Origin of the sequence: Staphylococcus sp. FSL W8-0271 (genome assembly GCF_038006605.1) — a bacterium.
GTDB lineage: Bacteria > Bacillota > Bacilli > Staphylococcales > Staphylococcaceae > Staphylococcus > Staphylococcus cohnii.
Genome location: NZ_JBBOVM010000001.1, coordinates 2,535,885 through 2,593,555, shown reverse-complemented (window position 1 = coordinate 2,593,555; position 57,671 = coordinate 2,535,885). Strand labels below are relative to the sequence as shown.

The 57,671-nt window shown below is 33.9% G+C and carries 53 protein-coding genes, 1 tRNA gene and 1 other annotated feature (2 of these 55 cut by a window edge); of the genes, 36 read left to right on the top strand and 18 right to left on the bottom strand.

Annotation, left to right across the window (positions count from 1 at the left end; translation table 11 throughout):
* A protein-coding gene (fadB, locus tag NST87_RS12790; protein ID WP_040030378.1) for a 3-hydroxyacyl-CoA dehydrogenase/crotonase FadB crosses the window boundary here: on the top strand, nt 1-986 show its 3' portion. The gene continues 1,270 nt to the left of window position 1, outside the view; the window shows 986 of its 2,256 coding nt (coding positions 1,271-2,256); its start codon lies beyond the left edge, outside the window; its stop codon occupies nt 984-986.
* A gap of 34 nt (nt 987-1,020) precedes the next feature.
* Nucleotides 1,021-2,205: a thiolase family protein gene (locus NST87_RS12785; RefSeq protein ID WP_019469792.1), complete on the top strand. Its 1,185-nt coding sequence runs from the start codon at nt 1,021-1,023 to the stop codon at nt 2,203-2,205.
* Between the two features lie 196 nt (nt 2,206-2,401).
* On the opposite strand, the gene NST87_RS12780 is transcribed toward NST87_RS12785, so the two are convergent.
* Genes NST87_RS12780 through NST87_RS12770 form a run of 3 tightly spaced genes read right to left on the bottom strand, consistent with a single transcriptional unit; the run spans nt 2,402 to nt 3,766 of the window.
* Complete coding sequence (locus tag NST87_RS12780) at nt 2,402-2,866, bottom strand: DUF4188 domain-containing protein (RefSeq protein WP_019469793.1); 465 nt, start codon at nt 2,864-2,866, stop codon at nt 2,402-2,404.
* On the bottom strand, nt 2,859-3,329 hold the full coding sequence (locus tag NST87_RS12775) for a DUF3021 domain-containing protein (RefSeq protein ID WP_019469794.1): 471 nt from the start codon (nt 3,327-3,329) through the stop codon (nt 2,859-2,861). Before NST87_RS12775 ends, NST87_RS12780 begins: the two co-directional genes overlap by 8 nt.
* Nucleotides 3,326-3,766 carry a LytTR family DNA-binding domain-containing protein gene (locus tag NST87_RS12770; protein ID WP_019469795.1) on the bottom strand — a complete coding sequence of 147 codons (441 nt, stop codon included), beginning with the start codon at nt 3,764-3,766 and terminating at the stop codon, nt 3,326-3,328. Before NST87_RS12770 ends, NST87_RS12775 begins: the two co-directional genes overlap by 4 nt.
* A gap of 526 nt (nt 3,767-4,292) precedes the next feature.
* Between NST87_RS12770 and NST87_RS12765 the strand changes: the two genes are divergently transcribed.
* On the top strand, nt 4,293-4,454 hold the full coding sequence (locus tag NST87_RS12765) for a hypothetical protein (protein WP_186303848.1): 162 nt from the start codon (nt 4,293-4,295) through the stop codon (nt 4,452-4,454).
* A gap of 318 nt (nt 4,455-4,772) precedes the next feature.
* Here the strand turns inward: NST87_RS12765 and NST87_RS12760 are convergent, their stop codons facing one another.
* From NST87_RS12760 to NST87_RS12735, 6 genes are all read right to left on the bottom strand, one after another.
* Nucleotides 4,773-6,674, bottom strand: a complete 1,902-nt coding sequence (locus tag NST87_RS12760; RefSeq protein ID WP_040030376.1) for a diflavin oxidoreductase — start codon at nt 6,672-6,674, stop codon at nt 4,773-4,775.
* Nucleotides 6,675-7,129: 455 nt separating this feature from the next.
* Complete coding sequence (locus NST87_RS12755; RefSeq protein WP_019469797.1) at nt 7,130-7,870, bottom strand: cyclase family protein; 741 nt, start codon at nt 7,868-7,870, stop codon at nt 7,130-7,132.
* Between the two features lie 23 nt (nt 7,871-7,893).
* A complete protein-coding gene (metE, locus tag NST87_RS12750) occupies nt 7,894-10,140 on the bottom strand; it encodes a 5-methyltetrahydropteroyltriglutamate--homocysteine S-methyltransferase (RefSeq protein ID WP_340721780.1) in 2,247 nt (748 codons plus the stop codon).
* A complete protein-coding gene (locus NST87_RS12745; protein ID WP_019469799.1) occupies nt 10,134-11,975 on the bottom strand; it encodes a bifunctional homocysteine S-methyltransferase/methylenetetrahydrofolate reductase in 1,842 nt (613 codons plus the stop codon). The genes metE and NST87_RS12745 overlap by 7 nt, the downstream gene beginning before the upstream one ends.
* Nucleotides 11,929-13,104: a cystathionine beta-lyase MetC gene (gene metC, locus NST87_RS12740; protein ID WP_040030374.1), complete on the bottom strand. Its 1,176-nt coding sequence runs from the start codon at nt 13,102-13,104 to the stop codon at nt 11,929-11,931. The genes NST87_RS12745 and metC overlap by 47 nt, the downstream gene beginning before the upstream one ends.
* Nucleotides 13,101-14,204: a PLP-dependent transferase gene (locus NST87_RS12735; protein ID WP_019469801.1), complete on the bottom strand. Its 1,104-nt coding sequence runs from the start codon at nt 14,202-14,204 to the stop codon at nt 13,101-13,103. The genes metC and NST87_RS12735 overlap by 4 nt, the downstream gene beginning before the upstream one ends.
* A 65-nt stretch (nt 14,205-14,269) precedes the next feature.
* Nucleotides 14,270-14,643 (bottom strand) — a binding site (T-box leader).
* Between the two features lie 171 nt (nt 14,644-14,814).
* Between NST87_RS12735 and NST87_RS12730 the strand changes: the two genes are divergently transcribed.
* From NST87_RS12730 to add, 15 genes are all read left to right on the top strand, one after another.
* Nucleotides 14,815-15,648, top strand: coding sequence for a ParB/RepB/Spo0J family partition protein (locus NST87_RS12730; protein ID WP_019469802.1), 834 nt, complete (start codon nt 14,815-14,817; stop codon nt 15,646-15,648).
* A gap of 351 nt (nt 15,649-15,999) precedes the next feature.
* Nucleotides 16,000-17,145 (top strand): globin domain-containing protein, encoded by a 1,146-nt coding sequence (locus NST87_RS12725; RefSeq protein WP_064264135.1) that lies wholly within the window; start codon nt 16,000-16,002, stop codon nt 17,143-17,145.
* Nucleotides 17,146-17,452: 307 nt separating this feature from the next.
* Nucleotides 17,453-17,544, top strand: a tRNA-OTHER gene (locus NST87_RS12720).
* Nucleotides 17,545-17,639: 95 nt separating this feature from the next.
* Nucleotides 17,640-18,878, top strand: a complete 1,239-nt coding sequence (locus NST87_RS12715; RefSeq protein ID WP_340721763.1) for an aminoacyltransferase — start codon at nt 17,640-17,642, stop codon at nt 18,876-18,878.
* Nucleotides 18,879-19,592: 714 nt separating this feature from the next.
* Nucleotides 19,593-20,327 carry a phosphoadenylyl-sulfate reductase gene (locus NST87_RS12710; protein ID WP_019469805.1) on the top strand — a complete coding sequence of 245 codons (735 nt, stop codon included), beginning with the start codon at nt 19,593-19,595 and terminating at the stop codon, nt 20,325-20,327.
* A gap of 182 nt (nt 20,328-20,509) precedes the next feature.
* Nucleotides 20,510-22,339: an assimilatory sulfite reductase (NADPH) flavoprotein subunit gene (locus tag NST87_RS12705; RefSeq protein WP_026034819.1), complete on the top strand. Its 1,830-nt coding sequence runs from the start codon at nt 20,510-20,512 to the stop codon at nt 22,337-22,339.
* A gap of 16 nt (nt 22,340-22,355) precedes the next feature.
* Complete coding sequence (locus NST87_RS12700; RefSeq protein ID WP_019469807.1) at nt 22,356-24,065, top strand: NADPH-dependent assimilatory sulfite reductase hemoprotein subunit; 1,710 nt, start codon at nt 22,356-22,358, stop codon at nt 24,063-24,065.
* Nucleotides 24,066-24,088: 23 nt separating this feature from the next.
* Nucleotides 24,089-24,856, top strand: a complete 768-nt coding sequence (cobA, locus tag NST87_RS12695; protein WP_040030371.1) for a uroporphyrinogen-III C-methyltransferase — start codon at nt 24,089-24,091, stop codon at nt 24,854-24,856.
* 22 nt (nt 24,857-24,878) lie between these two features.
* Nucleotides 24,879-25,613 (top strand): sirohydrochlorin chelatase, encoded by a 735-nt coding sequence (locus NST87_RS12690; RefSeq protein ID WP_340721762.1) that lies wholly within the window; start codon nt 24,879-24,881, stop codon nt 25,611-25,613.
* A 44-nt stretch (nt 25,614-25,657) separates the two neighbouring features.
* Entirely contained in the window at nt 25,658-26,269 is a 612-nt protein-coding gene (locus NST87_RS12685; RefSeq protein WP_040030370.1) for an NAD(P)-binding protein, read from the top strand.
* 23 nt (nt 26,270-26,292) lie between these two features.
* Nucleotides 26,293-27,198 carry a sulfite exporter TauE/SafE family protein gene (locus tag NST87_RS12680; protein ID WP_019469811.1) on the top strand — a complete coding sequence of 302 codons (906 nt, stop codon included), beginning with the start codon at nt 26,293-26,295 and terminating at the stop codon, nt 27,196-27,198.
* A 21-nt stretch (nt 27,199-27,219) separates the two neighbouring features.
* The gene (sat, locus tag NST87_RS12675; protein WP_019469812.1) at nt 27,220-28,401 is read left to right on the top strand and encodes a sulfate adenylyltransferase; all 1,182 of its coding nucleotides are present in this window, start codon (nt 27,220-27,222) and stop codon (nt 28,399-28,401) included.
* Between the two features lie 18 nt (nt 28,402-28,419).
* Entirely contained in the window at nt 28,420-29,028 is a 609-nt protein-coding gene (gene cysC, locus NST87_RS12670) for an adenylyl-sulfate kinase (RefSeq protein ID WP_019469813.1), read from the top strand.
* Between the two features lie 32 nt (nt 29,029-29,060).
* Nucleotides 29,061-29,261: a hypothetical protein gene (locus NST87_RS12665; protein WP_340721761.1), complete on the top strand. Its 201-nt coding sequence runs from the start codon at nt 29,061-29,063 to the stop codon at nt 29,259-29,261.
* Between the two features lie 257 nt (nt 29,262-29,518).
* Nucleotides 29,519-30,496: an adenosine deaminase gene (add, locus tag NST87_RS12660; protein WP_019469815.1), complete on the top strand. Its 978-nt coding sequence runs from the start codon at nt 29,519-29,521 to the stop codon at nt 30,494-30,496.
* A gap of 85 nt (nt 30,497-30,581) precedes the next feature.
* Here the strand turns inward: add and NST87_RS12655 are convergent, their stop codons facing one another.
* From NST87_RS12655 to solA, 4 genes are all read right to left on the bottom strand, one after another.
* Nucleotides 30,582-30,980, bottom strand: coding sequence for a LysR substrate-binding domain-containing protein (locus NST87_RS12655; RefSeq protein ID WP_340721779.1), 399 nt, complete (start codon nt 30,978-30,980; stop codon nt 30,582-30,584).
* A 62-nt stretch (nt 30,981-31,042) separates the two neighbouring features.
* Entirely contained in the window at nt 31,043-31,441 is a 399-nt protein-coding gene (locus NST87_RS12650; protein ID WP_340721760.1) for a LysR family transcriptional regulator, read from the bottom strand.
* Nucleotides 31,442-31,535: 94 nt separating this feature from the next.
* Nucleotides 31,536-32,669 (bottom strand): M20 family metallopeptidase, encoded by a 1,134-nt coding sequence (locus tag NST87_RS12645; protein WP_040030368.1) that lies wholly within the window; start codon nt 32,667-32,669, stop codon nt 31,536-31,538.
* Nucleotides 32,670-32,671: 2 nt separating this feature from the next.
* Nucleotides 32,672-33,856, bottom strand: a complete 1,185-nt coding sequence (gene solA / locus NST87_RS12640; RefSeq protein ID WP_040030367.1) for an N-methyl-L-tryptophan oxidase — start codon at nt 33,854-33,856, stop codon at nt 32,672-32,674.
* A 385-nt stretch (nt 33,857-34,241) separates the two neighbouring features.
* Between solA and NST87_RS12635 the strand changes: the two genes are divergently transcribed.
* A complete protein-coding gene (locus NST87_RS12635; RefSeq protein ID WP_019469819.1) occupies nt 34,242-34,373 on the top strand; it encodes a beta-class phenol-soluble modulin in 132 nt (43 codons plus the stop codon).
* Nucleotides 34,374-34,546: 173 nt separating this feature from the next.
* On the opposite strand, the gene NST87_RS12630 is transcribed toward NST87_RS12635, so the two are convergent.
* Nucleotides 34,547-35,155: a class I SAM-dependent methyltransferase gene (locus NST87_RS12630; protein ID WP_040030366.1), complete on the bottom strand. Its 609-nt coding sequence runs from the start codon at nt 35,153-35,155 to the stop codon at nt 34,547-34,549.
* 323 nt (nt 35,156-35,478) lie between these two features.
* Between NST87_RS12630 and NST87_RS12625 the strand changes: the two genes are divergently transcribed.
* The 5 genes from NST87_RS12625 (at nt 35,479) to NST87_RS12605 (ending at nt 38,771) form a co-directional block, all read left to right on the top strand.
* Complete coding sequence (locus tag NST87_RS12625; protein WP_064264359.1) at nt 35,479-36,666, top strand: FtsW/RodA/SpoVE family cell cycle protein; 1,188 nt, start codon at nt 35,479-35,481, stop codon at nt 36,664-36,666.
* Nucleotides 36,663-37,247 carry a phosphatase PAP2 family protein gene (locus tag NST87_RS12620; protein WP_019469823.1) on the top strand — a complete coding sequence of 195 codons (585 nt, stop codon included), beginning with the start codon at nt 36,663-36,665 and terminating at the stop codon, nt 37,245-37,247. The genes NST87_RS12625 and NST87_RS12620 overlap by 4 nt, the downstream gene beginning before the upstream one ends.
* 72 nt (nt 37,248-37,319) lie before the next feature.
* A complete protein-coding gene (locus tag NST87_RS12615; RefSeq protein ID WP_340721759.1) occupies nt 37,320-37,787 on the top strand; it encodes a nucleoside deaminase in 468 nt (155 codons plus the stop codon).
* Between the two features lie 207 nt (nt 37,788-37,994).
* On the top strand, nt 37,995-38,393 hold the full coding sequence (locus NST87_RS12610) for a hypothetical protein (RefSeq protein ID WP_019469825.1): 399 nt from the start codon (nt 37,995-37,997) through the stop codon (nt 38,391-38,393).
* A gap of 60 nt (nt 38,394-38,453) precedes the next feature.
* The gene (locus NST87_RS12605) at nt 38,454-38,771 is read left to right on the top strand and encodes a general stress protein (RefSeq protein ID WP_019469826.1); all 318 of its coding nucleotides are present in this window, start codon (nt 38,454-38,456) and stop codon (nt 38,769-38,771) included.
* Between the two features lie 573 nt (nt 38,772-39,344).
* Here NST87_RS12605 and NST87_RS12600 read toward each other — a convergent pair.
* The gene (locus NST87_RS12600) at nt 39,345-40,748 is read right to left on the bottom strand and encodes an MDR family MFS transporter (protein WP_064264366.1); all 1,404 of its coding nucleotides are present in this window, start codon (nt 40,746-40,748) and stop codon (nt 39,345-39,347) included.
* A 266-nt stretch (nt 40,749-41,014) separates the two neighbouring features.
* Entirely contained in the window at nt 41,015-41,914 is a 900-nt protein-coding gene (locus NST87_RS12595; protein ID WP_019469828.1) for a DUF5996 family protein, read from the bottom strand.
* 277 nt (nt 41,915-42,191) lie between these two features.
* On the opposite strand from NST87_RS12595, the gene mbcS reads away from it, so the two are divergent.
* A complete protein-coding gene (mbcS, locus tag NST87_RS12590; protein WP_019469829.1) occupies nt 42,192-43,769 on the top strand; it encodes an acyl-CoA synthetase MbcS in 1,578 nt (525 codons plus the stop codon).
* Nucleotides 43,770-43,910: 141 nt separating this feature from the next.
* Here the strand turns inward: mbcS and NST87_RS12585 are convergent, their stop codons facing one another.
* On the bottom strand, nt 43,911-44,522 hold the full coding sequence (locus tag NST87_RS12585) for a YIP1 family protein (RefSeq protein ID WP_064264370.1): 612 nt from the start codon (nt 44,520-44,522) through the stop codon (nt 43,911-43,913).
* Nucleotides 44,523-44,778: 256 nt separating this feature from the next.
* Here NST87_RS12585 and NST87_RS12580 point away from each other — a divergent pair, with 256 nt between their 5' ends.
* The 11 genes from NST87_RS12580 to ychF all read left to right on the top strand — a co-directional run bounded on the left by NST87_RS12580 (nt 44,779) and on the right by ychF (nt 57,238).
* On the top strand, nt 44,779-45,807 hold the full coding sequence (locus tag NST87_RS12580; RefSeq protein ID WP_340721758.1) for an efflux RND transporter periplasmic adaptor subunit: 1,029 nt from the start codon (nt 44,779-44,781) through the stop codon (nt 45,805-45,807).
* A complete protein-coding gene (locus NST87_RS12575) occupies nt 45,804-46,484 on the top strand; it encodes an ABC transporter ATP-binding protein (RefSeq protein WP_040030361.1) in 681 nt (226 codons plus the stop codon). The genes NST87_RS12580 and NST87_RS12575 overlap by 4 nt, the downstream gene beginning before the upstream one ends.
* The gene (locus tag NST87_RS12570; RefSeq protein WP_019469833.1) at nt 46,481-47,656 is read left to right on the top strand and encodes an ABC transporter permease; all 1,176 of its coding nucleotides are present in this window, start codon (nt 46,481-46,483) and stop codon (nt 47,654-47,656) included. Before NST87_RS12575 ends, NST87_RS12570 begins: the two co-directional genes overlap by 4 nt.
* Nucleotides 47,657-48,037: 381 nt before the next feature.
* Nucleotides 48,038-48,883 (top strand): ABC transporter ATP-binding protein, encoded by an 846-nt coding sequence (locus tag NST87_RS12565; protein ID WP_019469834.1) that lies wholly within the window; start codon nt 48,038-48,040, stop codon nt 48,881-48,883.
* Nucleotides 48,880-49,506 carry an ABC-2 transporter permease gene (locus NST87_RS12560; RefSeq protein WP_040030360.1) on the top strand — a complete coding sequence of 209 codons (627 nt, stop codon included), beginning with the start codon at nt 48,880-48,882 and terminating at the stop codon, nt 49,504-49,506. The genes NST87_RS12565 and NST87_RS12560 overlap by 4 nt, the downstream gene beginning before the upstream one ends.
* A 416-nt stretch (nt 49,507-49,922) precedes the next feature.
* Entirely contained in the window at nt 49,923-51,452 is a 1,530-nt protein-coding gene (locus NST87_RS12555; protein ID WP_340721757.1) for an NADH dehydrogenase subunit 5, read from the top strand.
* Nucleotides 51,453-54,059, top strand: coding sequence for a DUF2309 domain-containing protein (locus NST87_RS12550; RefSeq protein ID WP_340721756.1), 2,607 nt, complete (start codon nt 51,453-51,455; stop codon nt 54,057-54,059).
* A gap of 181 nt (nt 54,060-54,240) precedes the next feature.
* Complete coding sequence (locus tag NST87_RS12545; RefSeq protein WP_026034821.1) at nt 54,241-54,609, top strand: DUF2294 domain-containing protein; 369 nt, start codon at nt 54,241-54,243, stop codon at nt 54,607-54,609.
* 409 nt (nt 54,610-55,018) lie between these two features.
* Nucleotides 55,019-55,903: a mechanosensitive ion channel family protein gene (locus NST87_RS12540; protein WP_115041330.1), complete on the top strand. Its 885-nt coding sequence runs from the start codon at nt 55,019-55,021 to the stop codon at nt 55,901-55,903.
* 20 nt (nt 55,904-55,923) lie between these two features.
* The gene (locus NST87_RS12535; protein ID WP_019469840.1) at nt 55,924-56,127 is read left to right on the top strand and encodes a DUF951 domain-containing protein; all 204 of its coding nucleotides are present in this window, start codon (nt 55,924-55,926) and stop codon (nt 56,125-56,127) included.
* A 13-nt stretch (nt 56,128-56,140) separates the two neighbouring features.
* Nucleotides 56,141-57,238: a redox-regulated ATPase YchF gene (gene ychF, locus NST87_RS12530; protein WP_019469841.1), complete on the top strand. Its 1,098-nt coding sequence runs from the start codon at nt 56,141-56,143 to the stop codon at nt 57,236-57,238.
* 285 nt (nt 57,239-57,523) lie between these two features.
* Here the strand turns inward: ychF and NST87_RS12525 are convergent, their stop codons facing one another.
* A protein-coding gene (locus NST87_RS12525; RefSeq protein ID WP_019469842.1) for a GH25 family lysozyme crosses the window boundary here: on the bottom strand, nt 57,524-57,671 show its 3' end. The gene runs 650 nt beyond the window's last position; only the last 148 of its 798 coding nucleotides appear in the window; its start codon lies beyond the right edge, outside the window; its stop codon occupies nt 57,524-57,526.

Sequence of the window (57,671 nt, the reverse complement as noted above, 5' to 3'; positions counted from 1 at the left end):
TAGCAGCTTATATCGATTCAGAGTTGTGGGATAGATCGGATTCTAATTTATCTATCGCGAATAAAGATCAACTATTATTAAAATTACAAAGTAAAAATAATGTCATTTCAAATAGCTTTTTATCCGATTTATTAGAAGCGATTGATAAGCTTGAAAATGAAGACTTTACGAGCATGGTGATTTACGCAGGCGGTAACAACTTTAGTGTAGGTGCTAATTTATATCAAATGAAGAAAGCACATGAAGATGGCAAAGTAGTTTCTGAAGTAGGTGAAGCGGTCGAACAATTACACCATGTATTTGCGAGACTAAAACATTCACTGAAACCTGTTGTAACAGCTGTTCAAGGACGTGCATTAGGCGGTGGTTGCGAACTCGTACTACATTCACCAATTGTTGTAGCGGCAAGTGAGTCTTACATTGGTCTTGTAGAAACAGGTGTAGGTTTATTGCCAGCAGGTGGCGGACTCGCAGAACTCACGGATCGCATTATGCGTACTAACCATAAAAATGATGATAAACAAGCGTCTATTACTAATATTTTAATGCAGATTGGTTTAGCAAAAGTATCTACAAACGCTTATGAAGCTAAGAGATATGGCTATTTAAAAGAAACAGATACAGTTATTTTAAATACGGAAAGACGTATTGAAATTGCATTGAAACGTGCGCGCTATGAATCAGAAGCGAATTATGTACCACTTCCAAAATCTCAATATATCGCTTTAGGTCGAGACTTTAAAGCCTTAGCAGAAGGTCAATTAGATGCACAGCGTGTAGGTCACTTTATTAGTGATTACGATTATGAAATAACATTGAAAGTTGCAGAAGTACTGAGTGGTGGAGATGTTCCACGTAACACCTATGTAAATCAAAGATATTTACAAAAACTTGAAAAAGAAAGATTTTTAGAGTTACTTCAAAATAAAAAAACATACGATAGAATTTCTCACATGTTAGAAAAAGGAAAACCACTACGCAACTAATAATCGAACATTATAGAAGAAAGGGTGAAACTAAATGCGAGATGCATATATAGTAGCTTATGGACGATCAGCAGCGGGTAAGGCAAAAAATGGTGCAATGACTCATGAAAGACCCGATGAAGTTGCTGCAAAAGTATTAAAAGGTGTTTTAGAAAGAGTTGGGGGTTCGTTTGAACCTAATATGGTTGAAGATGTCATTGTTGGGAATTCATTTCCAGAAGGCTTGCAAGGGCAAAATATTGCTAGAACGATTGCTTTATTAGCAGGAATGCCAAATGAAGTACCAGGTCAAACAGTCAATCGTTATTGTTCTTCAGGCTTACAAACGATTGCACATGCAGCAAATCAAATTAAAGCAGATCAAGCGGACATTCTTGTTGCCGGAGGTATTGAACTTATGAGTGCAGTACCGATGGGAGGCAATGAACCGACCAATAACCCAATTCTGCAAGACGAAGATTCTGGTGTTTCTTATCCGATGGGTTTAACTGCAGAAATGGTTGCTGACACTTATAAGGTTTCTAGAGAAGATCAAGATGCCTATGCAGTACAAAGTCATGCTCGTGCTGCTAAAGCACAAGCAGAAGGTAAATTTGAAGATGAAATTATTCCGATTGAAGTGAATAAAGTAGATTATAATGAAAATGGTCCAATCGTGTCGCAAAAAGTATTTAAAGATGATGAATTGATTAGACCAGATACGAATCAAGAAGCATTATCTAAATTATCCACTGTTTTTAAGGCTGACGGCACAGTGACTGCAGGCTCCTCGGCACCTTTGACTGACGGCTCAGGTTTTGTAGTCGTCATGTCAGGAGAAAAGGTGAAGGAATTAGGTGTAGAACCGATTGCAAGATTCGTAGGCTTTAAAGCAGTTGGGGTAGATCCTAAATTGATGGGTATTGGACCTGCCTATGCAATTCCTGAAGTGTTAAAACAAGCAAACTTGAATGTAGATGATATTGATTTAGTAGAGTTGAATGAAGCTTTTGCATCTCAAACAATCGCTTCAATGAGAGAGACAGGTTTAGATACTCAAAAAACCAATGTTAACGGCGGCGCAATTGCCTTAGGTCATCCATTGGGTGCTACGGGTGCGATGTTAGTCGGCAGATTACTTTCAGAAATGAAAAAACGCCCCGATACACAATATGGCATGGTTACCATGTGTATCGGTGTTGGTATGGGTGCTGCAGGTATCTTTGAATATGTAAGGTAATAATTTAATGATTAAGTAGTGATAAAACTCTGAAATATTAATATTTTGTTAGGAATGCGTCTAGGACAATTAATATGCTCCCTTCAAAGTGACATTTAAAAAAATGGAACTTGGAGGGAGCATTTCTATGCCAAAAAATTATTTTAACATATACTTATCACATCTATAGCGATAAGACTTGATAAGTATTGGTAGGTTAGGTTTGTGTACGTAAGCGTTGTTTAGCAGTATGCGTAGCTTTGCTTACTTTTTCACTTTTACGTGCTTTTCCTAAACCAAAAGCTGGCATGTTTATATAAATATTTTCATATTGGTTCGCATTGACATTATAAGTCTCATGATAAAAACCTACAGCATCATTATGCTTAAGTTCTTTCATAAATCGCCGCAACGCTTTTAAATGCACAGGCATTTTTGAATATGAAAGTAATTTTTCATTAGATTCCCAATATTGAACAATCATCACACCACGATATTTAAATAGCATTTCAAAAGATAAACAACCCAGTGTTTGGTCTTTTGATAATTCTCTGAGCATAGGTGGCATAGCAAAGAGTACAGGTAACCATTTATGAATTTTATGCCATTTGTTTATATGAAGCCCTATTAGAAAAACTGTGACCGATGCATTGGGTATTACAGTGTATCTACCTTTATTCATGTTTTTCATCCTTCCTTTTTGAAAGCATAGCGTTAATCTCATTGATATCTTGTTGGTTACGCTTCGTTTCTATTGACCAAATGATAAAATAGACAATGGTATAGATGACGACAAAAGATAATAAAGCTGAAACTTTAAGTGGAAACCATCCCGCTAGAATTGCTAAAGGGAGCATGATGATAAACATTAAGATAAAGTGAAGTGAAGTTTTAAATAATAAAGATTTTCTGGAATTTGAAAATATGAGTGCCCCAAAACTGAATGTAATACCAATTAATGCCCAGATGGTAACTGCGATAAACATCGTTTGTAATTCACTTAAATATTGAAAGTATAAATGGCCCATTGTTGAGACAGGGGAGACTGGATGAAATGAATTATGTGAAAAAATAGTTGAAAACAATAACGAAATTATAACTCCAATAGCAATACCTGTGATTGCGCCGTGTAATAAACGTTTCATAATTTTAATGCCTCCTTGATTAATGGCAAGTACCTTCTTGATGAATAAGTGAAATCATTATTAGTAAAACGAACTTCAATTGTGCCATTTTTATTGAGTTTCAAATAGTCAATATAATTAATATTGATTATTTCAGATTTAGAAATTTGTAAAAAATAGGTGTTGAGTTGAGATTTGATTTCATATAGTCGTTGATTCATGGTGAATTGTTTATCTACAGTAATCATAGTTAAGATTTTATTTTCTATACGAAATGAAATAATGTCTTCTTGTTTTATAAAGTGTGTTTCTCCTTTATATTTTCCGGGAAATAATTTTGTTTTAGATAGTTTGTTAATATAGTTAACGATGTCATTCACGTGTTCAGTGTGCTCATTTACTTCAATGATGATTTGATTGTTGTCTAAATTTTGATTATAAATTACTTTCACATCCATGCTCAGTTCGCCTCCTTCTTATGATAAGTAAAACAAATATATGTCTGGGTTACCATACTAAATGGATAAGTGGTCTTAATCATATGCTAAATGGTATATTTAACGGTATATTTAGCAATAAAAACCACCTCAATACGATTAACTGTAAAGTAATCGCTGAGACTGTCGACAGAGTCTCCGTCATTGTTGGCAGTTTTTTTATGCACGCTTTCCGCGGGCACTGCCTTAGCCTGTAGTCTTCGGCTAGTGCTATTCCCGCAGGAGTCGGCATAAATCACTGCCGATATAACACAAAAATATTACTAATTCAGAGACTATCTTGTCTCATTGATTTGAATTTCTAAAAATTGAATTGGCTCAGACTGTCGACAGAGTCTTCGACTTTGTTGGCAGTTTTTTATGCACGCTTTCCACGGGCACTGCCTTAGCCTGTAGTCTTCGGCTAGTGCTATTCCCGCAGGAGTCGGCATAAATCACTGCCAATATTGTAATATTAGTAAATTAAGCAGTGATGGTGTTTATGATGTTGAATAAATCAATTGATAAAAGAGATCAATATGAGATGATTTCTATCTCTGAATTAGTCGTTAATCGTCATTTATTATGTAAATTCGATGCGATACTAGATTTAAATTTTGCATATGAATTTGTCGAAGGCAAATATTTGAGAAAATATTATCAAAAATAAGTCGATAGGTCACTCATCTTTATATATTGGCTCCACACTTATTAAAGCAAATGCAAATAAAAAAAGTATACAACTGAATTAGCTGAAAAGGACACACTCCATTTTCAAGAAAAATCAAAAAATGAAATTAACGAATAAAGATTAGTTCAAGGGAAAAAGTCCTATTTGAAAAAACGATATAAATAGAAAATAAACAAACCCTTCGCAAATTAATGCGAAGGGTTTGTCTACTTTCTGTATGATTAACTGTAAAGTAATCGCTGAGGTGGTTGTAGGATTAATATCAATGTAATGATGATGCAGTGATTGGCTCAACTATTAATAAACATCACGTTGATATCTTTGATTTTTAATTAGTTCTGTTAAATAATCTTCTGCTTGTGCCTGATTAAAGTTACCGTGCTGAATGAGTACATTGACAAGTGATTGGTGTACACCTTTTGCCATCTCTTCTTTGTCACCACAAAGATAAATGGTTGCACCGTTTGTTAGCCATTGATAAAAATCTGCCCCATTTTCTTCAATTCGGTGTTGAACATAGATTTTATTTTCTGTATCTCTTGAAAATGCTAAATCTAGTTTGCTCAGCACGCCTTGATCAAGCCATGACTCTAAATCTTTACGATATAGGAAATCTGCATCAACATTTTGATTGCCAAATATGAGCCATTGGTTACCTTTCAGACCTAAATGCTCTCTTTGTTGGAGGTATGCTCTGTAAGGTGCAATGCCAGTACCTGCGCCAATCATAATGACTGGTGTTTGCTCATCATAAGGGAATTTAAAATTTGGATTCTTTTTAAGATAAACAGGTAATTTATCACCTAATTGTGTACGATCTGCAAGTTGTACAGAGCATACGCCATGGCGTTCACGATGATGTGCTTCATATTTAACAACGCGTACAGTGATATGGACGGTATGTGGGTTTACTTGATTGCTACTGGCAATGGAGTATTCTCTAGGTGGCAGTTTTCTTAATAAGTCTTTTAGCATATCAGGTGACAGCGCGACAGGTGTAAAATCTTTAATTAAATCGATGAAATCTCTGCCATAAATATAATCTTGTACCCATTCCTTGTTTTGTACATTTGCATTTAGCATAGGATTTCCAAATAATGTAGCTGCATTATTTAATATAGATGGTGTTAATTTAGCAATTTCAAACTCATTTGTAAGTGCATCCTGTATAGTAGCTCTATTGCCGCTATTGTCTATATCTATTGTTGTTGTGCTATCCCAACCCAATGTATTGATCACTTCTGCTACAAGTTCTGGATTGTTTTTAGGGATAATTACTAAACTGTCTCCAGGTTCATAGGCTTCGCCATATCCCTCTAAAGATAATTCAAGATGTCTGACTTCACGGGTAGCAGTTGGTTCAGTTAACGCACTATTTTTGATGATTTCAGCATAAAATGGATGTGTTTTTGAATAAGCTGCTTGTGGTTCTTCGACAACAACATCTTCATCTTTGGGTTCATTGTTTTGACTACCGGGAGACATTTGAGACAAAAGTTCAAGCATGTCAATAATCCATTGCTCAGATACTTCTTCAAAATCAAAGTCACATTCAACACGATCAGCTAAACGATGACCGCCTAAATCACCTAAGATTTTGTCGAAATCTTTACCTGCTTGGCAGAAATCAGGGTAATCTTGATCACCTAACGCGAGTACTGAGAAGTTTAAATGACTTAAATCTGGTGCCTCATCACTATGCAGGTAGTCATAAAAATCTAACGCATTAATCGGAGGTTCACCTACGCCATGCGTTGATGTAATGATAAACACATGGTTAACTTTCGATAAGTCCTCTTGAGGAAAGTCATCCATTTCCCACGTGTGAACTGTAAAATCATGTTCTTTTAATTTCGTTTCAAATTCATCAGCAATTTCTTCAGCGTTGCCTGTTTCTGTACCAAATAAAATGTTTACTTCTATGGGTTCATCTGTAGATATTGTCGAATGTGTCGTATCTTCTGTTGGTGCTTCAGTAGTAGTTGTGTGAATGGATGATGTTGATTCAGCTGCTGTGTTTGAGTGCTCAGATGGTTCAGGATGATCAGTATATTGTATTGGGTCACCTTCATCTGTAGAAGCATTAAGCAAATAGCCGCTTAACCAAGACTGTTGATTTGATGACAGTGTTGGCATAAGTTGTTGTATAAGTTCCAATTGATTTTCATCAAAAGGGGAATTTGTTCTATTTAATTCCAAAAAGGTCACCTCGTATTGTATTAAAAATTTATAGTAAAGCATGAACAATAACACGCTATTTATATAATAGAATTTAATTGAAGTATAACATTGATTTTATTTTTTTAAATGATAGAGATTATCATCTGTCAAAAATCCAACTTATGACCTATGTATTTATTCCATAAAAGTGGGACGGGATAGAAATCAAATATGGTATTTGATATCAAATTCCCGCCCCCAGTTAAGTTGGTAATATGATTTAATATGTTGGCTTCTATAAACAGCAAATGATAATGATCTGTGTAGTATCATTTTAAATCGTTACGCATCAACATAATCATACTTTAGAATTTATTTATGATTTATAAAAGAGAAATATCAATATAAGAAGTGCTCAATTTCTTATATATTATAATGGCTAGGTTTTATAAGTTTCACATTATAGAGGCGAAATGGACGGTCTCGCATCATGTTTATGGTTTGATAGCAAAGGCACGTACTGGAAAACCAGGTGCTTTGTTTGGTTTTGGACTAATAGCATAAATAATGGCGCCTCGTGTAGGCAGTTGATTCAAATTGGTTAGTAACTCAAGTTGGAAAGTATCTTGACCTAATACGTAACGCTCTCCGACAATATCACCGTTTTTGGCAACATCTACGGAAGCATCTGTATCGAATGTTTCATGGCCGATTGATTTGACTTGTCTATCTTCTAGTAAATATTGTAAGGCATCCAAGCCCCAACCAGGTAAATGTAGTTGTCCTTCTGCATCTTTATTTTCAAAGCGTTCAATATCTGGCCACCGTTTGGACCAATCGCTACGAAAGGCAACAAAAGTGCCTGGTTCGATTGAACCATGTTCAGCTTCCCATTGTTTAATATGCTCACGCGTTAAAATAAAGTCAGCATCAGCTGCTACTTCTTGTGAAAAATCTAAAACAACGAGTGGTAATACGAGTTCTTTTAAATCAATTTCATGAAGATAGCGTGTTTTTTCGACAAAATGTATCGGCGCATCTATGTGTGTCCCATACTGAGTCACAATATTCCAATTTTGGACATAGAAGCCATCGTCAGCAACATTAAATAGTGTAGAGACTTTGGCGCGTTCAAATTCACTAAAACATGGAATGGTTTCATCAAATGTATGGGTTAAATCTACCCATGTTGAAGTTTTTAATTGTTCTAACTGTTCCCATAGTGGATAATTCATTGATATCACCTTCGTCATAATGATTAAACTGTTGCTGGGTTTGTTGATTTACGTAATTTGTCTACTGAATTCACAAGCACAGTCAATGCTTCTCTTACTTCGTCCTCTTTACGTGTTTTCAAACCACAATCTGGATTAACCCAGAATAAAGAACGGTCAATTTCTTGTAAAGCGCGGTTAATCGCTTCAGTGATTTCAGATTCAGTAGGGATACGTGGACTATGGATATCATATACCCCTAATCCGATACCTAAGTCATAAGTAATATCTTCAAAATCTTTAATTAAGTCACCATGGCTACGAGATGTCTCTATTGAAATAACATCTGCATCTAAATCATAGATAGCATGAATGATTTGTCCAAATTGAGAATAGCACATATGTGTATGAATTTGCGTTTCATCGGCAACAGATGATGTAGCTAATTTAAATGAACGGACAGCTTTATTAAGATAATCTTCATGATATTCTGAACGTAATGGCAAACCTTCTCTCAATGCTGGTTCATCAACTTGAATAATTTGGATGCCAGCTTTTTCTAAAGCTAAAACTTCTTCATTAATCGCTAATGCAATTTGGTCCTGTACAGTTTCACGTGGTAAGTCTACACGTTCAAATGACCAATTTAAGATCGTCACAGGTCCTGTAAGCATACCTTTTACTGGTCTATCCGTTAAACTTTGTGCATAAAGTGTCTCTTTGACTGTTAAAGGCTCTGTCCATTTTACATCACCATAAATGATTGGTGGTTTTACCGCACGTGAACCGTATGATTGCACCCATCCATACTTCGTCACTAAGAAGCCTTGTAATTTTTCGCCGAAGAATTCTACCATGTCATTTCGCTCAAATTCACCATGTACTAAGACATCTAAGCCGATATCTTCTTGGATTTTAATCCAGCGCGCAATTTCATTTTTTAAAAATGTTTTATAATCTTCATCTGTAATTCGATTATTTTTCCAATCTGCACGGAATTTTCTTACTTCTTGTGATTGCGGGAATGATCCAATCGTTGTTGTTGGTAAATCAGGTAAGTTAAGACGTGCATCTTGTGCTTTTTTACGTACTTTAAATGGTGACTGACGTGTAGTACGTAAACTGTCGAAATCATACTCTAGGTTTTTGAATGATTGATTTTGGAAGCGATCATAACGTGCTTTCAATTCATCAAATTTTTGGCTGTCATCGTCATTAAATAATCGTCTTAAAGCATCTAATTCATCTAATTTTTCAGTGGCAAAACTCAAGCCCTCTGCGATAGATTCATCTAATGTTTCATCGTCTAATGATACTGGCACATGTAATAGAGAAGAAGATGGTTGAATGACAAGGTTATTTGTAGCATTTTGTAATGTGTCGATTAATGATTTTTTAGCTTCAATATCTGCTGCCCACACATTACGACCATCTATAATACCTGCGTAAAGTGATTTGTTTTTGTCTAAGTCTCCATCTTTAATTTGTTTTAAGTTATAGCCATTATCGTGTACAAAATCTAAACCTAATCCTTCTACAGGTAAGCTGTTTAGGAATTTTAAATTTACACGTTCAAAATAAGTTTGAATCACAAGATGATTACTTAAGCCTGCTTCGTCAAAATAGTTATAAGCAGTACGTGTAATATCTTCAAATGATGCACTATCATCTTCCACAAGTACAGGTTCATCGATTTGAATGTATTCCGCGCCTGCATCTACTAAAGACTGTAAAACTTCTTTATATAAAGGCAATAATGTATTTACTTTTTCTTCAAATGATTGTGAACCTCCTTTAGAAAGTTTGACGAATGTTATTGGACCCACAATCACTGGGTGTGCATTCACATTAATAGATTGTGCATATTTGAAACGCTCTAATAATACGTTGTCATTCAATTTTGGCTCTACGTTGTCCCATTCAGGAACAATATAATGATAATTTGTGTTGAACCATTTGATTAATGCACTTGCAACATGTTCCTTGTTACCTCTAGCAATGTCGAATAATAAATCATTGTCTAATGCTCTGCCTTGGAAACGTTCTGGAATAATGTTGAATAATAATGATGTATCAAGTATATGATCATAAAGAGAGAAATCTCCGACAGGGACACTTGTTAAATTATAGTTCTTTTGTAGCAATAAATTCTCTTTATGCAAGTCTGTTAATTGTTGATTTAATGTAGGGGCATCTATTTTATTAGCCCAGTAACTTTCTATTGCTTTTTTCCACTCTCTTTTTCTACCTAATCTTGGGAAACCTAAATTTGATGTTTGAATTGTCATAATATTGCCTCCTGTTTACTTGAAGTAATTGATTGTGAATATGATGCAAGTGCTAAAGTGTAATCTACTTTCTGGAACGGTGTAATTAAATATAAACCGTTAAAATATTTATGAACGGTATCTATAAGTTCTTTAGAAAGTTTAAGGCTTAATGCTTTCGTTTTTTCTTTATCATCTTTAACAGCTTCAAATTGTTCTAAAATGTCTTCGGACAGTTTAATACCAGGCACTTCGTTGTGTAAAAATAGTGCATTATTATAACTAGTGACTGGCATAATGCCAATAAAGAATGGTACGTCCAAATGTTTGGTTGCTTCATATATTTCTTCGATTTTTTCAGTGCTATAAACTGGCTGTGTTATAAAGTAGTGTGTGCCACTTTCTATTTTTTTCTCAGCACGTTTGACTGAACCTTCGAGTTTACGAACATTCGGATCAAAAGCACCTGCGATGTTGAAATTTGTTTTCGTCTTCAGCGCATCACCATCAGTGTTAATACCTTCGTTAAAGCGTAATGCAATTTCTGTTAAACCTTTGGAATTCACATCATAAACATTCGTTGCTCCTGGCAAGTGACCAATTTTTGATGGATCTCCTGTAATGGTTAAAATTTCATTCACATTTAGTAAGGATAACCCTAATAAATGTGATTGCAGTCCAATGAGATTACGGTCGCGGCAAGTAATGTGAACGAGCGGTTCAATATCATATTGTTGTTTGATAATACTCGCTGCTGCAACATTACTGATACGCACAGTAGCTAAGGAGTTATCTGCTAAGGTCACTGCATCAATTTGAGCATCGTCGAGTTTTTTGATATTTCTGAAAAATGTTTCTGTATCTAAGTGCTTTGGCGTGTCTAATTCTACTATAATCGTAGGTCGTGCTTTAACTTTAGTTGTTAAATTTTGTTGCTGTGTATTGACATGCGAAGGACTATTATATTTTTTTATAGGGATTACATTTTTAGTGGATACCGGTTTGAGATTGGCTACTGAGGACTTAATGTATTGAATATGTTCTGGTGTAGTCCCACAACATCCCCCGATAATCCTAACGCCTTCTTGAATCAATTGTTCCGCCACTTTACCAAAGTATTCGGCATTGTCACTATATTTAAATCGACTGTTTTCAATATCTAATAAACTTGCATTGGGATAGCAAGATAGATACGCATTGTCAGGTAATTCAATATGTGAAAAAGATTGCTGCATGTGATGAGGACCATGGTGACAATTGAGTCCAACGATATCAGCACCACTGTCAACAACGCGTTGTAAAGCTGTATTAATTTCCGTACCATCTCTTAAATAATTTGTGTTTAAAGCAGTTAATTGAGCAATGATAGGAATACGATGTTTCCGTTTTGTAGCTTGAATAATATTAGTAAGTTCTTCTAAATCATAATAGGTTTCGAAAAGTAAACCATCGACACCTTCTTCAATCAAAGTATCCACTTGGATTTCTGTATGATATTGAATGGCTTCTAAACCTAAATCTTCCTGTTTCACACCTCTAAATCCACCAACAGTACCTAATATAAATGTTTCATCATTAGCTGCTTTTTTGGCAATTTGTACTGCAGCTTTGTGTATTTCTTTAACTTTGTGTTCTAAACCAAATACCTTTAACTTTTCAAAGTTGGCACCATAAGTATTGGTCTGAATAATATCAGCACCAGATTCAATGTAGGAGCGGTGTATCCGTTCTATTTTGTCAGGATGGGTTAAATTATATGCTTCTGGACAAGTATCTAGACCATCAGAATATAGAATGGTTCCCATTGCACCATCAGCGACTAAAATGTTCTGTTTCAGTTTGTTGATGAGTTGACTCATTGAAAGCCTCCTTCAGTGCGTAGTTTAAATCAGCAATTAATTCGTCAGCATTTTCTAAGCCTACACTTAATCTGAATAATCCAAACGTTATATTGCGTGCTTCACGAACTTTTTTTGGTACAGCAGCATGAGACATAGTAGCAGGGTGAGATAAAATAGTCTCGACACCACCCAAACTTACAGAAACAAGTGGCAGTGTGAGCGCATCTACAAAAGCTTGTGCTTTCGATTCATCTTTAAGTCTTAAACCTAAAACAGCACCCCCATGTTTTGCTTGAGATAAGTGTAACTTGTCATTTCCCGGGTAATAAACTTCTGCAATTTCTTCGCGCTGCGCTAAGAAATCATAAACTTGCTGTGCATTTGCCACAGATTGATTGAAACGTACAGACAATGTTTTTAAGTGTTGTGCTAATGTCCAGCAATCATGTGCAGATAGTGCAGTTCCAGTACCGTTTTGTAATAGATAAAGTGCGTCTGCTACTGCTTTATTGTTTGTGATAGCAGCGCCAGCAATAATATCACTATGGCCGCCCAAGAATTTTGTAGCGCTATGTACGACGATATCTGCACCTAAAGCTAAAGGTGACTGACCAAGTGGCGTCATAAATGTATTATCAACAGCGAGTAATAGTTCGTGTTGCTGTGTGATACGAGAGACGCCTTTAATATCAGTGATTTTAAATAATGGATTAGATGGTGTTTCAATATAAATCAGTTTTGTATTTGATTGAATCGCTTCCTCGATATCTTGTAATCGTGTTGTGTCTACCGTCGTAAATTGAATATTAAAACGTGTTAAGATTTGTTCTGTTAATCTGAAAGTACCACCATAGACATCATCGGGTAGAATGACATGATCACCTGCATTTAATGTAAGTAGTACAGCTGAAATAGCTGCAATACCTGATGCGTAAGCAAATGCGTAATCGCCGCCTTCAAGTGCTGCTAATTTTTCTTCTAACAAAGCACGATTGGGGTTGCCACTTCGCGCATAATCATATTTAGCGTCGCCACCTAAAACTTTTTGATGAAATGTTGAAGAAGCATATAATGGTGGGTTAGCTGAATCGTAATCAACACCTCTTTGTGCGTCAAATATCACTTCTGTTTCTTTTGATAAACTCATATAATCACGCTTTCTTTAGATTTTTCTAATGCTTGTATAATGTCTTGTTCAATATCTTCGTAATCTTCCACACCGATGGATAATCTTAGTAAATGTTCATCAATGCCGCGTTTTTCTTTTTCTTCATCTGGCATATCAACGTGTGTTTGTGTATATGGAAATGTTATAAATGTTTCTGTTCCGCCCAAACTTTCTGCAAAAATACATACTTTTAAGTTTTCTAAAAATTTATCGGCTTTATAATTTTTATTTAAACGTAGACTCATCATTCCTGTTCGACCACAATATAAGACTTGGTCAATGCCTTTTAAGTTGTAACATCGTTTGGCTAATAATTGAGCATTATATTCTGAACGATCCATTCTTAAATGCAATGTCTTTAAACCACGTTGCAGTAAGTAGCTGTCAAAAGGTGATAAAGTTGCACCAATCATGTTATGGAATTCACCTAATTTTTCAGCCAAATTTGCATCTTTAACTGTTACTACACCAGCAAGTACATCATTATGACCACCTATGTATTTTGTAGCAGAATGTAGTACAATATCTGCACCATCTTCAAGTGGTGTTGAGAGATAAGGGGTTAAAAAAGTGTTGTCTATAATCGTTAATAAGTGATGTTTTTTACTTAAAATATAATATGGATCAACATCTACTTCTTGCATTTGTGGGTTTGAAATCGTTTCTATAAATAGTGCTTTAGTATTTTCTGTAATGCTTTCTTTGACTGTTTCATAGTTTAAGAAATCTACATATTTGAAATGTACACCGTATTGTTGCTCATAAAAATCAAATAGTCTAAATGTGCCACCATAAAGGTCGAATGAAACGAGTATTTCATCGCCAGCTTTAAATAAATTACATATTAATTGTATGGCTGCCATGCCACTTGCAGTTGCAAATGAAGCAGTACCACGTTCCAACTTGGCAAATGATTCTTCAAAAGCTGAACGGGTAGGATTTTTAGTTCTTGTATAATCAAAACCAGTTGATGTTCCTAAATGAGGATGCTGATATGCTGTTGATAAATAGATTGGATTTGCAATCGCTCCGGTTGCATCTTGTGTTAGTGCAATTTGTGATAACTCAGTATTTTTCATAATACAGATAACCTCCTTTAAAAAATAAAAAAAGCTTCCGTCCTTTAAACCCGATTCAATCGGATGTAAAGGACGAAAGCTTAGCTCGCGGTACCACCTTTGTTCATTACTTTATCACTAAAGTAACCTTGTCCAGTACGCCAAATTGCATTAATTACTTGTACTGAACTTGCGCTACCGTAATATGTTCAAATAAAAAACTCACTGTCACTGAAAGTGAAATGAGTATTAACGACATATGCAACGCTTGGAATAATCCAGTACGCCATTAAACAAAATGTTAATACTGTATCGCTATAACGGGCGATCCCGTTGACACCTCATATTGGCATCAACACTCAAAGGCCATTTTCAAACTTTCTTTCTGTGTCTTCTTTCAGCAAGTGAAGACTCTCTGTGTCAGCAGTGTAAGTTCTACTTTCCTTATTACTGTGTGTTGCTATTTCGAATTTGTTATCACTTAGATTACACATTAAAATAGCTTTTGTCAACAACTTATCTGAAAATTTTGATTTAACCGATAATTTAAAATAATATTTTTCATTGTTACTGTGATGATATACTATGTCTAACTAAAAAATTATTTTATTTAAAAAAGTAGGTGTAAAAAATGAATGATTCTATAGATGAACGACTCAAAGTAGATCACAATGCACACGTAAAAGAAATTGCAATTAACAGCATTAAACCTAATCCTTATCAACCCAGAAAAACATTTGATCAAGAACGTTTAGAAGATTTAGCTGAGTCGATAAAACTTCATGGTATTTTACAGCCTATCGTGTTACGAAAAACAATATCTGGTTATAACATTGTAGTAGGAGAACGACGTTATCGCGCTTCAAAGCTAGCAGGTTCAACGACTATACCAGCTATTGTTAAAGTGCTATCTGATGAAGACATGATGGAACTCGCTGTGATTGAAAATTTGCAGCGTGAAGATTTAAATGCAATTGAGGAAGCAGAAAGTTATCGTAAGCTAATGGATGATTTAGAGCTGACTCAGCAAGAAGTTGCCCAGCGATTAAGTAAATCTAGGCCTTATATTGCCAACATGTTGCGTTTATTACAATTGCCTAAGGAAATTACTCAAATGGTTAAAGATAATAAATTATCGGGTGCACATGGACGCACGTTATTAGGGATAAAAGATAAACAAAAGATGAAAAGCATAGCTGAGCAAGCCTTCCAGGAGTCTTGGAGTGTACGCACATTAGAACAGTATGTAAATGAAAACAATGAAGATAAACAAAAGAGTACAGATAAACAACAAGCAACTAAAAAACCAAAGTTTATTCAACAGCAAGAGCGACAACTAAAAGAACAATATGGTTCAGCAGTGACGATTTCTAACAAAAATAAAAAAGGTTATATCACTTTTGAATTTAAATCTGAAACTGAGTTCAGAAGGTTGATACACCAATTGAATGAGAAATATAATTAAAATAAAATTTTCATTTGCTAATTAATAAGTGTAAAGCATTTTTAAAACAAATTAATAAGAGTAAATAAAAGAGTTAAAACCACAAGCCAAGCCATTTAACAGCAAGGTGCATGTGGTTTTTAATTTTTGTTAAAATCAATTGTAAAAAATATAGTTTATTTTAAATTATATTAAGAGTAAAAGTTATCGATGTTTTCCTATATGTTATCTTTTGAAAAAATTGTTAATCATAAAATAGTTACAAATTAATGAATATTGAATGTGAAAATTATGTGAAATAAAACACATTCTCTTGTAAGTAAACGAATGGCGTACAATAATGGAGGTGAAGGAATAACTAGGAGGGGTTTTATGTTAAATCAAGAAGAGATACAAACTATAAGAGAAACGGTGCCATTATTAAAAGATAAAGGACAGACAATAACATCAACTTTCTATAAAAGATTATTTGAACAACATCCTGAATTGAAAAATATATTTAATCAAACGAACCAAAAAAGAGGATTACAATCTTCTGCATTGGCGATGGCAGTGTTAGCTGCGGCAGAAAATATAGAGGATTTATCACCAATTGTTCCCGCAATTATGCCTGTGGTGTACAAGCATTGTGCTTTACAAGTAAAAGCTGAGTATTATCCAATCGTTGGTGAAAATTTAATTTGGGCAATTCAACAAGTGACTGGTTTAAAAGAAGAAGATCCTATTATCCAAACTTGGATTAAAGCATATGGAGAAATCGCTGATGCATTTATCGGCTTAGAAAAAGAAGTATACAGTAAAATGGCTTGGGATGGTTTTAAACCATTTACCGTAACAAATATCACTGATGAAACTGAAATAATTAAATCATTCACAGTAACTTCAGACGACATTGATTTAAGTCAATTTGTACCTGGACAATATATTACAGTAGACATATCTAGTGAGAAGTTGCCATACAGAGCTAAAAGACATTATTCTATTGTAGATGGTGACAAGGATTTCTTAACATTCGGTGTACGTAGAGACGTTACGGAAGAGCATGAAGGTGAAGTATCTACAGTGTTACACGATGAAGTGAGCGTTGGAGACACGCTATTGCTATCTGCACCAGTAGGTGGATTCGGATTGGCAAACAAAGATAATAAACAATTATTCTTAGGTTCTGGCGTAGGTGTTACACCTCTCGTTTCAATGTATAAAGAAGCGGTTGATGCTGGTTTAACTTCAACATTCCTTCAATCCACATCTGATGCTCAAAATGTAGCATTTGAAGAAAAGTTAGAAGCAATCACAGCACAATCTTCAGTAGCGCAATTTGATAAACATTTCCGTGATCAAGACGGATTTATAGACGCTGAACAATTAAAACAATACCTTGATGGTGAAACAGAAGTTTATGTATGTGGTGGTAATTCATTCTTAAAAGCTATGATTCAAGAATTACAAAAATTAGAAGTACCAATGGAGCATATTCATTTTGAAACATTTATCCCAAGATTGAGTTTTTCAGTGTAATTTAACTTGGTTTACACATTTTATATAGATAAATAAAATATTATGAAATAGACATAGTATTTTATTTATCTACTGAATCCCAAAAGTTGTATTTTGGTTTAGTATCATATTCCAAAGGCTTGTTTCCTAAAACGTTTAGGAAACAAGCCTTTTAATTTTATAGTTTCTTCATTATCAAAATATGTATATATTTTTGAATAGGTTGTTCCAGTTGAAGAAAATTACCAAAACAACGCTTATATATTTTGAACAACTCTTTTAATTTTTATAAATAAGTAGTACAATATAATAGAAGAATTAAAATTTTGGAGGGATACCCAAGTCTGGCTTAAGGGAAATTAATAGTTAATATTAATTAGAAGCATCTTGCTTGCGTTGGTTCGAATCCTTCTCCCTCCGTTGAAAATTATTTAACCAAGCCTTTCTAGTGCTTGGTTTTTTTATGATATATATTGTTCAATGCATTATAAATTTAAACAGAAAGTAGGTTTACAATGTATTTCACTCACTTAAACATTGATGAATTTGAAAACTTTATTCATAACTATGCGGCGCATTACACACAAAGTGCTAACCATTTTCATTACAGAAACCAACATAAAAATGATGTGCATATTGTAGGTGTTAAAGATAACGAAGATAATGTTATAGCAGCATGCCTTTTAACTGAAGCACGTTCCTTTAAATTTTTTAAATATTTTTATACACATCGTGGCCCTGTTTTAGACTTTTCCGATTATCAGTTAGTAAGATTTTTCTATAAAAATTTAACGAAGTATTTGAAAAAGCATCGTGGATTATATGTTTTAACTGATCCATACATATTAGAAAATATAAGAAATGCTCAAGGCGAAATATTAGAAAGCAATAACAATAAACCACTTATTAAAACTATGGAAGATATCGGTTATAAACATCAAGGTTATATAATAGGGTATTCTCAAATAAGTCAAATTCGTTGGTTATCTGTTCTTGATTTAAAGGATAAAACAGAAGATGACCTACTTAAAGAAATGGATTATCAAACACGCAGAAATATTAAGAAAACATATGAATTGGATGTGCGAGTGCGTACACTGCCTATTGAGGAGACAAATAGATTTTTTAAATTGTTTAAAATGGCTGAAGAAAAACACGGATTTAAGTTTAGAGATCAGCAATATTTTGAAGAAATGCAAAATATTTATCATGATAATAGCATGTTAAAATTAGCATATATCGATTTGTCAGAATTATTAGTAAAGCAAAATAAGCAATTAGAAAAGTTGAATAAGGACTTAGAAAATACGAAAGAAAGCTTAGAAAGCAATCCTAACTCGAAAAAAAGTAAAAATAAGTACGATCAAGTATTACAACAAGTAAAAGCACAACAAAGAAAAGTAACCGAAACAGAAACGTTAATCAAAACGGATGGAACCATATTGGATTTAGCAGCTGCACTTTATATTTACAACAATCATGAAGTTTATTATCTTTCAAGCGGCTCCAACCCTAAATACAATACATATATGGGTGCCTACAGGTTGCAATGGGAAATGATCAAGTTTGCGAAAGCGCACAATATCCATCGTTATAACTTTTATGGCATAACTGGAGATTTCAGTAAAAATGCTGAAGATGCTGGTGTACAAAAATTCAAAGCAGGCTTCAACGCGCATATAGAAGAGTATATTGGAGATTTTATTAAACCAATAAGACCTTTACTTTATAAAATATATGCATTAATAAAATAGGATTGATTTTCTTAACGCTTTCGTTTAATTTACTGAAACGAAGCACAACCATCCATTTTAACATTGCATATTATTATATTTTAATTAACCATTGATTTGATTTTCTAAAAATTGAAATGAGAAAGTCACCTTTTTATAAAAGGTGACTCATACTGTCGACAAAGTCTCTGACTTTGTTGGCAGTTTTTTGTGCACGTTTTCCGTCGGCACTGCCTTAGCCTGTAGTCTTCGGCTAATGCGCTTCCCGCAGGAGTCGGCATAAATCAATGCCAATATAACACTAAAATATTACTAATTCAGAGACTATTTTTCTCAAATCAACGAGGCAAACCCTTCGCAAATTAATGCAAAGGGTTTGTCTACGTTCTGAACCATCTTTTTATAAAAGGTAGCTTTTAAAATACAATCAAAAGTGAAAAATCTAAAAAATTCAGAAAAATGTGAAAGGGTGGTAGAAAAGGCGGGAATTCAATATAACAAGGTTGTTATAAAAAAATTAAAAATTAAAATTAAAAGTGCTTAAAACGCTATAACTATGCACTTTGTATACAAATTTAATAAAAAATATACCTAATTCGTGTGTTCAAATATACACTTGACATAAAAATTTACAATGAGTAAAGTGTAAATCATAATTATTTTCAAATAATTCTAAATTTATAATAAATCTAATTATAATGTATTCATGTACGTTATGAGGGGGCGAATAGATTAATGTTTGAACCAAAAGTCACATATGAACATTTTAACGCAAACGTCTTTGAGTCAATAGATATTGATGATGAAACAAAAGGTGCACGCGAAATCGTCGCATGGGCTTATCAAACCTATGGAGATTCGGTTATTTATGCTTGTAGTTTTGGCGCGGAAGGCATGATTTTAATTGATTTGATATATAGTGTTAAGAAGGATGCACAAATTGTATTTTTAGATACAGACCTTCACTTTCAAGAAACATATGATTTAATTGATCGTGTTCAAAAACGCTACCCAGAACTACATATTAAACTTAAAAAACCGGATTTAACTTTGGAAGAGCAAGCATCACAACATAACCCTGCACTTTGGAAAAACAATCCAAACCAATGTTGTTATATTAGAAAAATCAAACCATTGGAAGATGTCTTGTCTGGTGCTACTGCTTGGATTTCTGGGTTACGTAGAGCGCAATCGCCAAGCCGTCAAAATACACAGTTTATAAATAAAGACGAACGCTTCCAATCAGTTAAAATATGTCCATTGATACATTGGACATGGGATGATGTATGGCAATATATTAAAAAATATAAATTGCATTATAATGAATTACATGATTTTAACTATCCAAGTATAGGATGTATACCGTGTACGACAGCTGTTGAAGGATCAGGAGATTCAAGAGCAGGAAGATGGACCAATTCAAACAAAACAGAATGCGGCCTTCATACCACAGACCATACATCTTTATAAGAATAAATTTTTTTGGCATTAAATCCTAGTATTCCAATCGGATAGATATATCTAAAAGGTGATTAAACAAAATAATCTTAGGTAATGGTAAAAAATTTTTCTAAAAAAGTATGGCGCCAATTATTGAGTAAGTTTAAACAAAATGATTGTTAAATAAAAAATTAAAATGAGGTGAAATGGTTGTGAACTTATCCGTAATAAATAGTCCATTTGATGAAAATCAAGCCACACAACTAAACCAAATTATTCAAAATCTTACGATTGAACAGCAAGTTTGGTTAAGCGGTTATTTAACTGCAAATTTACAAAGTGTTACTACAAAACAAGAAACACCATCGGAAGTAGCTCAGTTTGTATTAAATAAAGAAACCACTTCAAATAGTGAGAGTGAGAGACATATCACTGTATTGTATGGTTCAGAAACTGGTAATGCACAAGGATTGGCTGAAAAGTTAGCGGATCGTCTTGTCGAGCTCAATTTCAATGTGAAATTGAGTGCAATGGGTGATTATAAAACAAAAGATCTAAAAAAAGTAGAAGATTTATTTATTATTTCTTCTACTCATGGTGAAGGAAATCCGCCTGATAATGCCATTAGCTTTCACGAATTTTTACATGGTAGAAAAGCACCTAAGTTGGAAGGTGTACGTTTTTCAGTTTTATCACTCGGGGACGCATCATATGAATTCTTCTGTCAAACAGGTAAAGACTTTGATGCACGTTTAGAAGATTTAGGAGCTTCTCGCTTAGTAGATAGACGAGATTGTGACTTGGATTTTGATGATATGGCTGAATCTTGGATGGATCAAATTATTGAACAGTTAAGCGAAGCTTCATTGAGTGAAGAAAAGGTGACAACAACGAACGCAGTGCAATTGACAAATGAAAAACGATATTCAAAAACACAACCTTATGAAGCTGAAATACTAGAAAATATTAACTTGAATGGTAGAGGCTCTAATAAAGAGGTTAGACATATCGAATTACAATTTGAAGATTATGGTGAAGATTATGAGCCAGGTGATTGTTTGGTGGTGATTCCAGAAAATGATGAAAAATTAGTAGAAGTCTTATTGGATAAATTAGATTGGGATGCCCAAACAGAAATACCAATCAACGACAAAGGCGATGTGCTTTCATTAAAGGATGCACTACAACATCATTTTGAAATCACTAAATTAACTAAACCACTACTACAAAAAGCCGCTGAGTTGTTTGGAAATGAAGCGTTGGCAGAAAAGGTCTTAGATCAAGCGTGGGTTAAATCTTATGTTTATGGTCGAGATTTAATTGATTTAATTCAAGACTTTAAACCAGTAAACTTGGCGCCTGAAGTGCTATATCAATTTTTAAGAAAATTACCACCTAGAGAATATTCTATAGCGAGCAGTTATGAAGCAAATCCTGATGAAGTTCATATCACTGTAGGCGCTGTAAGATATCAAGCACACCAACGTGACCGTCAAGGTGTTTGTTCAGTTCAATTAGCTGAACGCATGGAACCTGGCACGTCTATATCTGTATATCTAAAGAAAAACCCGAATTTTAAATTTCCATTTGATGAAGCTACACCCGTAATCATGATTGGTCCTGGAACAGGTGTCGCACCTTTTAGATCTTATTTACAAGCACGTGAAGAGTTAGATCTGTCAGGACAAACATGGTTGTTCTTTGGAGAACAACATTTTACAACAGACTTTTTATATCAAACAGAATGGCAAGATTGGCTTAAAGAAGGTGTGCTGAGTAAGTTGGACTTAGCGTTTTCCAGAGATACAGATGAAAAAGTTTATGTTCAACATAAGATTGTGGAACAAAGTGAAACTTTTTATGAGTGGTTAAAAAACGGTGCATCTTTATATGTATGTGGTGATGAACAAAATATGGCTAAAGATGTACATAAGGCGATACATCAAGTCTTAGTTAAAGAAGGTAATATGTCAGATGAAGAAGCTGAGACTTATTTGACACAAATGAAAAAAGACAAACGATATCAAAGAGACGTTTATTAGAAAAGGAGCTGATCACGTGACAGAGTCAAATTTAAATTTTTCTCAAAAACTTGATGAAATGGAACGTATCAAAGCTGATAGTAACTACCTTCGCGGAACAATTGTCGAGGGGTTAGCAGATAGAATTACAGGTGCCATTTCAGAAGAAGATACTAAATTATTAAAGTTTCATGGGAGTTATATGCAGGATGATAGAGATCTTCGCGATGAACGCCGTAGACAGAAGTTAGAGCCTGCATACAGTTTCATGATAAGAGTGCGTGCTCCGGGCGGTGCTTCGACTCCAGAGCAATGGATTGCGATGGATGATATCGCGAATCAATATGCAAATCAAACGATTAAATTAACGACGAGACAAGCGTTTCAATTCCATGGGATTTTAAAAAGAAATTTAAAACAAACGATGTTTGATATAAACCAATCTTTACTAGACACGCTGGCAGCATGTGGAGATGTTAACCGTAATGTGATGTGTAACCCTAATCCTTATCAATCTGATGTGCATGCAGAAATTAATCAAATTGCAAGTGATATTAGCCGTCATCTTTCACCTAAAACACAGGCTTATCACGAAATTTGGTTAGACGGAGAGAAAGTGTTAGATACGAGTGATCAAGAACCAGAACCAATGTATGGCAAAACTTATTTACCACGTAAATTTAAAATTGGTATTGCAGTCCCGCCTTCTAATGATATCGATGTGTTTTCACAAGATATCGGATTAATTTCAATCATTGAAGACGGTGAATTAGTCGGATTTAATCTCACAGTTGGTGGCGGCATGGGTATGAAACATGGAAATACTGCGACGTACCCACAAGTTGGACGGTTGATTGGCTATTTCCCAAAATCACAAGTCATTGATGTTTGTGAAAAAATACTTACGATTCAGAGAGATTATGGAAATCGTGAAGATAGAATGAATGCACGTTTTAAATATACTGTGGATCGCAAAGGGGTAGCATGGATCACGGATGAACTGAATCGTCGTTTAGGTTGGGAATTAGAGTCCAAACGTGCATTTCACTTTGAAGATAATGGCGATCGATATGGTTGGACTGAAGGCAGTGGTAAGCATCATTTCACTTTATTTATTCAAAATGGACGTGTTAAAGATACGGAAGAATATAAATTGAAAACAGCGTTAAGAGCGATTGCTGAAGTGCATACTGGAGATTTTAGACTTTCACCTAACCAAAATTTAGTAATTGCGAATGTTGAGACCGAGAAAAAACCAGAAATTGAAGCACTCATAAAACAATATGGCTTAACAGATGGTGAACATTATACTGGATTGCGGAAAAATTCCATGGCTTGTGTCGCTTTTCCTACTTGTGGCTTAGCAATGGCAGAATCTGAACGGTATTTACCTTCATTAATTACCAAAATAGAAGCCTTGTTAGATGAAGCGGGCTTAAATGAAGAAGAAATAACTATTAGAATGACGGGCTGCCCTAACGGTTGTGCACGTCCGGCATTAGCTGAAATTGCATTTATTGGTAAAGCACCAGGTAAGTACAATATGTACCTGGGTGGTGGTTTCGCTGGTGATCGTTTAAATAAATTATATAAAGAAAATATTGATGAAGCAGAAATATTAGAAAGTTTGAGACCTATTTTATTGCAATATGCACAAGAAAGAACAGCTGGTGAGCGCTTTGGTAATTTTGTAGTTAGAGCAGGAATTGTGGAAGCAGTCACAGATGGTCAATTATTCCATAGTTAATCAATTAAAAAGGTGGTGTTAGGATGGGAAAAGTTTTTTTAGTAGGTGCAGGACCTGGTGATCCTGATTTAATTACAGTTAAAGGTAAAAAATCGATTGAAACAGCTGACATTATTTTATATGACCGTTTAGTTAACCCTGAGTTATTGGAGTACGCATCTATAACTGCTCAGTTAATATATTGTGGTAAAAATCCTAACCATAAATCTGTTTCGCAATTAGATACCAACCAACTACTCGTTGATTTGGCTCAAGAAGGTCACACGATTACACGTTTGAAAGGTGGAGATCCTTTCGTTTACGGCAGAGGTGGCGAGGAAGCAGAAGTATTAGCAGCCAATAATATTTCATTTGAAATCGTACCAGGTATAACTGCAGGTATTGCAGCACCTGCATACGCAGGTATCCCTGTAACACATCGAGATTACAGCTCTTCTGTTGCATTTGTTACGGGTGTTATTAACAAGGAAATTGACAAGGATGAATATTGGAGACATCTAGCGTTAGGGCCGGAAACGTTATGTATCTATATGGGCGTTAAAAAGCTGCCTGAAATTGTTGAGTTGCTAACTAAAAATGGGCGTAATAAAAATACGCCAGTAGCGCTTGTACATATGGGTACTTCTAAATTACAAAAAACAGTTGTTGGCACATTAGACACCATTGTCCACGGTGCAAAAGATATTGAAAACCCAGCGATGATTATTGTGGGTGAGGTCGTGAAATTGCGTAACCGCATTAGTTGGTTTGAAGAAACATATAAAAATGAATTATTAACACAACTCACATAATAGTGGCTGGAGGGATAATTATATGCAAGGTGTCTTATATGTTAGTCATGGTAGCCGTGTAGCAGAAGCAGTTGAAGAAGCAACGTCATTGATTGAGCGTGTTCAAGCAAAAGTTAATATTCCTTTACAAGAAACATGCTTTTTAGAACTTGCAGACCCAGATATATTTGAAGGATTTAGGAAATTAGTGCATCAAGGTGCAACTGAAATTTCCGTGATTCCTGTATTACTGCTCAGCGCAGGTCATTACTACAAAGATATACCTGTAGAAATTGAACATATTAAAACTCAATTTCCCAACATAAAGATCAATTACGGCAAGCCTTTGGGTGTACAAAAACGATTAACTGAAATTCTCAAACAACGTTTGGAAGAGCGTAAAATCACACCTAATGCTGATGCTAAATTATTAGTTATTGGTAGAGGTAGTTATAATCCACAAACGAAGCAAGATTTTTCGATAATAAAGTCACAATTATCAGAAATGTTTCCCTCTCAAAGCATAGAAGTGTGTTATTTGGCAGCTTGTGAACCGTTATTTGAAGATGCATTGGACCGTTTAGTAAACGCAGGTCATTCGCAAATATTTATTTTACCGTACATCTGGTTTACAGGTATTTTAGACCAACATATCACTGATGTTGTGCATGCATACCAATTAAAAAGTGACATTATTTTAGCAGCGCATCTAAGCCATCATGAGCAATTGCAAATTGCATTAAAAGAACGCGTTGAAGAGACGTTTGATACAGTTTAGTCATTTTTATCAAAGTTGAAAGTACTTATCTGAGGAGTGACATCATGTCTTACATCCCTTTAGTGGTTGATATTTCACAAAAACAAATCGTTGTTATAGGTGGCGGAAAAATAGCTGAAAGACGTATCAATGTTTTAAAGACATATACAAAACAAATTCAAATTATTAGCCCCACGCTAACAAATAGCTTGGAACATCTCGTTGATAAACAAGTTATTCAATGGCGGAATAAAACATTTGAAAGCAGTGATGTGCAAGATGCGGATCTAATTATTGCTGCGACGAACGATACAGCCGTAAATCAATCTATATTACAAGCCAAGCCAGACAAGGCATTAATTAATATGGCAGGTCAAGCGTTAGCTGGCGATGTATTCATTCCAAGTATATTACGACGTGGAAAGTTAATGATCAGTGTTTCAACCCAAGGTGCCAGTCCTAAACTGACAAGCCAAATTTTAGCTGAGTTACAACAACATTTTAATAGTGCATATGGTGATTATGTTGATTTTCTATATGAATGCAGACAACAAGTTAAACGTAGTTCACTTTCACCAGAGGAAAAAGAACGATTTTTGAAGCAAATCTTAAATGAAAAATATTTAAAAATAAGTAAGCAAAATGAAGTTAGAAAGTGGTTATCAGCGCTGGAATAAATTGAAAGGAAAGGAGACATCATATGTATAAATTATTTGTTTTTGCACTTGCTGGTTTTCTCGCTCAGTTAATTGATGGTTCATTAGGCATGGGGTTTGGCGCATCGTCTTCTTCGATATTATTGACATTTGGTGTGGCGCCAGCAATCGTATCAGCTACAATTCATTTTTCAGAAATTGCTACTACAGCTGCTTCAGGAACGTCGCACTGGAAGTTTGAAAACGTACATAAACCTACGATGATCAAATTAGCGATTCCTGGAGCGATAACAGCATTTATTGGTGCTGCTATATTGAGTCATATACACAGTGATTTTATTAAACCATTTATCGCTATTTTCTTGTTATCAATGGGGCTCTATATTTTATACCAATTTTTATTTACCAAAGAAAAACCATTATCGAAAGCGAATGAAAAAACCTCTCGTCTTGTATTAATACCACAAGGTGCAGTGGCAGGATTTTTAGATTCAATTGGTGGTGGAGGCTGGGGACCAGTCAATACGCCATTAATACTTGCGCAAAAGAAATTAGAACCTAGATATGCGATTGGTACGGTGTCCGCAAGTGAGTTTTTCGTAACGGTGTCAGCGTCTCTAAGCTTTATTATTTTTCTGGGCTGGAGCCAAATTAATTGGTGGCTTGTCGTGTCATTAAGTGTCGGTGGCATGATTGCAGCACCATTTGCAGCATGGTTAGTTAGACTATTACCGATGAATATTTTAGCTGTTTGTGTGAGTGGATTGATTATTTTTACAAATACAAATTCGCTGATTAGTGTTGTTGAAATCAATCATGCTTTATCAATCACAATAAAAATTGCATTGATAGTGATTTGGTTTGGATTAATTCTGTATGCTTTATATCAAAATAATAAATTACCGTTTGCAACTTTTAAAGATGAAACCAATGTAAATAAATTAGATTAATTCATTAAGGAGTGTGACAACATGTCATTAATAAACGAAAAAGCACAATCTACCATCCAACCTCATGGTGGTTCACTTATCAATAGAGAGGTCCACGGTGCAGCGCGAGAACAATTGCTTAAAGAAGCTGAAACACTTGCATCTATCACATTAAATCCTTGGAGTTTATCAGATTTGGAATTGATTGCGATCGGTGGCTTTAGTCCATTGACGGGATTTATGAATGAATCTGATTATTCTAAAGTTGTAGAAGACGTACATTTAGAAAATGGCTTGGTTTGGAGTATCCCAATCACATTACCTGTGACAACAGAACAATCTCAAAATTTGAATGTTGGTTCTCGTGTTGCTTTGTATGGTGAAGATGGTGTTTTATATGGTGTGATTGACTTAGAAGAAAAGTATACGTATGACAAACAAAAAGAAGCGCAACTTGTATACGGAACTACAGATGTTGATCATCCTGGTGTCAAAAAGGTCTATGAAAAAGGAGATGTGTATCTCGCAGGTCCAATTTATTTATTAAATAGACCTAAACACGACGAATTTGTAGATTATCATTTAGACCCTAAAGAAACAAGACAACTCTTTACAGACTTAGGATGGCAAACTGTGGTAGGTTTTCAAACTAGAAATCCAGTGCATCGCGCACATGAATATATTCAAAAGGCAGCCCTAGAAGCAGTGGATGGCTTGTTGTTGAATCCTTTAGTAGGTGAAACAAAAGCTGACGACATTCCCGCATCAGTGCGTATGGACAGTTACAAAGTTATATTAGAAAATTATTACCCGGAAAATAGAACGCGTTTGGTTATTTATCCTGCTGCAATGAGATATGCAGGACCTAGAGAAGCAATATTACATGCTACAGTACGTAAAAACTATGGATGTACACATTTTATTGTTGGACGTGATCATGCAGGCGTAGGCGATTATTACGGCACCTATGAAGCGCAAGAACTGATTTCTAAATACGAAGCAGAATTGGGCATACAAATATTAAAATTCGAACACGCCTTTTATTGTAAAACGTGTGAAAATATGGCTACAGCAAAAACGTGCCCACATGATGCTTCAGAACATTTACATTTAAGTGGTACAAAAGTTCGTGAAAAATTGAAAAATGGAGAATCGCTACCGAAAGAATTTTCGAGACCAGAAGTAGCTCAAGTCCTTATAAATGGATTGAAAGAACAGAAATAAAGGAGTGTAGATGTAGTAATGGGAGAATCTAAAAATATAACATGGCATGCTTCAGAGGTTACTAAGGATGAAAGATTACAGCGTAATCAACATAAGAGTGCAGTTATTTGGTTTACAGGACTTTCTGGCTCAGGAAAATCAACGATATCTGTAGAACTTGAAAAAGCATTGTTTAATCACCAAATCCATACATATCGTTTAGATGGAGATAATGTCAGACATGGATTGAATCGAAATCTAGGATTTTCACCTGAAGATCGTAAAGAAAATATAAGACGTATAGGTGAAGTTAGTAAATTGATGGTAGATGCAGGTTTGATAACAGTCACGGCTTTCATCTCTCCTTATAAATCAGATAGAGAAGCAGTACGCCATTTATTAGAGACAGATGATTTTATAGAAGTTTATACGCAATGTAGTCTATCAGAATGTGAAAATAGAGACCCGAAAGGTTTATATAAAAAAGTAAGAAGTGGTGAAATCGCAGAATTTACTGGCGTAAATGCGCCATATGAAGCTCCTACACAACCAGAGATTACATTAGATACAGAAACACTTTCTGTGGAAGCATCAGTATCCAAAATTATGGATTATTTACAAAAACATCAGTATATCGAGGACATTTAACTTTAATAATAAAAAATTGAAGGGGCAATCGAATGGAGATATTAAATATCATTGCCATAATATTATTTATTATATTTATTTTAGTAGTATCGTGCGGATTGTTTCTTGTGCGTTTAGGTCAAAATAGAAAACATTTTTTTGTAGAATTGAAAGTGATGGTCACAATTATGGTAATATGTTTTATTGGTATAGGTGTATCACTCATAATACTAGGCCATTATCATCAATTATAAATTATATATGCATTGATAAACAGGGCTACGAAATCAAATGACACGTTTGATTTCACCCTGTTTTTATATTTAATAAGCGTATTTCTATTTAAAAATCGTTATTATATAGTGTTTTGTAGATAAGCAAACAGTATCAATGATACTTACATATTTTATAGTAAAGTGAAAATTAAAGTGTTATATTAAGTAAATCAAATTTATCTTATTGGCGTTTTAAACGTAGTGAATACAATAAAAAGGTAGGGGCATTTACCAAAATGGATCAAAGTATAAAGGATATTCCTAAAATAGAATTACATTGTCATTTAGATGGTTCAGTCAGCAAACATTTAATTCGACAACTGGCACAAGAACAACGCATACATTTAAACGAGGATTGTCTAACGGTACAAGAAGATTGTGAAAGTTTAGAAGCGTATTTGAAGTGTTTTGATGAAGTATTAAAAGTATTACAAACGGCAGATAGTCTAAAGCGTGCAGTTATAGACGTTGCGCAACAAGCTTATGAGGATAATGTTAAATATATGGAGATTCGCTTTGCACCGTTGCTACATATGGAACAAGGTATGACGCTTTTAGATGTATTAAAAGCGGTAGAAGCAGGGGTTAATATCATACAAGACACATTGCATATGAAAGTGAATATACTCATTTGCGCAATGAGGCAGCATGCATCGTCTGTGAATAAACAATTATTTGATGATGTGTCTATATATAATAGCGACAAAGTATGTGGGATAGATTTTGCGGGGCCTGAAGTAGGATTTCCGCCATATGAAATTCAAGATACGATTCAATACGGATTAGAAAAAGGTATGAATTTAACACTCCATGCAGGTGAGTGTGGTTGTATACATAACGTTTTAGAAACGATAAAAATAGGGGCTAAGCGTATTGGTCATGGTGTTGCTGCCAACTTAGATGAAACTGTATTAAAGGAAGTTAAAGCGAAAGATGTATTGTTAGAAATATGTCCTAAAAGTAATTTGCAAACCAAAGCTATAGAGACATTGTCACAAATAAACATCCCCTACTTATTAAAAAACGATATACCCTTTATCATCAATACAGATAATCGTATGGTGACACAGACTTCATTAAATGAAGAATATACATTGTTATTAAAACATCAGTTAATAAATGTAAAACAGATTCAATACATTAATAAGCGTGCAGTTCAATATGCTTTTTTAACCGAAGAAGAAAAAAGTCAAGTGCTTCAATCAATGTCATAACGCGTATACACTTTATACAATATGAAGCGTTTATCATTAACATTGGCATATTATAATACAAAAAAATATACACTATTGTTTGGTTTTAGTATTCAAGTGCGGCAGATTTGATAGTTTGAATAAAATGAGTCATAGCAGGGCTTAAATGATAATTTTTATTCCAAATAAAATCTGTTGAGATATTACTATAGTTATCAGGCAATTGATAACTATATAATGACCCGTTTTCTAAATCATTTTGTACGGATGATTTTGGAACTAAGCTGATACCGATACCAGATTTAACACTACCAATAATTGTTTCCATCGTACCAAATTCTACAAGTAACGGCTTTTTAATATTTTCGGATTTTAACCAGGCTTCAAGATTTCTTCTATAATTACATCCATTTTTAAACATCAAAAATACAGCGGATGTGATATCTTCTAATTGCGTCATCTCTGTACTGGATATTAACACAAGTTTTTCTTTAAATAATTCCACTTTATTTATATTATGATGATGTTTGAAGCCTGTGACAAATCCACAATCCAAGTTTTGATTGACTATTTTTTAGAAATATTAGCAGTAACATCTGTATGTAATGATAGAGAAATGTGTGGCGATTTTTTCCGAAACATTGATAATAGCATAGGTAATTTAGTAATTGTTTCGACAATCCCGATATCAATTTTCCCGTTAGATGATGCTTGTTTGTCAAAATCACGTTCTATTTCATTTAATGTAGCTAAAATTTTTTCAACATACGTTTGGAATTTTTCACCATCTGTCGTCAAGGTTGTACCTTTATTATGACGTAAAAACAGTTGTGTGTTGAGTTCTTGTTCTAACTGTTTTATGCGGAATGTAACATGAGATTGGACATAATTAAGTGACTTAGCAGCCTTACTGATGCTTTGATGTTGACTAACACTTTGAAAAATTTTAAAATCTTTGATTTCCATAATATCACCCGATTTTTCGTTTGAGGCTATTATACATGAAACCATTTCTTTTATGTTGAAAAAAAGCACTGCCGTCGCTATGACGGCAGTCTTATCATGTCGCATATTTTTTGATCAAAGTTTTGAAAAAGTCTATAGATCGTTCAAATGCTTCTATTTCTACATATTCGTTGGGTTGATGTGCTAATGTTTCTATTCCAGGTCCATAAATTAATGTAGGAATGCTCCCATGAGGGTTTAGCACAGAGCCATCGGTGTAATAAGCCATTCCAGTAAATTCACTTTCTTTAGAAGTATCTAAGGCTTTTTGAATAATTTCAGTATTCTCATCAGTTAGAATCGTAGCGCGATCAAGCAATATTTTGGTGCTTACTTTTGGAGCGTTCCTATCAGAAAATAGCTGGTTTAAACGTTGATTAAATTGCTTATACAGCTTGTCATGAATATTGGGTGTCACTGTTCGTATATCAACATTTAATACACATTTATCAGGTATCACGTTCGTTTGAATGCCACCATTGACCATATTTGCAGAGATACTACTTTTGCCTAATGCTGCAGTTTCTTCTGACCATTCTTCTTTTAAATCATTTATCAATTGAATGACTTTGTTTATTCCTTCAACTGCATTAATGCCTTGTTCTGGCATCGCGCCGTGTGCAGTTTTTCCAGTTAAAGTAACTTCTATCCATAATGCGCCTTTATGCCCAATAGCAACTTTCTCAGTCGTGGGTTCAGCTATGATGATAGCAGCGACATTATCCATATTTGTGTTTTTGACATAATGTTCCGCACCTATTGAATCTACTTCCTCTCCTGCGGTTGCTAAAAATTCGATATCTTTTTTTAATTCACATTTTTCCTCAATTAAAGATTCCAATGCAAGATATAAAGCGGCTAAACCACTTTTCATATCTGTTGTTCCTCTTCCATATAATTTTCCATGATCAATATCACCTTTAAAAGGGTCATAATCCCATTTTTGTGCACCTATTTTTACAGTGTCGGTATGACCAGATAATATGAGTTTGCTAGCGTTTGGCTGGTTGGATTTTAAAGTTACTGAAAAATTGCTTCTATTATCACTTAAATTTGTAATGTTACAAGGAATACTTCGAGATGCACACCGCTGTTTAAAAAGTTGTACAACGTTATTTTCGTTAGCGGGGGGGTTGGTGCTATCGACATTGATGAGAGATTGTAAGAATTCTAAATTTGATTGTGTCATGTTCAGCCCCCCCTAGCTTTATTGAAAACTTTTTCTTTATTTTCAGGTTGTAAACTTGGACGTGTTATTTTAAACAGTGATATATCCTGTTTGGATTTACCTTTAGTGGTTAATTCATATAATATTTCTCCGACTGCACTTGAAAATTTATAGCCATGTCCTGAAAAACCAGCAGCAATGACAATATGTTCATGTTCGGGATGTTTGTCTATCACAAAATGCTCGTCTAATGTATTTGTAAACATACACGTTTTACCAACATTGACATTGCCGTTCGCTTGTTGCATGTATCGGTTTAAAAAACCACTAATATCGCTTTCGTCTTTGTCATAAGATCCAAATGATTTATTGTAATAAGCTGGATCGATAGGGTCGCCATTATCGTAACGTCCAATTTTCAAACCAGTTCCGTCAATAGAAGGGAAGCCATAATAAACACCACTTGGGACGTCAGCAAAAAAGCCCGGGAACCCATCTGACTTATATAAAATATCGTTGGAATCAAACCACGCAATCGTTTGTCTAGAAGGTTGGAGTTGAAGTTTTAAATCTAAATTGTCTAAAATTTTTTTATTCCAAGCACCACCAGTGATAATTAATTTATTTGCTGTGAATGTTTCAGAATTGGTTTGAACTTCAACTGAGTCATTAAAAATATCAATATTCATGACTGGGGCATTGATTTTTAATTCAGCACCCTGATTTAAAGCAAGTCGTTTAAATGCGCGAATACAGTTTTGAGAAAATAGCACTCCTGCGTCAGGTTCATAACAACCAATTTGGCCATCAGGTATTGTAATACCTGGCCAAGTGTCATTAATTTGTTTAGCTGATAATGTTTCAGTATTTAGATTATATTGCTGAGCACCATTGATTGCAGTTTGTACAAACAATGAATCACTTGGACCAAAAGTAATGACACCAGTATTTAAAAATATACGTTCATTTGTTTGTTTTTGAAGTTCATTCCAAAGTTCTTGTGCTCTCAAAGCAATCGGTACATACGCTAAACCTTCTCCACAAGCATGTCTTATTAATCTTGTGTCACCACTATGACTACCATTTTCATGTGGTGGGTCAAAAGCATCTATCATTAAAGTTTTCCACCCACTTTTTGCTAAATAGTATCCAGCTGACATACCCATAGAACCGGCTCCGACAACGATGACATCGTAATGTTTTCCCATTTCCATCTCTCCTTAGTTGAAACAAATTTAATAACTTGCCAAGTATTTCTTTCAAGTTTAATAGCAACTAGCTTAAGTGTAAAATTACAAAATGAGATGGTTGATATCTCTAAAAGTGATATCGATATACATATATATTTTGCCTAACTGTACTTTTTTTATTAATTTAAGACAGTTAGGAACTTAACTATACGAATTGAGAAAAATTTAACATTTTAATTATTAATTAGCATACAATGTAATTACACAAACAAGTAAAGGGGTGTATTGACATGATGATTGCAGATATTATCGGTGGTATTATTAAATTAATCAAAACTTTAGTTGACACTTTCGCGTAATTTTTAAATAACTAATTAAATCAATTTAAAGGAGTGCTTACATTATGTCAGGTATCGTAGAAGCAATTTCAAATGCAGTAAAATCAGGTTTAGATCACGACTGGGTAAATATGGGAACTAGCATTGCAGATGTAGTAGCTAAAGGTGCAGACTTCATCGCTGGATTCTTTAGTTAATAAACATATTTTTTAATAAAATATACTTAATCAAAAACTACTGTTTCACACGTAAAGTGTTAGAAAACAGTAGTTTTTTTGTTGTTTAGTTAATTAAAAGAGCAAGTCGTATTTTTGAATAACTATGCAAAAGTTATTCATTTTGTTTTGAATAATTATACATTTCGGAGAATTTATGTGAATTGCCCAGATGCTAAAAATAGACTCGCATCTTTGTTCATAAATATATTTTTACCTTGATAAAAAGTGTGGCTATTTATATTTGAAAGTCCTATTTTACGTAATGCTTTGTGGATATCCTTCTGTTCGAATCCATTATATATATTCGGATGATTAACATTCTCATTTTTGTCGAAGTCTACTATGATCAGTATGCTATTACGCTTTAATTGAGTAGCTAATTGTTGTAGTAACGCCATATAGTTTCCACTATGAAGTAATACAAGTGAAAGTAATATCACATCATATGATTGGTGCAGTCCTGTTTTGTTTGGAGCTAGTAAATCGCCTTCAATGGCTTGAATGTTTGTTTTATTTAATGATTTAATTTTTGCATTGCATATCTCAATCATTTTAGGTGATGCATCTAAAATAGTGATGTGATTGAAATGATGTGCGATATCGAATGCGACAAGTCCAGTGCCGCCACCGTAATCTAATAACGAATCATATGTACCTTTTTTGAGCAGTGAATTTAATTCGGAAGAGATTGTTTTAGCTAAATTAATTCTTTCTTTATTATCATAATTTTGTGCTATTTGATTAAACTGAGATTGATTCAAGCTCATCATCCTTTTAGAATAGATTTTCGTTTTGTATTTTTAAAGTTATTACAGACTTATAAAGTCTGTAATTGAGTTTAGCATAATAGACAAATTCCTTTCAATTAAATGGCATTAAGTTATTTTGTCATATTTAAAATTACAGATAATTAATAGTTACTTTTTAAGCATAATATTTGTTCGATTTATGCATGAATAAAATATTTAAACATAATTACATAATATATTAATTACATATTAAATTAGGTAAGCCTAAAGTCTGATTGAGGATGCTTGCTATATTTGGTTTACTAGGTGGTGGACGTTTATAATGAGGTGCAGAGATGAAGAAAAATATGAAAGTAATTCAGAGACGGTTAAAAGGTCTAGATTACGGGATGCTATTTAGTTTTATTATATTAGGTGTTTTAGGTATCATCATGATATATAGTGCGAGTATGGTATCAGCATCTAAAGGTGCCTTAACTGGTGGCGTTCCAATTGAAAGTAATTATTTTATGAAAAGGCAGTTCCTCTTTTTAATTGCGGGTGTTTTAGCAGTGATATTTATTGCATTATGCATAAATATAAACTTCTTTAAAAACACGCATGTACAAAAATTGATGGTTTTCGGCACCTTATGCTTATTATTAATTACGATTTTAATAGGTAAAGAAATTAATGGTTCGAGAAACTGGATTAATTTAGGAATATTTAGTTTACAATCCTCGGAATTTCTGAAGTTAACTTCGATTTTTTATCTTTCTTATATTATTAATCAGCGTGTGAGGAGCTATAAAGATTACCAATTAAAACATATGCTAGCACCATTAGCCATATTAGGTATTGGTTTGCTGCTTGTGTTGATGCAAGGTGATTTGGGCGGAACATTACTGACAGTAGCCATAATTGGCTGTATATTAATATATTCCGATATAAAAAATAAAATCAAATTTCAAATTATGGGAATTACGCTTGTGCCATTAGTTATTTATGGTACTTATACATTGATTTTTGATTCTGAAAATTTATATAGGCTAAAAAGGATAAAAGTGATGCTAGATCCATTTAAATATGAAGATAATGATGGTTATCAGTTAACGAGCGCGTTAACCTCGATTGGTAATGGCGGCCTGACTGGTAAAGGTTTAGGAAATGGTTTAGCCAAGTTAGGTTATTTACCAGAACCGCACACTGATTTTATATTTACCGTTATTTCAGAAGAATTAGGGCTACTAGGTGTGCTATTTACGCTCGCAATTTATGGTTATATCTTAATAAAAGGACTCATTTATGCGAATAAAACGGACAATCAATTTTATAAATTGATTTGTGTTGGTGTAGTCAGTTACATATTTATGCAAGTTTTCATTAATTTAGCAGGTGTATCTAGTATTATTCCATTAACTGGTGTGACTCTGCCCTTATTGAGTTATGGTGGTTCTTCTATGTTGAGTATCAGTATAGCTTTTGGCGCACTTTTAGCAGTGGCTAGAAGAATTAACAACGACAGAAAGGAAACTTTAAAATGACTCGTATTTTAAAAATTACACTGCCAGTTATTTTACTTATTGCTATTTTGATTAGTATTGCAATAGGTATAGCAAAACCTATAGACCAAGCTATCTATAACATGTTACATATATATTTAAATATAGATGTTATAAAACAATATCTATATTTCATTTCAACTATTTTTGATCCTAAAATTTGTTTGATTTTAACATTATGTGTTTTAACTGGTTTGTTTTTCTATCATAAATTTAAGTTTTTGTGGTATGGCTTTTGGTGTTTTTCAGTATTTTTAATAGGTACATTTATGAAATATGTCATTCAACGGGCGAGGCCATCCACACATTTTGACGGATATAGTTTTCCTAGCATGCATGTTTTAAGTGTATGCATATTAGTAAGTCTAATTTTATTAATAAAAAGGAATAAAACATTATATTGTATAGCAATTATTTTAGTAGCTTCAATTATAGTATCCCGTATTTATGTGGGCGCACATTATTTTACTGATACTATGGGAAGTTTATTAGTAATTTCAGTTATGATTCAATCGCTCAATTACAATAATTATGCAAGCGAAAAACTAGATAAAATCGAATAATTTGTTAAGCTAAATGCTAATCTATAAATCATTTATTGATTCATACATGTGATGATGAAGGGAGTTATTTGATTGAATTATGAACAATATTTAAACAGAGCAGTCGAACTTGCTGAGAAAGCACTAAACAATGGTAATGAACCTTTTGGCTCACTTTTAGTGGATATTGAGAGTAATATTTTATTTGAAGATTATAATAGAATCAGCAGTGGTGATGCGACTGCACACCCTGAAATTGCTATTGCAAAATGGGCAGCAACTCATCTTACTCCTGACGAAAGAAAACATACTATTGTTTTCACATCAGGCGAACATTGTCCAATGTGCGCGACGGCACATGCACTCGTTGGGCTAGATAAAATTGTATATGCGAGTTCCTCGAAACAATTGAGTCAATGGTTGGAAGCTATGAATGTTGCGCCCGCACCTTTTAAAAATTTACCTATTGAAAGTGTAATTAGAGATGCTCATGTTGAAGGACCCTTTGAAGCAGTGTCATCTAAAATTAAAAAATTGCAAATTCGTTATCATCAACAATAAGTGGAAATATGAACCCCCTCCGGTAGTCAAATTACTGAGGGGTTTCATATTTTTTAACACGCTTTCGTCTTTAAATGTTTATATAGTGAAAAGCTTTGGTGGTTGTGATAAAAGCATTTGTCATGTTTAAGAATATACAGAATGGGAAAATTATGCATAATATCGTAATAACACAACTAAGGTGTTTGTGATAAGGGGGACATTCAGATGAGTACGTTAATTTTTCTGTTAATTCTAGCTATAGTCATTATTATTTATTTACTAGTGAAGCAAAATTTTGCTAAAGATTTTAAAGCTCAAAAGCATAAGCGTTATAGAGAGAAGCGAGTGATAGATTTTATTCAGAGCGCATATAAAATTGACAACATTGAAGCAATTCACCGCAAAAATAATCATTTAGAGCTCATTTATAATCGTAAGACGTTAGATGTAAAAAGTGAACAAGTTATTTTTGTCGATGAAGCAGATCAAGAAGATGTTGAGACTAACTTTAGCTTAACAGAAGACGATGAAAGAGAAGACTTATTTGATAAAATTTTAGAACATACGTATTTTTATATGACAAAGGAACGTTTCGATCATTTAATGATTCAGTCTAAAGCGTAATGATTGATGCGTATTCGTGAATAACGATGACGGATATTTTAAGAGGAGGGGGACTTTCTTATGAAACCAGTAGTTAAAGCTTATAAGAATGATGGTGAGTTAGAAGTAGATGTTACTGCATTACAAGACAAAGGTATAGGTAATCAGGACATTTATGTATTATCCTTAGATAAATCTCGAACAGAAAAAATTGTAGAAGATACAAATATTTTAGGTATAGATATTAAAAAAGAAAATGATTCTGAAAGAGAAGCTTTGAAAAGAAAGTTGATTGATTTAGGTGTAGATGAAAGTGAAATCGCAACATTTAAAAGTGATATGGATGACGGCAAAGTTTATTTGATCGTCACTGATGTAAGAGTTAAAGGGCTATTGTAAGATTTTTTAGATGGTCGACATCGCTTCAAGATTTTAAGTGAACAAAATGCCTATGTAGTTCATGATTTGAATGAAGATTAAGTTAATGGATTAATCGTCTTAAAGTAGGTATAAATGCTTAGAACAATGATGCACTTAAGCGTAAACAAAGAACCTTTGAGACATAATCCGAGAAAAAGGCCACTCAGATGATTTAATTCAATTCATCTGAGTGTCTCTTTTTTATGCAATATTTCATATTATTGGCTCGCTTTCTTAGGGGACAGCTTCAACTTATCCTTTTTCCTCAAGCGTCTCGCTGAAATACGTAATATTATTGAACACGAAAAATGTAGTATAGGTTAGGAAAACAAACAAGACAAATGCGAACCTGGTTTTGTATTAGTAGCACTTAATATAAGGAAGTAGTAGTTCAACAAACTAACTATAATCAAAACAATAATGAAAAAGGCAATTTCTATATTATTTCAATAGAAATTGCCTTTTTTTCGCTTGTCTAAGAACTTTATGTCCCAGAGCCTTTTTTAATCAACAATATTGATGTTCTAAACATTAATTGTTATTTATGTGTGTTTATAAGGTGCGACGTTTTGGTTTACTATCGTCCGAAAGTTTAAATGATAATAGTAACCCAATTGCTGATATAACTGTAGCAATGATAAACGTTACGTTAACACCATGAATAATACCAGTAATACCATCTTGAGGTATTGCTGAAACTGACATTATAGTAATAAAGACTGCAGTACCAATAGCGCCTGCCATTTGTCTGAATGTATTGTTCATAGCAGTACCATGTGCAATTAAATCATTTGGCAGTTGGTTAATTGCTAATGTTGTCATAGGCATCATAACCATGGCGATCGAAACCATTCTCAATGCATTAGAAGTAGCGAGATACGTAAATGTTGTATGCTCCGTTAACATTGTAAATGGTAACGTTGAAACGACTAGGACGAATAAGCCAATTCGAGCGAGCCATTTACCACCGAATTTATCGAATAAATAACCAGTTATTGGGTTCATCATACCCATAATAATTGCACCTGGTAATAATACTAACCCAGATTTTAAGGCTGAATATTGTAGCATGTTTTGCATATAAAGTGGCAAGATAATATTTGTTGCAATAAGTACACCAAATACAAACATACTTAGTATCGTACCTAACGTATAAATACTGTAATTAAATACTCTGAACTCAAGCATAGGTTCTTTTAAGTTTAATTGACGACGGATAAATATAACGAGTGAAACGATACCAACAACAAGCGGTGCAATAAATTGTACGCTAGTCCAACCTGCTTCACCAACAGAACTGAAACTATATAGCAAGCCACCAAATCCTAATGTAGATAAGATAACTGAAGCAATATCTAATTTTGGATGTGTTGTTTCTGTAACGTTCTTCAATAGGAATATAGAAGCAATGATGATAATAATCGCGATAGGGAATACAACATAGAAGACACTTCTCCATGATAGGTGTTCGACTAATATACCTGATAAAGTAGGTCCGATAGCTGGAGCAAATGCGATAACAAGTCCAAATAGACCCATTGCAGTACCGCGTTTTTCTTTAGGGAAAGTTAAAAATAGTATTGTTTGCATTAGCGGCATCATTATACCTGCGCCTGCTGCTTGTAAGACACGTCCGATTAATAGCATTGAAAAATCAATACCGACGGCACAAAGTAGCGTACCTGCTGCAAAAATACTCATTGCAGTTAAGAATAACTGCCTCGACGTAAAGCGTTCAATTAAAAATGCAGTTACAGGAATCATAATCCCGTTTACTAACATAAATATAGATTGTAACCATTGTACTGTACTTTCTGACACTTGGAGATCTTTCATTATTGGAGGTAAAGCTGTTCCAAGTAAAGTTTGGTTTAAAATAGTTATAAAAGCCCCTGATAATAGAACGATAAACAGAGGTATTCTTTTTTCAACATGGAAATTTCCAGTTTCTGTCAATGTACTCACTTCTTTCTTAACAAATTACACATCTAAATATTATATCACTCTAAACGTTGTAAATCTAAAAGTTGAACTTATTTTTTAAAATTTATCTGTGAGAAGTTTGAAATATTGTCATGAAAGGGGTTTCTTAGGTTGAGTATATAGCAATTTAGTTCTGTTATGCGTCTAAAGGTTGTATGAAAATATAAATGAGGGTGAGACATGATAGGTGTCTCATACCCTCGATATAATTAAAATGACTGCAGTCATAGATTTATAAATTAAAGTGTACTATTTAAATGGTTTGGTCTCATTTTTAGAGGAGAAAAAGCATAATCGACGTTATCCCAATTTAGAAAATCCGCGAATTTTAAATAAGACGCTTTGAAAAATTGAGTTATTGTATCGATATCATGATGTTGTTGATATTCGATTAGGTATTCCATTAATTGTTGATCAAAATAACAATCTTTAGGAAATCGATGGTCAGTATCAAAAGGTTGATCTGCAAAAGGATACGGTAAGACAAAGAATGTTGGTCCTTCAAATTGGTCATCACCAAACCAAAAGCCAAATTCAATCATTTCTTCATCAAAAGCTGCACGTTCAATAACCATGCTATCATTTTCAAATGGTGCTGGTTTATCTTTGACGATAATACAAGAAATATCAAATGTTCCCCAAAATAGGCCAGGTTTAGATTTTCTTACTCTCAAGCCATTAATAAACTTTGCTTCAGCATGGTAAGCAAATTTCATCAATGCTAATGCCTCTTTTGCAATTTCATCATCGTAATGATGATGTTCTACGTCATTTTCAAACGGTATCGGATTTGGTACTTCTTGTGGCAAAGTGTTAACTTTTAAATGAATATCTGATTGATTTAACAGTTTTTCAATTTCATTATAATAATATTGTATAGTTCTTCCATTTTTCAAGGTAATATCATGTATATGTTGGTCAATGACGATTTCAATATGGTGTTGTATCAGGTTAACACTTAACGCAAATGTATGTGTTCCATAGCTTAACATACCAGTTGAAAAGCCCTGCACATCTATATTTAGCGTCACGTGTGACCATTGAGGTTCTTGATAACTTGCTTCTAATTTATATTTACCTAGAATCTGTGACAATAAATGTAGCGTATTTTTTTCATTTTCCCAATCCTTGAAATTCATATTATGAATACCACCTCATATATTATTTACTATAAATTTTATACCACAGATACTAAAGCTAAAACACAATATAAAAATGCTTGTACCAAGTATATTAAAGTATCATTTGTTATAATGATAAAATGATATAAATATATGAACTAATCAAGTATGTGTTAAGATGTAGTTCATAACAAAAACGAATGTGAATGCAATGCTATTTTCTGAATAATCAAAATACAACTTGATATTGTTCTGTATATTGTAAAATTAATCACCGAAATAAGGAGAGTAACCAATGAATAAAGCAGATTTAATTGCTCCAGAAACATATAACATCGTGAGCGAAATTGAAAAATATGCAAATAATCCGTCAAAAAAGGCGATTATTTTTAATGATCAAACTGGTAAAGAACGGGATATAACGTATAACCAACTAATAAAAAATGCAAACAAAGTTGGCCATATGTTTTTAAAATATGGTTTGAAAAAAGGTGATAAGTTATTAATCATGATGCCACGTGCGATTGAGACATATGAAATATATTTAGCCGCATGGAAATTAGGTATGATTATTGTGCCTAGTTCTGAAATGTTGCGTACTAAAGACTTACAATATCGTATAACACATGGTGAAATTAAGGCAGTTGTAGCCACAGGTGATAGCATCGAAGAGTTCAAAGGTGTTAAAGAATATGACTCATTACTTAAATTTTTAATTGGCAGCAAAGAAGATAAGTGGATTAACGTTGAAGACGCGCAAACTGATGCCTCAGATACGCTGGATACAGAAGCAACTTCAAGAGAAGATATTGCTTTATTATCGTATACTTCAGGAACAACAGGTAATCCAAAAGCAGTTGTCCACTCTCATGGTTGGGGATATGCGCATTTACAGATGGCTCCCAAACATTGGCTAAGTATAAATGAAGATGACATCGTATGGGCAACAGCAGCACCAGGTTGGCAAAAATGGGTATGGAGTCCATTTTTATCAATTATGGGTTCAGGCGCAACAGCATTTGTTTATAACGGTAAATTTAATGCTGAGAAGTACCTTGAATTATTAGAAACGTATCAAATCAATGTGCTTTGCTGTACGCCAACAGAATATCGTTTAATGGCAAAATCTCCTGATTTAACAAAATATAATTTGTCACATTTACATAGTGCTGTATCTGCTGGAGAACCATTAAATAAAGAAGTTGTTAATAAATTTCAACAAAACTTTGACTTAACGGTTAGAGATGGCTATGGTCAGACAGAAAGTACGTTGTTAATCGGTTTCTTAAAGGATACAAAAGGACGTCCTGGATCAATGGGTAAAGCTATTCCAGGTAGTTATGTAACAGTAATCGATGAAGATGGTAATCCTGCACAACCCAATGAAGTAGGAAATATTGCAGTGCCGTTAGACTTACCTGCATTATTTAAAGGCTATTATAAAGATGAAGCACGTACTGCAGATCCACAAGTTGGTGACTACTTTATTACTGGAGATTTAGCAAAAATGGATGAAGATGGTTACTTTTGGTTTGAAGGTAGAAGAGATGATATCATCATAAGTTCTGGCTATACCATAGGACCATTTGAAGTAGAAGATTCACTGACGAAACACCCATATGTAAAAGAATGTGCAGTCGTAGCGAGTCCACATGAAATTAGAGGGAATATCGTCAAAGCGTTTGTCATCTTGCAAGATGATGTTTCAGGTGATGAAACTATTGTTAAAGAATTACAAAATTTTGTTAAACAAGATGTAGCACCTTATAAATATCCAAGAGCGATTGAATTTGTAGAAGATTTACCTAAAACAAATTCAGGTAAGATTAGACGCATTGAATTGAGAGAAGCGGAAAAAGAAAAATATTTATAAATCAATGTTGATTCATTTGAAAACAAGCGCCCATCATCATTATTGTCCGTATGATGGGCGCTTGTTTTGTGTGTGAGTAATTTTATATCAAAATAAAAACATGGAACGGCAGTGTTCCATGTTTTTTAGTAAATATATGTATTATTGGAAACTTGCTCCGATTAGGGCAAATCCAACTGATACAACGATGTATGCAATTGCCCAAATAATTGAAGCTTTTTTAGACAAACGATTCGTTGCAAAGAGCATAATGCCAAATACATATGCGCTGATTAGTGTTTGTAAGTTAAATGCGCCTAACACTTGGTTGCCTTTATCAAAGACATTTAAGCTTGCAATATTATAATCTGTAGGCGATAAACCAGCAATCCATTGGATTAATATAATAATTAAACCAACGATGCCAGTAATGATAGTAAAACTTAATGTTGCAGAAAAGATAGGTTTTGCAGTTGCATCAGATTTCATAATTTTAGAAATAACTAAAAAGATTAAAAATGTAATACCAATACCAATAATGCTACCAATTGTACCACCAACGATGCCAGTAATTAAGCCAATTGTTTGCATATTACCCATATCTTGAGCGCTTGTACCTGCATCTTGATAAATTTCATTGTAATCAATTGACATAGCACCTACAGCAGTTGAGAGTGCAATAACGACTATTGCAATGATTAGTTTGAGTCCCCATTTAGGTTGTTCACGTAATTTTGAAAAATGTTGAGCGAATGGTAAGTTAGAATTTTCCATGAATCCCTTGCCCCCTATATATATTATTTTCCAAAGCATAACATTACCTACAATATTTTAAAACACTTTTAAGAAAAACTTTAAATAAAATTTAAAAAATAAAATCTTTTTGATTACTATTGTTAATATTACAATATTGTTAGGTATATATTTACCGAAAAATATTGTATATAAAATAATGTTATGCATTATATTTTTTGTTGTGTGATTATGATAGTATCTAAAATGAATAATAATTTAAAGGAGTGTTTTAATATTGAAGAAAAAGTGGATGTGGATTATCGGTGTTATTGTCGTTATCGTATTAATTGCAATTGCATTAATTTTAAAGCAAGCGAATAGTAGCTCAGACAAGAAAGATGGTTATGATACATATAAAGTGGAGAAAGAAAGTCCACTCAATTTAGAAGGTAAAGCTTCACCTAAATCAGTTAAAACATATAATAACAACAGTCAATTGGGAACGTATGTAAGTACACAAGTTGATGATGGTCAATCAGTTAAACAAGGTGACCCACTCATCAATTATGAAATTAATAATAATAAACGCCAACAATTAGTTGATAAAGTGGACAATGCAAAAGATGAAAATGAGAGAGCGGAAGCACAACAACAGCTTAACCAATATGATCGTCAAGTGAACGACAGTATTTATGCTGCTTTTGACGGTAAAATTGATATTAAAAATAGAGAGAACGTTTCTGATGGAGAGCCTGTTCTACAACTTGTTGCAGATGAACCACAAATTAAAGCAACTGTGACTGAATTTGATCTGGGAAAGATTAAGGAAGGCGACAAAGTAGATGTTAAAGTAACAAGTACTGGTAAAAAAGGTAAAGGCGAAATCAAGAAAATCTCAGAGTTGCCAAAAAGTTACGAAGAAAGTTTAAGTAAATCTGGAGGCGGAGCAGCAGCTGGCTCAGGTAGTGAGGAAGACGGCGGTGCTCAAACTTCTAATCCAGTTTCTGATCCTAGCAGCGAGAGTGATTCAGATTCATCGAAATATACAATTGTAATTAGTGATATTGATATTCCTGTACGTGCAGGCTATTCCATGGAAGTTGAAGTGCCATTAGATGCCATTAAGTTACCAAAATCAGTATTAACTAAAGACAATAATGTTTTTGTATTAGGTAAAGACAATAAAGTTGAAAAACGTGATATTAAAATTGATAAAGTAAACGGTGAAATTTTTGTAAAAGAGGGTCTGAAAAAAGGTGACAAATTAATTAAAAACCCTAAAAAATCTATGAATGATGGAGACAAAGTTGAGGTGTCATCATGATAGAACTTGTAGATATCAATAGACATTTCAAAAACGGCGATGAAGAAAATCACATTTTGAAAGATATCAATATCAACATTAAAGAAGGAGAATTCATAGCGATCATGGGGCCTTCGGGTTCTGGTAAAAGTACACTCATTAACATATTAGGGTTTATTGACCGAGGCTATGAAGGCGATTATTTGTTTAATAATGAGAATTATAAAAAAAGTTCGGATAATGAATTGGCAGAAATTAGAAATAAAACAGTAGGCTTCGTTTTCCAGAACTTTAAATTAATTCAAAACAATACGATATTGGAAAATGTGAGTATTCCGTTAGTTTATGCAGGATTAGGGTCGCAAGCACGTAAAGAAAAAGTAATCAATACATTACACGATGTGGGACTATATGATAAAGAAAATTTAGTACCTAACAAATTATCAGGTGGGCAACAACAGCGTGTAGCCATAGCACGTGCGATCATCAATAACCCGAAATTTATCATTGCTGACGAACCTACAGGGGCACTTGATTCTAAGACGTCTGAAGATATTATCAATTTATTTATGAAATTAAATAAAGAGCATCGCACAACGATGATTCTCGTAACACATGATCGCAAAGTAGCAGATAAGGCAGATCGTATTATTCATATACTAGATGGTCGTGTCCAAAGAGAAGAGGTGGTTGAATGAAGAATTTATCGAATATCATCGCCATTTCATTCAAATCCATTTTAAAGAATAAGCGTCGTAATATTTTCACTATGATTGGTATCATCATTGGTATAGCTGCGGTCATTACGATTATGTCTCTAGGTAATGGGTTTAAACAAACGGCATCAGAACAATTTGAAGATACAGGTGCAGGCAAAGATTCTGCTACGGTTAACTATATGACGAGTAGTGGTGAAGGTGCGAAAGATAATCCTTTTAGCCAGCAAGATTTAGATATTGCTAAACAAGTAAATGGTGTTACAGATGCCAAAATCAAAGAAAGTGACGATCAGGGTTATTCTGCAAAAATGACGAATGCCCAGAAAAAAGGCGACGTCAGTATTTTAAAGAAAAAAGAAATGACTAGCCCAGAAAAAGGTAAAGGCTTTAATGAAGACGATAATGAACTGAACAAAAAAGTCGTTACAGTCGATGACAAAATTGCCAAAGATGTATTCAATAACGATGCGATAGGTAAAACATTATATATTGATGATCAAGGGTTCGAAGTTGTAGGCATTGTAAACGATCCTATGAATACATCAGCTGTTAATATGCCTGCAAATACATTTGATAGATATATGGGACAATTAACGCAAGATTTTCCGTCACTCCAATTATCATTAGCAGATGGTGCTGACAAGAAAGAAGTCGCAGACAAAGTCGCTAAAGAATTAAATAAAAAAGGTTCAGGCGCAGGTGATGGTAACTATAGTTACACAGATATGGAAGAATTCATGAAAAATATTAATAAAGTATTTGATGGTATTACTTACTTTGTGGCTGCTGTTGCAGGTATTTCATTATTTATCGCTGGTATCGGTGTTATGAACGTGATGTATATTTCAGTGACAGAGCGTACAGAGGAAATTGCCATTCGTCGTGCATTTGGTGCAAAAGCGCGAGATATTGAAATCCAGTTTTTAGTAGAAAGTGTTGTACTATGTGTGATTGGCGGTATCATTGGTCTAATCATAGGTATACTTGTCGCAAGCCTGGTAGATGCAGTAACACCAGATTATATCAAGAGTGCGGTTAGTCTAAGCTCAGTACTCATTGCTGTAGGTGTTTCTACATTAATTGGTATCGTATTTGGTTGGATTCCGGCACGTTCAGCAGCTAAGAAAGAACTTATTGATATTATTAAGTAATATTTTAAAAAGATGTAAAAAGAGACATTGTCTTTTATTAAAAAGTTTCGTCAGTTCATGCTATTCAAGTTGGCTAGAAAAGCGTAAACATTATAGTTCATGTATAAATATGACATGTAATAGGCTGGGGCAAAAGAATTGTCTCAGCCTTTTATCCCATTCAACCCCAATTATCTTTGTTGGATGGAACGATGTGGCCATTTTAAATACAATTAACGGTGAATGGCTTTAGTTATTGTTTTTTAGATATATATTTAATTAATAATAAATATTTTTTAAAAATGTATTGTGTATTATAGCGAGGTGTATTATGTTAATTTAGAAAGTGATTTAATGTGAAAGTTTGAGATTTTATCAAAAAATGAAATACGGGGGGTTATCATGGAATATTTGCTCAATGTACAAAATTTAAATAAAACTTACGTTGATTCAGATTTTAATTTAAATCAAATTAATCTAACCATCGAACCCAATACAGTGGTAGGACTTATTGGGAAAAACGGTTCTGGTAAATCTACGTTGATTAATACATTAGTGGGAAATCGCTTTGCAGATGCTGGGGATATTCAATTTTTTGATACACAGATTTCTCGCGATGACTATGCTTATAAAGAACATCTAGGTGTTGTATTTGATGATCTTCGATTGCCTAATAAACTTAACGCAAAACAAATTAGTAAAGTGTTTTCTAATATTTATCGCACATGGGATGAACAACATTTTTTTGAAATGTTGGAGAATTTTGAATTACCAAAAGAACGTCAAATTAAGACTTTCTCTCGTGGTATGAGTATGAAAATTTCAATATCCATTGCACTGTCTCACGATAGTAAACTTTTAATCCTTGACGAAGCCACAGCAGGAATGGATGTTTCAGGCCGTGAAGAAGTGCTGGAAATATTAGAAGATTTTGTTGATGAAGGTAATGGTATTTTAATTTCATCACATATTTCGGAAGATATAGAAACCCTTGCAGATAAGCTAATATTTATGAAAAATGGGCGTATTTTATTACAAGAGCACAAAGATACATTATTAAATGATTATGGCATTGTTTCGTTTGAAGAAGGGGAATTTGATGTTAATCACAGTAATGTTGTTGCTTATCGCCTACATAAAGGAACAGGAAAAGCACTTGTAAATCAAAATAAAGATGTAGAGCTAGCGCAGCCATTAAAAAATATTGATGATGCCACAAAAATATTAATGAGAGGAGAATTAGCATGAAGGGTTACTTACTGAGTTATTATTTTACAAACCAAAAATCAATATATACATATTTATTGTTAAGTATTCCAATTTGTTTATTTTTCTCTTTTACAAATCCATTAATGGCTAGTTTCATGCCTATGATATTTTTAGTTTCACCTGCTACAGATAATTTAAAAAATGAAAAAGACTCAAAGTGGATGTATTTTGTTTCTACATTACCCTATAGCAGAAACACTTACGTGAGTAGTCATTTTGCATTTTATAGCTTATTAGCATTAACAGGTATGGTGGTGTCACTTGTGATTAATGCAATTGTTGCGAGTAGTATTGTAAGTGGAGTGAATTCAGCGTTACTTGGTACAGGATTTATCGCGTTGTATTCACTTATTTTTCCGTTTACTTTTAAAATGGGTGCAGAAAAATCAAATGTCATATTTATGATTGTATCCATTATCGTAGTTATTTTATTCTTTGTTTATTATTTTGTAGGTATGGCCATATTATCAAATACAGATAATTTTATGGGAGAAATGACTAAAAACCTATGGTATGGTGGCATTTTTGCTATAATTGGCTTAATCGTTATGGCGCTTTCATTTATTGCTTCTAAGCAAGCATTTAAATATAAAGAGCTATAATGAACAAAGCTTAACATACTGTCTATCTTGACAAACACGAATAATCGTTATATCTTGATAATATTAAAAGTTAAAAATTTAGGCATACTTTTCTATGTTTTCTATGTAATTAAAGCTTTAGCAAGTTGTTAATCAGTGTGTATTGGCAAATTGAAAAAGTGAATAAATAGTAGTAGAAATAAGAGATTGTACGTCTTAACGTATAAAATGTAAAATCAACATATTTGAAAATAAATGAATATATAATAGGTAGCAAAGCAAAACACTCACCATATGTGCGTTGTAATGAAGCCGACAATGATAATAAGTCAGTATCGATTTATTATTAATTGTCGGCTTTTTTCGTGGGAAATATAATTTTAAATTAAGTGTTTTGTTACTATTATAAATTTAAATGTCGTAGTACAGAAGGTAAGGTGATAATCGTGATTGACGCGCATATTTTTATAACATTATTATTTTTAACGCTAATTATTTCAATTTTAAGTAGTCTCTTTTTCTTAATAAAAAAAATATCGCCTAAATATGCACGAATACATATTTATATCGTAGCATTACCGGCAATTGTGGCTAGCTTAGGTCTTATATTGTCACAGAAAAATATAGAGATAGGTATATGGCGGTCTGACGTATTATCTTGGCTCATGGTTGGTTTTGTCCTCATCATTGGTGTGATCATCCAACGCTATTGTATTCGTTATTTAGCTGGTGATAAAAGCTATAAAAAATATTTCACTTTATTTACTTTTACGACTACCTTCGCATCATTTGCTTGGTTAACTGCGGATATGAGAATTATGGTAATCAGTTGGGGATGTACATTATTAGGACTTACGATTTTGATCAGTTTAACAAGTGCCTGGAAAGTTACACGTGAAGCAGCGAAGGTAACAGGTAGATTATTCTTGTTGAGTTGGGTTGCGTTAGTAAGTGCTGTTTTGTGGATTGGATTATCTACCGGTGAATGGCACTATTCTGTAGCTTTAAATGAAGCACATCTATCCATGATTAATGGTTTGGCACAATTTGGTATTAATTTACTCATTGTACTAGCTGTTATGATTCCAGCGGCACAATGGCCCTTTCAACGTTGGTTAATCGAATCTGTAGCAGCATCTACACCAGTTTCTGCGATTATGCATGCTGGTATCGTTAATGCAGGTGGTATTATGTTAACCAGATTTTCAGGCATTTTTAGTGGCGACATTGCATCTGTAATTTTATTAATTTTTGCTAGTGTCTCCGTATTACTTGGTGCAGGCATTAGTTTAGTGCATGTGGATTATAAAAGATTATTGGTGGGTTCTACGATAGGCCAAATGGGCTTTATGTTAATTCAATGTGCATTAGGTGCTTATATTCCTGCAATCATTCACTTGGTTTTACATGGGTTATTCAAAGCGACTTTATTCTTACGCTCTGGATCGGCAGTGCGTCATTTTAGTGTACCGAGTCGTGCAAATGAAAGAATGTCATATGTATGGATAATCAGTGGTCGTATTTTAGCGTTCTTGATTGGGTTCGGTTTTTGGTTGAGTGCGCCAGAAGAAAGTTATCGTCTAGTGAGCGGTCTTATTTTAGCATGGTCTTTATCTGTCTCATGGACACAGTTAGTAGCTTTTGGTGAAGGCAACTTTGGCCGTGTTGTAGGTATGACGATACTCATTGTTGTAGGTGCAGTTTATTTTGTGGTGCATCATTATTTTTCAGGGGCATTACATACTCTGACAATTCACAGCGTACAACCACCTACTTTTATCGTTATTACCGTAGCAGTCATTTTATTGTTGGGGAGTTTAATTAGTACCTGGGTAGCACGTCACCGGTCTTCTGTCGTATTTTCAATTCTGTATATGTGGATTGTTCGTTTAGGAGATGCAAAGGTTGAAACAGTTGAACGTCATCCTAATTATTTAAAATCTTATTTGTCAAAAGGAGGGCACTAAATGGGAAAGCATAAAGAAATGACAAACCAAAATCAGCGCAACGACGATATCGATCAAATAATTTCTAAAGCAAGTAGAGTTATCGTTCCTTTATCGCCTATTTCTGTGTTTGCTGCAAGAAACCCTTGGTCAAATTTAGAGGAATATGAATTTAAAAATGTGGCACAATGGTTAAAAAATGTCCGTGACGTAGATATCTATCCTACAATGTATATGTTTGAACAGGCATATCAGCGTGACGAAATTGATAAAGATATGATTGAAGTTAACTTACAAGAATGGTTAAATCAATCGGTAGTCTCGATAGATAGACAATTTGCTGAAAGTTATGCTAGAGCGATGCTAGATTTGTCTAATATTGTAGATGTAACGTGTCATTCTGAAAATAAAAGACAAGTCAATCAACATAATGAAAAAATAAGTTTAGACGATGAAACTAATAGTGTGCCATTAGTAAGTACATATATTACGGATAAAGATGATAGACGATTAATAGATATTGTAGATTATCACGTTATTAAATGGTGCAAATTATATTTAGATGATGCGCAATCAGGATGGACGATGCCTAATAGAGAAAAGGGTTTATTCTTTGCATGGCAACGTTTAGTACAACATGATCCAGCATTGAGCAAACAACAACGTTCACGCTTGAAAACATTGCCAAATCAAGCTGAAACGCTTATTCATATGGTTTTACAAAAGCTGGGTCTTGCTGAGGCACAGTATCAAACATATTTGGAAAATCATTTACTATCATTACCTGGATGGGCTGGTATGATGCTATGGCAAGATGAACAAGCGTCTAATACTGATCAAATATTATTGTCTTATTTAGCCATTCGTCTTGGTATAGAATGGGCTATTGTTGAACCTTATTTACCTGTGAATTCAGCAGAGAATCCAACAGCATATGAACGCGATGAATTTGCAGAACATTGGATTACTATTGGTATGTTTACGACAGAACAATGGCAACAACTATCTAAATCTAAAAAAAACGCTTATATAGATTTTGCATTACAATTTGAAAAACAAGCGCGTAGACAAATTTTATTAACGGCTTGGGAAGCAACATATGAGCATCAATTGGAAGATGCCGTGACCGCACATAAAAATAATGAGCAAGAAACGCAAAAGCCACAAGTACAAATGGCATTTTGTATAGATGTACGCTCGGAACCTTTTCGACGTCAAATAGAAGCGGCTGGTGCATTTGAAACAATCGGTATTGCGGGATTTTTTGGTTTGCCAATTGTCAAAGAAGAGTTGGGTCAATCACATAGTCACCCGTCTTTACCTGTGATGAACCCGCCACAACATAAAATTAAAGAATACACAAATGAGCAAGAACCTACAACCTTTCGTCAGCATCAACATATACTAAAATCGATTACGTATACATTTAAAAAAATGAAGCAAAATGCTTTGCCGAGTCTACTATTACCAGAATTAAGTGGCCCTTGGTTATCGCTTCAAATGTTTTCACGAAGTTTCGCGCCGAGACCAATAGGTCAATTGATACGAAAGTTTTATGATAGTTGGTTACAAAAACCACATGACACAGCGTTATCTTTAGAGCATCGTAATATTAATGAAGAGGGGATACCAATCGGTTTTACAAATGAAGAAAAAGTAGATTATGCGCAACAAGCATTGCGCTTAATGGGATTGACTTTAGATTTTGCGCCGTTAATCGTACTGTGTGGGCATGGCAGTCAAAGTGCGAACAATCCATATGCTTCTTCACTGGACTGTGGTGCGTGTGGTGGTGCAGCGAGCGGGTTTAACGCGAAGGTATTAGCTCAGCTTTGTAACTTAACTGAAGTTAGAACAGCGTTAAATGAGAGAGGTATTGTCATTCCAGAAGACACTGTCTTTGCGGCAGCAGAACACCAAACATCAACGGATGAATTAAATTGGATATACTTACCAACAATGTCAAAATCTGCGCAAAATGCTTTGAATCAAATTCAAACTGCAGTGTCTGGCATTACTTATCGAGCAAATGCACAACGATTGAAAGCATTACCAGATAATCATATCTCAAGACAAGATCCAATCAAAGAAGCACATCGTTTATCAAACGATTGGAGTGAGATTAGACCGGAATGGGGCTTAGCGAAAAACGCTTCATTTATTATAGGTCCACGTGATTTAACAAAAAACAGTGACTTAAAAGGACGAGCATTTTTACACAATTATGATTGGCAACAAGACAATGATGGTAGTCTTTTAGCAAATATCATCAGCGGCCCAGCTACTGTGGCACAATGGATTAATTTACAGTATTACGCCTCAACTGTCGCACCCCATTATTATGGTAGCGGTAGTAAAACAACACAGACAATTACGGCAGGTATAGGTGTTATGCAAGGTAATGCGAGTGATTTGTTGACGGGTCTACCTTGGCAATCTGTAATGTCGTCAGACAATAAAATGTATCATTCTCCCATTAGGCTACTCATTGTCGTGCACGCGCCCAATGATTATATTAAACAGCTATTAAATGAACATCAGGATTTTTATCAAAAGGTACACAATGGCTGGGTTAAATTGGCAAGTATTGATGAATTTGGTGGTTGGCAACATTGGTCAGTTGATTAACTTAAACAGCATTGTTTAGATTTGTTCATGGAAACAATAAGTATATGACTTTTATATGATTTATCCAATTATTTTCTAGGTAATTGCGCATAACTATGGAGAAAAATTTATAAAAATGATAATGTTAGCATTATTAAATAATACAACAATTAATTTTGATTCTATGGGAGATGCATTCGACATGAAAACAACAAAAGGTACCTATGAGTCTGAAATCAGTAAAGCAATTACACAATGGGAAAAAGACTTTCTTGGTCGTGGCTCACTGTCTGTGAAAACTGATATTTTGCGTGATATGATTATTGTTACTTTACAGGGTGTGTTGACACAAGCTGAATATAAAGTTTGTGAGACACATGAAGGATTATTAACAATTAAACGTACGAGATCTAAACTCGTAGAATCTGGTATAGAGGCACTTGACGATATTGTTTTTTCAGTTACTGGTGAAGCAGTCAAAGGATTTCACACAGATTTAAGTTCTAAAACAGGTGAACGTGTCATGATATTTAAACTTTATAATAATCTTGAGAAAAAAATAGTAGAATAAAGAAAATTATTGATGAAAGTGATATCTAAAAACTGAGGAAGTGCTTTATTTCAAGAGACGTTTGTAGTAATATTACTTACTGAGTGTGAAGGAATCATAATTTTAAATTATGGTTCTTTTTCTTTTGTCTTTTTTAAATTACATAATTTAAATTTAATTAAACGTAAAAATTATATAAACTATATTTAAAAATTGATAGTATAAAGTGAGTAATGATAATATGGGAGCTTCTGGTTATAATCATACAAGCTGTAGCATGCTTTCTATGTAAATAAAAGTAGATAAATACCCCAAATGATACGTTTATTCGTCAGATAAATTTAAAATTTAGTCGGAAGTTGGATGTGTTTAACAGTTTAAATAATTATAATAGAATAAGAAGAGTCTTTGACTAAGGGAGGAAATATTATTGGATCAAATCAAAAGTATCATGTATTCCTTAATAGAACCTTTAACTAAACCCGAAACATATCAAACGCTAATTTCCAATTTAATTATGATTGTAATTTATATCATAGTAGCGTGGATAGTATTGCGTTTTATTAATAAAGGAATAGAACAATTTTTCAAAATACAAAATAAAGGTAAAAAGGCGAATAAAAAACGTTCAGCAACATTAATATCATTAGTTAAAAATATCGTATCGTATGTGGTATGGTTTATAGTGTTAACAACCATTTTAAGCAAGTTTGGTATTAGTGTTGAAGGTATTATTGCAAGTGCTGGGGTTGTTGGTTTAGCTGTTGGTTTTGGTGCACAAACAGTTGTTAAAGATATTATCACTGGTTTCTTCATTATATTTGAAAATCAATTTGATGTAGGAGATTATGTTAAAATAAATAATGGTGGTACAACTGTTGCAGAAGGTACAGTTAAAGTCATCGGTTTAAGATCAACAAAAATAAATACCATTACAGGTGAATTAACGACATTACCAAATGGCAGCATGGGTGAGATTACAAATTATTCAGTGACTAATGGTGAAGCAATTGTCGAAATCCCAGTTTCAGTAGAGGAAGATATTGATCAAGTAGAAAATGTCTTAACAGACCATTTTCAATCGATACAAACAAATTATTATTTGTTTATCTCTACACCGCAAGTTGTTGGTATCAATTCAATCAGTCGAGATGAAATTGTATTGAGTGTATCTGCTGAAACAATTCCGGGCGAAGGTGCTTCCGGAGCGCGTATATTAAGAAAAGAAATATTGAAATTGTTTAAGCAAAAAGAAATTAAAACACCTAAGCCGATGATGTTACAATATGATCCTAATCAACAAAATAATGCTTAAATATTCGGAGGAGTGACAGAATGACATCAAATTACGGTTTAAATGACATTGTAGAGATGAAAAAGCAACACGCCTGTGGTACGAATCGTTTTAAAATCATTCGTGTAGGGGCAGATATCCGAATAAAATGTGAAAATTGTCAAAGAAGCATTATGATTCCGCGACAAACATTTAATAAAAAACTGAAAAAAATACTAGTATCTCATCAAGATACTGAAAAATAAGGAGAATGAATAAATGGCTCTAACAGCAGGTATCGTTGGGCTTCCAAACGTAGGGAAGTCAACACTTTTCAATGCAATTACTAAAGCGGGTGCGCTCGCAGCGAATTACCCATTCGCAACGATTGATCCTAACGTGGGGATTGTCGAAGTTCCAGATAGTAGATTAGATGTATTGACAGATATGGTACAACCAAAGAAAACAATCCCAACAACTTTTGAATTCACTGATATTGCAGGGATTGTTAAAGGAGCTTCAAAAGGTGAAGGGTTAGGAAATAAATTCCTATCTCACATTCGTGAAGTTGATGCAATTTGCCAAGTTGTACGTGCATTCGATGATGATAATGTGACACATGTTTCTGGTCGTGTTAATCCTATTGATGATATAGAAGTTATCAATATGGAACTTGTATTGGCGGATTTAGAATCAGTTGAAAAACGTCTACCAAAATTAGAAAAAATGGCAAGACAAAAAGATAAAGATGCGGTTAATGAAGTTCGCATTTTATCAAGAATTAAAGAAGCTTTAGAAGAAGGTAATCCAGTAAGAAGTTTAGAATTTACGGAAGAAGATCAAAAATTTGTAAATCAAGCACAATTGTTAACATCTAAAGAAATGTTATATATTGCTAATGTCGGAGAAGACGAAATTGGCGATGAAGATAATGAAAAAGTTCAAGCTATTCGTGAATATGCTGATAAAGAAAGTTCAGAAGTCATTGTCATCAGTGCTAAGATTGAAGAAGAAATTGCTACATTGGATGATGATGATAGAGCAATGTTCTTAGAAGATTTAGGTATTGAAGAACCTGGTTTAGATCGTTTAATTCGCACAACTTATGACTTGTTAGGTTTGGCAACATACTTTACAGCGGGTGTACAAGAAGTACGTGCTTGGACATTCATTAAAGGCATGACAGCTCCGCAATGTGCAGGTATTATCCATACAGACTTTGAACGCGGCTTCATTCGTGCAGAAGTAACGAGCTATGATGACTATGTAGAATTTAATGGTGAAAATGGTGCTAAAGAAGCTGGAAAACAAAGATTAGAAGGTAAAGAATATATCATGAAAGATGGAGACATCGTTCACTTTAGATTTAATGTATAAAATAAAAGCTTACGTGTTACTTAAATTGTAACGCGTAAGCTTTTTTCAGAAATTTGGAAAGTAAGCATGCCGGGAGTCTAGAATATTCATTTGATTCATAGATACGCTTGTCATAAATTTAACTAGCATTAGGTTAAAATTTGAAATATATATACTTCTTAATCCTTGATGTATGAATAAATACATACGGTTATGCGAATATCGGTTAGAGGTGAAAATGACATGACTTTAGTTGTGCTAAGTTTTACATATCAAAATAGCATTGTGAATGCTGAGATGAAAAACTTAAGATGTAAACCATGATGTGTCTACACCAGGTCCCGTATAATTGGCATCGACATTTTGGTTTAATTCGGGTGAAGCATAGCTATCTGTATATTGCCATAACACATGTTCTTGTGTTGGTTGTTCTTGGTTATAGTTAGCGAGCCAA

Bases quoted from the DNA above. Each gene is read 5' to 3' on its own strand.
- NST87_RS12785 (WP_019469792.1), top strand. From the start codon at position 1,021: ATGCGAGATGCATATATAGTAGCTTATGGACGATCAGCAGCGGGTAAG.
- NST87_RS12780 (WP_019469793.1), bottom strand. From the start codon at position 2,866: ATGAATAAAGGTAGATACACTGTAATACCCAATGCATCGGTCACAGTT.
- NST87_RS12775 (WP_019469794.1), bottom strand. From the start codon at position 3,329: ATGAAACGTTTATTACACGGCGCAATCACAGGTATTGCTATTGGAGTT.
- NST87_RS12770 (WP_019469795.1), bottom strand. From the start codon at position 3,766: ATGGATGTGAAAGTAATTTATAATCAAAATTTAGACAACAATCAAATC.
- NST87_RS12755 (WP_019469797.1), bottom strand. From the start codon at position 7,870: ATGAATTATCCACTATGGGAACAGTTAGAACAATTAAAAACTTCAACA.
- NST87_RS12745 (WP_019469799.1), bottom strand. From the start codon at position 11,975: ATGAGTCAACTCATCAACAAACTGAAACAGAACATTTTAGTCGCTGAT.
- metC (WP_040030374.1), bottom strand. From the start codon at position 13,104: ATGAGTTTATCAAAAGAAACAGAAGTGATATTTGACGCACAAAGAGGT.
- NST87_RS12735 (WP_019469801.1), bottom strand. From the start codon at position 14,204: ATGAAAAATACTGAGTTATCACAAATTGCACTAACACAAGATGCAACC.
- NST87_RS12730 (WP_019469802.1), top strand. From the start codon at position 14,815: ATGAATGATTCTATAGATGAACGACTCAAAGTAGATCACAATGCACAC.
- NST87_RS12725 (WP_064264135.1), top strand. From the start codon at position 16,000: ATGTTAAATCAAGAAGAGATACAAACTATAAGAGAAACGGTGCCATTA.
- NST87_RS12715 (WP_340721763.1), top strand. From the start codon at position 17,640: ATGTATTTCACTCACTTAAACATTGATGAATTTGAAAACTTTATTCAT.
- NST87_RS12710 (WP_019469805.1), top strand. From the start codon at position 19,593: ATGTTTGAACCAAAAGTCACATATGAACATTTTAACGCAAACGTCTTT.
- cobA (WP_040030371.1), top strand. From the start codon at position 24,089: ATGGGAAAAGTTTTTTTAGTAGGTGCAGGACCTGGTGATCCTGATTTA.
- NST87_RS12690 (WP_340721762.1), top strand. From the start codon at position 24,879: ATGCAAGGTGTCTTATATGTTAGTCATGGTAGCCGTGTAGCAGAAGCA.
- NST87_RS12685 (WP_040030370.1), top strand. From the start codon at position 25,658: ATGTCTTACATCCCTTTAGTGGTTGATATTTCACAAAAACAAATCGTT.
- NST87_RS12680 (WP_019469811.1), top strand. From the start codon at position 26,293: ATGTATAAATTATTTGTTTTTGCACTTGCTGGTTTTCTCGCTCAGTTA.
- sat (WP_019469812.1), top strand. From the start codon at position 27,220: ATGTCATTAATAAACGAAAAAGCACAATCTACCATCCAACCTCATGGT.
- cysC (WP_019469813.1), top strand. From the start codon at position 28,420: ATGGGAGAATCTAAAAATATAACATGGCATGCTTCAGAGGTTACTAAG.
- NST87_RS12665 (WP_340721761.1), top strand. From the start codon at position 29,061: ATGGAGATATTAAATATCATTGCCATAATATTATTTATTATATTTATT.
- add (WP_019469815.1), top strand. From the start codon at position 29,519: ATGGATCAAAGTATAAAGGATATTCCTAAAATAGAATTACATTGTCAT.
- NST87_RS12650 (WP_340721760.1), bottom strand. From the start codon at position 31,441: ATGGAAATCAAAGATTTTAAAATTTTTCAAAGTGTTAGTCAACATCAA.
- NST87_RS12645 (WP_040030368.1), bottom strand. From the start codon at position 32,669: ATGACACAATCAAATTTAGAATTCTTACAATCTCTCATCAATGTCGAT.
- solA (WP_040030367.1), bottom strand. From the start codon at position 33,856: ATGGGAAAACATTACGATGTCATCGTTGTCGGAGCCGGTTCTATGGGT.
- NST87_RS12635 (WP_019469819.1), top strand. From the start codon at position 34,242: ATGTCAGGTATCGTAGAAGCAATTTCAAATGCAGTAAAATCAGGTTTA.
- NST87_RS12625 (WP_064264359.1), top strand. From the start codon at position 35,479: ATGAAGAAAAATATGAAAGTAATTCAGAGACGGTTAAAAGGTCTAGAT.
- NST87_RS12620 (WP_019469823.1), top strand. From the start codon at position 36,663: ATGACTCGTATTTTAAAAATTACACTGCCAGTTATTTTACTTATTGCT.
- NST87_RS12610 (WP_019469825.1), top strand. From the start codon at position 37,995: ATGAGTACGTTAATTTTTCTGTTAATTCTAGCTATAGTCATTATTATT.
- NST87_RS12605 (WP_019469826.1), top strand. From the start codon at position 38,454: ATGAAACCAGTAGTTAAAGCTTATAAGAATGATGGTGAGTTAGAAGTA.
- NST87_RS12595 (WP_019469828.1), bottom strand. From the start codon at position 41,914: ATGAATTTCAAGGATTGGGAAAATGAAAAAAATACGCTACATTTATTG.
- mbcS (WP_019469829.1), top strand. From the start codon at position 42,192: ATGAATAAAGCAGATTTAATTGCTCCAGAAACATATAACATCGTGAGC.
- NST87_RS12585 (WP_064264370.1), bottom strand. From the start codon at position 44,522: ATGGAAAATTCTAACTTACCATTCGCTCAACATTTTTCAAAATTACGT.
- NST87_RS12575 (WP_040030361.1), top strand. From the start codon at position 45,804: ATGATAGAACTTGTAGATATCAATAGACATTTCAAAAACGGCGATGAA.
- NST87_RS12570 (WP_019469833.1), top strand. From the start codon at position 46,481: ATGAAGAATTTATCGAATATCATCGCCATTTCATTCAAATCCATTTTA.
- NST87_RS12565 (WP_019469834.1), top strand. From the start codon at position 48,038: ATGGAATATTTGCTCAATGTACAAAATTTAAATAAAACTTACGTTGAT.
- NST87_RS12560 (WP_040030360.1), top strand. From the start codon at position 48,880: ATGAAGGGTTACTTACTGAGTTATTATTTTACAAACCAAAAATCAATA.
- NST87_RS12550 (WP_340721756.1), top strand. From the start codon at position 51,453: ATGGGAAAGCATAAAGAAATGACAAACCAAAATCAGCGCAACGACGAT.
- NST87_RS12545 (WP_026034821.1), top strand. From the start codon at position 54,241: ATGAAAACAACAAAAGGTACCTATGAGTCTGAAATCAGTAAAGCAATT.
- NST87_RS12535 (WP_019469840.1), top strand. From the start codon at position 55,924: ATGACATCAAATTACGGTTTAAATGACATTGTAGAGATGAAAAAGCAA.
- ychF (WP_019469841.1), top strand. From the start codon at position 56,141: ATGGCTCTAACAGCAGGTATCGTTGGGCTTCCAAACGTAGGGAAGTCA.